This window comes from Parafrankia sp. EUN1f (assembly GCF_000177675.1).
Taxonomy (GTDB): domain Bacteria; phylum Actinomycetota; class Actinomycetes; order Frankiales; family Frankiaceae; genus Parafrankia.
This window is the reverse complement of record NZ_ADGX01000021.1, coordinates 1-57671: the sequence shown is the minus strand read 5'-3', so window position 1 is coordinate 57671 and position 57671 is coordinate 1. Positions and strand designations below refer to the sequence as shown.

Annotated in this window: 41 protein-coding genes, 1 tRNA gene and 4 pseudogenes (1 of these 46 running past the window's edge); 34 read left to right on the top strand and 12 right to left on the bottom strand. The window is 72.2% G+C overall.

Going from position 1 to position 57671, the window contains the following annotated elements:
• A protein-coding gene (locus FREUN1FDRAFT_RS08950) for an Hsp70 family protein (RefSeq protein WP_006539682.1) crosses the window boundary here: on the bottom strand, window positions 1–424 show its start. The gene continues 2261 nt to the left of window position 1, outside the view; only the first 424 of its 2685 coding nucleotides appear in the window; it begins with the start codon at window positions 422–424; its stop codon lies beyond the left edge, outside the window.
• Between the two features lie 3 nt (window positions 425–427).
• Window positions 428–1996: a fibronectin type III domain-containing protein gene (locus FREUN1FDRAFT_RS08945; RefSeq protein WP_006539681.1), complete on the bottom strand. Its 1569-nt coding sequence runs from the start codon at window positions 1994–1996 to the stop codon at window positions 428–430.
• A 225-nt stretch (window positions 1997–2221) separates the two neighbouring features.
• On the opposite strand from FREUN1FDRAFT_RS08945, the gene FREUN1FDRAFT_RS08940 reads away from it, so the two are divergent.
• The 6 genes from FREUN1FDRAFT_RS08940 to FREUN1FDRAFT_RS08910 all read left to right on the top strand — a co-directional run bounded on the left by FREUN1FDRAFT_RS08940 (window position 2222) and on the right by FREUN1FDRAFT_RS08910 (window position 11539).
• Window positions 2222–3226 (top strand): MoxR family ATPase, encoded by a 1005-nt coding sequence (locus FREUN1FDRAFT_RS08940; protein ID WP_006539680.1) that lies wholly within the window; start codon window positions 2222–2224, stop codon window positions 3224–3226.
• Between the two features lie 15 nt (window positions 3227–3241).
• Window positions 3242–4414 (top strand): DUF58 domain-containing protein, encoded by a 1173-nt coding sequence (locus tag FREUN1FDRAFT_RS08935; protein WP_006539679.1) that lies wholly within the window; start codon window positions 3242–3244, stop codon window positions 4412–4414.
• A gap of 471 nt (window positions 4415–4885) precedes the next feature.
• The gene (locus FREUN1FDRAFT_RS08925) at window positions 4886–7465 is read left to right on the top strand and encodes a transglutaminase domain-containing protein (RefSeq protein ID WP_006539678.1); all 2580 of its coding nucleotides are present in this window, start codon (window positions 4886–4888) and stop codon (window positions 7463–7465) included.
• Window positions 7465–10194 carry a PKD domain-containing protein gene (locus tag FREUN1FDRAFT_RS08920; protein WP_006539677.1) on the top strand — a complete coding sequence of 910 codons (2730 nt, stop codon included), beginning with the start codon at window positions 7465–7467 and terminating at the stop codon, window positions 10192–10194. The genes FREUN1FDRAFT_RS08925 and FREUN1FDRAFT_RS08920 overlap by 1 nt, the downstream gene beginning before the upstream one ends.
• 20 nt (window positions 10195–10214) lie before the next feature.
• The gene (locus FREUN1FDRAFT_RS43615) at window positions 10215–10526 is read left to right on the top strand and encodes a hypothetical protein (protein WP_157474500.1); all 312 of its coding nucleotides are present in this window, start codon (window positions 10215–10217) and stop codon (window positions 10524–10526) included.
• Window positions 10523–11539 carry a PKD domain-containing protein gene (locus FREUN1FDRAFT_RS08910; protein ID WP_006539675.1) on the top strand — a complete coding sequence of 339 codons (1017 nt, stop codon included), beginning with the start codon at window positions 10523–10525 and terminating at the stop codon, window positions 11537–11539. The genes FREUN1FDRAFT_RS43615 and FREUN1FDRAFT_RS08910 overlap by 4 nt, the downstream gene beginning before the upstream one ends.
• 236 nt (window positions 11540–11775) lie before the next feature.
• Here FREUN1FDRAFT_RS08910 and FREUN1FDRAFT_RS08905 read toward each other — a convergent pair whose 3' ends face one another.
• Together FREUN1FDRAFT_RS08905 and FREUN1FDRAFT_RS08900 are read right to left on the bottom strand one after the other, a co-directional pair.
• A complete protein-coding gene (locus tag FREUN1FDRAFT_RS08905) occupies window positions 11776–13488 on the bottom strand; it encodes a dynamin family protein (protein WP_006539674.1) in 1713 nt (570 codons plus the stop codon).
• Window positions 13485–15614: a dynamin family protein gene (locus FREUN1FDRAFT_RS08900; RefSeq protein ID WP_006539673.1), complete on the bottom strand. Its 2130-nt coding sequence runs from the start codon at window positions 15612–15614 to the stop codon at window positions 13485–13487. The genes FREUN1FDRAFT_RS08905 and FREUN1FDRAFT_RS08900 overlap by 4 nt, the downstream gene beginning before the upstream one ends.
• Window positions 15615–15700: 86 nt before the next feature.
• Between FREUN1FDRAFT_RS08900 and FREUN1FDRAFT_RS08895 the strand changes: the two genes are divergently transcribed.
• Window positions 15701–16627 carry a response regulator transcription factor gene (locus tag FREUN1FDRAFT_RS08895; RefSeq protein WP_006539672.1) on the top strand — a complete coding sequence of 309 codons (927 nt, stop codon included), beginning with the start codon at window positions 15701–15703 and terminating at the stop codon, window positions 16625–16627.
• Window positions 16628–16635: 8 nt separating this feature from the next.
• Here the strand turns inward: FREUN1FDRAFT_RS08895 and FREUN1FDRAFT_RS08890 are convergent, their stop codons facing one another.
• Entirely contained in the window at window positions 16636–18069 is a 1434-nt protein-coding gene (locus tag FREUN1FDRAFT_RS08890; protein ID WP_006539671.1) for an NlpC/P60 family protein, read from the bottom strand.
• Window positions 18070–18221: 152 nt separating this feature from the next.
• Between FREUN1FDRAFT_RS08890 and FREUN1FDRAFT_RS08885 the strand changes: the two genes are divergently transcribed.
• From FREUN1FDRAFT_RS08885 to FREUN1FDRAFT_RS08800, 17 genes and pseudogenes are all read left to right on the top strand, one after another.
• A complete protein-coding gene (locus FREUN1FDRAFT_RS08885; RefSeq protein WP_006539670.1) occupies window positions 18222–18902 on the top strand; it encodes a DUF4255 domain-containing protein in 681 nt (226 codons plus the stop codon).
• A gap of 9 nt (window positions 18903–18911) precedes the next feature.
• Window positions 18912–20219, top strand: a complete 1308-nt coding sequence (locus FREUN1FDRAFT_RS39595) for a hypothetical protein (protein WP_006539669.1) — start codon at window positions 18912–18914, stop codon at window positions 20217–20219.
• A gap of 308 nt (window positions 20220–20527) precedes the next feature.
• Window positions 20528–21409 (top strand): annotated as a pseudogene (locus FREUN1FDRAFT_RS47650) (ATP-binding protein); the annotation flags it as partial.
• 217 nt (window positions 21410–21626) lie between these two features.
• A complete protein-coding gene (locus FREUN1FDRAFT_RS08870) occupies window positions 21627–22265 on the top strand; it encodes a DUF4157 domain-containing protein (protein ID WP_006539667.1) in 639 nt (212 codons plus the stop codon).
• Between the two features lie 410 nt (window positions 22266–22675).
• A complete protein-coding gene (locus FREUN1FDRAFT_RS39590) occupies window positions 22676–24967 on the top strand; it encodes a hypothetical protein (RefSeq protein WP_157474497.1) in 2292 nt (763 codons plus the stop codon).
• Window positions 24968–24977: 10 nt separating this feature from the next.
• Window positions 24978–25475, top strand: coding sequence for a hypothetical protein (locus tag FREUN1FDRAFT_RS43610; protein WP_157474495.1), 498 nt, complete (start codon window positions 24978–24980; stop codon window positions 25473–25475).
• Between the two features lie 181 nt (window positions 25476–25656).
• Entirely contained in the window at window positions 25657–27291 is a 1635-nt protein-coding gene (locus FREUN1FDRAFT_RS08855; RefSeq protein ID WP_006539664.1) for a phage tail sheath subtilisin-like domain-containing protein, read from the top strand.
• 66 nt (window positions 27292–27357) lie between these two features.
• The gene (locus FREUN1FDRAFT_RS08850; RefSeq protein ID WP_006539663.1) at window positions 27358–27798 is read left to right on the top strand and encodes a phage tail protein; all 441 of its coding nucleotides are present in this window, start codon (window positions 27358–27360) and stop codon (window positions 27796–27798) included.
• Window positions 27795–28184, top strand: a complete 390-nt coding sequence (locus FREUN1FDRAFT_RS08845; protein ID WP_006539662.1) for a hypothetical protein — start codon at window positions 27795–27797, stop codon at window positions 28182–28184. The genes FREUN1FDRAFT_RS08850 and FREUN1FDRAFT_RS08845 overlap by 4 nt, the downstream gene beginning before the upstream one ends.
• 2621 nt (window positions 28185–30805) lie before the next feature.
• Window positions 30806–31171 carry a hypothetical protein gene (locus tag FREUN1FDRAFT_RS42920; protein ID WP_157474493.1) on the top strand — a complete coding sequence of 122 codons (366 nt, stop codon included), beginning with the start codon at window positions 30806–30808 and terminating at the stop codon, window positions 31169–31171.
• A 38-nt stretch (window positions 31172–31209) separates the two neighbouring features.
• Window positions 31210–31692, top strand: coding sequence for a phage tail protein (locus tag FREUN1FDRAFT_RS08830; protein WP_006539660.1), 483 nt, complete (start codon window positions 31210–31212; stop codon window positions 31690–31692).
• Between the two features lie 7 nt (window positions 31693–31699).
• Window positions 31700–32410, top strand: a complete 711-nt coding sequence (locus FREUN1FDRAFT_RS08825; protein ID WP_035950940.1) for a LysM peptidoglycan-binding domain-containing protein — start codon at window positions 31700–31702, stop codon at window positions 32408–32410.
• Window positions 32410–34146 carry a VgrG-related protein gene (locus tag FREUN1FDRAFT_RS08820; protein ID WP_006539658.1) on the top strand — a complete coding sequence of 579 codons (1737 nt, stop codon included), beginning with the start codon at window positions 32410–32412 and terminating at the stop codon, window positions 34144–34146. The genes FREUN1FDRAFT_RS08825 and FREUN1FDRAFT_RS08820 overlap by 1 nt, the downstream gene beginning before the upstream one ends.
• 65 nt (window positions 34147–34211) lie before the next feature.
• Window positions 34212–34604 carry a PAAR domain-containing protein gene (locus tag FREUN1FDRAFT_RS08815; protein WP_006539657.1) on the top strand — a complete coding sequence of 131 codons (393 nt, stop codon included), beginning with the start codon at window positions 34212–34214 and terminating at the stop codon, window positions 34602–34604.
• The gene (locus tag FREUN1FDRAFT_RS08810; protein ID WP_006539656.1) at window positions 34601–35035 is read left to right on the top strand and encodes a GPW/gp25 family protein; all 435 of its coding nucleotides are present in this window, start codon (window positions 34601–34603) and stop codon (window positions 35033–35035) included. Before FREUN1FDRAFT_RS08815 ends, FREUN1FDRAFT_RS08810 begins: the two co-directional genes overlap by 4 nt.
• Window positions 35032–37050: a putative baseplate assembly protein gene (locus tag FREUN1FDRAFT_RS08805; RefSeq protein WP_006539655.1), complete on the top strand. Its 2019-nt coding sequence runs from the start codon at window positions 35032–35034 to the stop codon at window positions 37048–37050. Before FREUN1FDRAFT_RS08810 ends, FREUN1FDRAFT_RS08805 begins: the two co-directional genes overlap by 4 nt.
• On the top strand, window positions 37047–37565 hold the full coding sequence (locus FREUN1FDRAFT_RS08800; protein ID WP_006539654.1) for a phage tail protein: 519 nt from the start codon (window positions 37047–37049) through the stop codon (window positions 37563–37565). Before FREUN1FDRAFT_RS08805 ends, FREUN1FDRAFT_RS08800 begins: the two co-directional genes overlap by 4 nt.
• A gap of 9 nt (window positions 37566–37574) precedes the next feature.
• Here FREUN1FDRAFT_RS08800 and FREUN1FDRAFT_RS45040 read toward each other — a convergent pair whose 3' ends face one another.
• Complete coding sequence (locus FREUN1FDRAFT_RS45040) at window positions 37575–38213, bottom strand: BTAD domain-containing putative transcriptional regulator (protein WP_232295112.1); 639 nt, start codon at window positions 38211–38213, stop codon at window positions 37575–37577.
• A gap of 92 nt (window positions 38214–38305) precedes the next feature.
• Window positions 38306–40999: an AAA family ATPase gene (locus tag FREUN1FDRAFT_RS46070; protein ID WP_006539652.1), complete on the bottom strand. Its 2694-nt coding sequence runs from the start codon at window positions 40997–40999 to the stop codon at window positions 38306–38308.
• Window positions 41000–42092: 1093 nt separating this feature from the next.
• Between FREUN1FDRAFT_RS46070 and FREUN1FDRAFT_RS43595 the strand changes: the two genes are divergently transcribed.
• Both FREUN1FDRAFT_RS43595 and FREUN1FDRAFT_RS08785 read left to right on the top strand, forming a co-directional pair.
• Window positions 42093–42554, top strand: a complete 462-nt coding sequence (locus FREUN1FDRAFT_RS43595) for a hypothetical protein (protein WP_157474489.1) — start codon at window positions 42093–42095, stop codon at window positions 42552–42554.
• 683 nt (window positions 42555–43237) lie between these two features.
• Complete coding sequence (locus tag FREUN1FDRAFT_RS08785; protein WP_006539650.1) at window positions 43238–44008, top strand: hypothetical protein; 771 nt, start codon at window positions 43238–43240, stop codon at window positions 44006–44008.
• 243 nt (window positions 44009–44251) lie between these two features.
• On the opposite strand, the gene FREUN1FDRAFT_RS08780 is transcribed toward FREUN1FDRAFT_RS08785, so the two are convergent.
• The gene (locus FREUN1FDRAFT_RS08780) at window positions 44252–44563 is read right to left on the bottom strand and encodes a hypothetical protein (RefSeq protein WP_006539649.1); all 312 of its coding nucleotides are present in this window, start codon (window positions 44561–44563) and stop codon (window positions 44252–44254) included.
• 335 nt (window positions 44564–44898) lie between these two features.
• Between FREUN1FDRAFT_RS08780 and FREUN1FDRAFT_RS39585 the strand changes: the two genes are divergently transcribed.
• From FREUN1FDRAFT_RS39585 to FREUN1FDRAFT_RS08765, 3 genes are all read left to right on the top strand, one after another.
• Window positions 44899–46761: a hypothetical protein gene (locus FREUN1FDRAFT_RS39585; protein WP_006539648.1), complete on the top strand. Its 1863-nt coding sequence runs from the start codon at window positions 44899–44901 to the stop codon at window positions 46759–46761.
• A 422-nt stretch (window positions 46762–47183) separates the two neighbouring features.
• The gene (locus tag FREUN1FDRAFT_RS08770; protein WP_232295109.1) at window positions 47184–48620 is read left to right on the top strand and encodes a PP2C family protein-serine/threonine phosphatase; all 1437 of its coding nucleotides are present in this window, start codon (window positions 47184–47186) and stop codon (window positions 48618–48620) included.
• A 137-nt stretch (window positions 48621–48757) separates the two neighbouring features.
• Window positions 48758–49663 (top strand): DUF3710 domain-containing protein, encoded by a 906-nt coding sequence (locus FREUN1FDRAFT_RS08765; RefSeq protein ID WP_006539646.1) that lies wholly within the window; start codon window positions 48758–48760, stop codon window positions 49661–49663.
• An 83-nt stretch (window positions 49664–49746) separates the two neighbouring features.
• Here the strand turns inward: FREUN1FDRAFT_RS08765 and FREUN1FDRAFT_RS08760 are convergent, their stop codons facing one another.
• On the bottom strand, window positions 49747–50604 hold the full coding sequence (locus tag FREUN1FDRAFT_RS08760) for a ribonuclease BN (protein WP_198144276.1): 858 nt from the start codon (window positions 50602–50604) through the stop codon (window positions 49747–49749).
• A 123-nt stretch (window positions 50605–50727) separates the two neighbouring features.
• On the bottom strand, window positions 50728–51201 hold the full coding sequence (locus FREUN1FDRAFT_RS08755) for a PPOX class F420-dependent oxidoreductase (RefSeq protein ID WP_035950929.1): 474 nt from the start codon (window positions 51199–51201) through the stop codon (window positions 50728–50730).
• Between the two features lie 266 nt (window positions 51202–51467).
• Here FREUN1FDRAFT_RS08755 and FREUN1FDRAFT_RS08750 point away from each other — a divergent pair.
• The 3 genes and pseudogenes from FREUN1FDRAFT_RS08750 to FREUN1FDRAFT_RS08745 form a co-directional block, all read left to right on the top strand.
• Window positions 51468–51540, top strand: a tRNA-Lys gene (locus FREUN1FDRAFT_RS08750).
• Between the two features lie 639 nt (window positions 51541–52179).
• A pseudogene (locus FREUN1FDRAFT_RS47950) lies at window positions 52180–52522 on the top strand (IS5 family transposase); the annotation flags it as partial.
• A 339-nt stretch (window positions 52523–52861) separates the two neighbouring features.
• A pseudogene (locus FREUN1FDRAFT_RS08745) lies at window positions 52862–53446 on the top strand (transposase); the annotation flags it as partial.
• On the opposite strand, the gene FREUN1FDRAFT_RS41225 reads toward FREUN1FDRAFT_RS08745, so the two are convergent.
• Entirely contained in the window at window positions 53391–53573 is a 183-nt protein-coding gene (locus tag FREUN1FDRAFT_RS41225; protein WP_255348203.1) for a tetratricopeptide repeat protein, read from the bottom strand. The pseudogene FREUN1FDRAFT_RS08745 and the gene FREUN1FDRAFT_RS41225 sit on opposite strands and share 56 nt — an antisense overlap.
• A 268-nt stretch (window positions 53574–53841) precedes the next feature.
• On the opposite strand from FREUN1FDRAFT_RS41225, the gene FREUN1FDRAFT_RS46065 reads away from it, so the two are divergent.
• Both FREUN1FDRAFT_RS46065 and FREUN1FDRAFT_RS46060 read left to right on the top strand, forming a co-directional pair.
• Window positions 53842–56919, top strand: coding sequence for an FG-GAP-like repeat-containing protein (locus FREUN1FDRAFT_RS46065; protein ID WP_232295108.1), 3078 nt, complete (start codon window positions 53842–53844; stop codon window positions 56917–56919).
• Between the two features lie 84 nt (window positions 56920–57003).
• Window positions 57004–57087, top strand: coding sequence for a hypothetical protein (locus FREUN1FDRAFT_RS46060; protein WP_369809777.1), 84 nt, complete (start codon window positions 57004–57006; stop codon window positions 57085–57087).
• A gap of 75 nt (window positions 57088–57162) precedes the next feature.
• On the opposite strand, the pseudogene FREUN1FDRAFT_RS41220 reads toward FREUN1FDRAFT_RS46060, so the two are convergent.
• Window positions 57163–57510 (bottom strand): annotated as a pseudogene (locus FREUN1FDRAFT_RS41220) (VWA-like domain-containing protein); the annotation flags it as partial.
• Window positions 57511–57671 lie beyond the last annotated feature (161 nt).

Genomic DNA, 57671 nt, shown 5'->3' with positions numbered 1-57671 from the left:
GCTCGCTGAGCCCAGCGTTCCTGGCGGCTTGTTCCAGCAGGCCGCGGCGGTGCGCGGACCAGGTCGCGGGGCAGGCCAACGTCACATGCGCCGGAGCCTGGGATTCCCGCTCGGTGACCTTGGAGACGACGTAGCGGATCATGTCGGTGGTGAGGTCGGTTGCCGTGACCTCGGCGTCGCCGAGGAGGAACGGCACGCCGTCACCGAGCCGGCGCTTGAACGCGCGGGCGACCCGGTCGGGCTCGGTCACGGCCCGCGCCTCGGCGGCCGCGCCGACGAGCATCAGCCCGTCCTCCCGCCGGAAGAGCACGCTGGGGATGACCGGGGAGTGGTCGCCGAGGCCGACCGTCTCGGCCCGGTCGTCACGCCAGACCGCGGCGGCGGTGAAGGTCGTGCCGACGTCGATACCCAGTGCGTAGGCCATCGGCTACCGGCCCAGCACCAGCGAGGTCGGCTGCGCGCTGGGAGTCCCGGGCCGCGGGCCGTTGCCGGCCGCGGTGGGTGTCGGCACGGGACGCACTATGGGGGTGCCCGTCGGCTCCACCGGGGCGAAGCAGACCGGGTCCCGGCCGAGCAGCCCGCTGGCCTTCTTCTCCGTGCAGTAGGCGTCCGCTTCCGCCCAGGAGGCGAACTGGCCGTCGAGGTAGATGATGAACTGCCCGGGGAACTGGCCGCCCAGGCGCTTCGAGGCGTCCGCGTCGGCCAGCACCGTCGTGACGCCGAGCGCCTGGTCGATCTCCGCCTTGCGCAGGAGTGGCTTCTGGGCGGCCTGCTCCGCCTTGTCGTCCTTCCAGAAGCTGCCGAGCACGACGTAGAAGCCCTGGGGCTCACGTCCCTGCCCGGTCTTCCCGCCCGGGTCGGTGGGAGTGGTGCTGGTGACGTCCGGGTCGGGTGTGGGCGTCGTCGTCGGGGTCGTCGAGCCGGTCGGCTCCGGAGTGGCCGGGCTGGCCCCGGCGTCCTGGCACACCGTCTCGGAGGCCTTGGATTCACCGCCCTCGTTGGAGGCGACGAGGCGGAAGCAGGTGTGGGCCCCGGCCGCCAGCCCCTCCCAGGTGTGCGCCGTCAGGGGGGCCTTCACCGGATGGAGTTCGTTGGCGGCTCCGTCCGCGTCCGAACCGACCAGCTTGTAGAGCAGGTAGTTCTCCGCGCTGGGCACCGCCGACCAGTTCAGGCTGATCGCGCCAGCCCCGGCGGTCTCGGCGGTCAGCCCGGTGGGCTGGTCCGGCCGGGTGACCTTGTCCGAGGCGAGCTTGTCGCTCGGCGTGGCGCGGGCCAGCAGGAGGACGGCCGCGGCACCGCCGACGAGTGCCAGCGCGCCGACCGCGGCGACGGCCCGCGACAACACGGGGACCTGCTCGAACACGAGCTCGACGGTTCCCTCGTCCGCCTTCTCGTCCGGGCCGGTGGCTCTGGTGTAGGTCAGCTGCACCGGCCGGGGGGCGACGGTGCCGAGCAGCGTCGGCACGCTGGCCCGCGCCTTCAGGTAGACCTCTCCGGTCTGGCCTGGGTCGACGACGATCTCGTGGGGCGCGAGGGCGAATCCGAGCTCGCGGCGCTTGTCGGACGCCGTCACCCGCAGCCGGGCCGCCACCGTGCCCCGGTTCTCGAACCGGGCCGTCCACCGGCCGGTCCAGCGGCCGCGCGAGATGGTCGGGGTGACCGTGGGAACGATGTCGTGGATCGCCCCGACGACCAGCTCACCCTCGTCGACCGCCGCGCTGTCGGGATGATCCTGGGAGGCGCAGCGCAGCGCGAACGGGACGATCCCCACCGGCCCGACCGGCGGCCGGAACCGGATCTGGACGGTGTTCCGCCCCTTGCGCACGACGGAGACGGTCGGGGGGATGACCTCGGCCCAGGCGGCAGCCGGGCCGAGCACCTCGAACGTGTACTGGGCGATGACGTCGGTGGCGTTGTGCACCGTCGCCGACGTCTGCACGGTCTCCCCGGGACGGACCTGAAGCCGGCGGTCCCGCAGCTCCACAACCGGATCCATCACGCTCCGCCCAGTTCCGTACGGTGTGCTTCGCAACCGTGACGCCCCGCACGGTACGGCCGCCCGTGCCGGCGGGGCCGGCACGGGCGGCCGCCTGCCCGCAGGTATCCGGAGATCGCCCGCCAGGGCGGGGTGTGCTGCCCTTTCGGGACCACAACCGCGAGGCCGTTTACCGAGGCACTCGACCTCCCCTAGCGTTCGCCGCGTGATCGTTCGGAGCGGCTCATGACCAGCCCGCCAGCGGCCGGCGCAGCGGCGGGGGACGCCGAGGTGACCTGGTTCCGTGAGTGCTTCGAAGCACTGCACGGCAACATCGGGCGCTTCGTCCGAGGGAAGCCGGAGGTCATCAGGCTCGCGCTGGTGTGCCTGGCCGCCGAAGGGCACATCCTGATCGACGACGTCCCCGGAGTCGGCAAGACGTCGCTGGCGAAGGCCATCGCGAGCTCGATCGAGGGCGGCCTGATGCGCCGCATCCAGTTCACCCCCGACCTGCTGCCGACCGATGTCACCGGGGTGCAGATCTGGAACGCCGAGAGCCGGGAGTTCGAGTTCCAACCGGGCGCGGTGTTCGGCAACGTCGTCCTGGCCGACGAGATCAACCGGGCCTCGCCCAAGACGCAGTCCGCGCTGCTGGAGGTGATGGAGGAACGCCAGGTCACCACCACGGACAGCATCCCGTACGAGGTGCCCCGGCCGTTCATCGTGATCGCCACCCAGAACCCCGTCGAGCACGGCGGGACGTACGACCTGCCCGAGGCGCAGATCGACCGGTTCATGGCGCGCCTGCACATCGGCTACCCGCGGTACGAGGCCGAGGTGGAGATCCTCGCCAACGGTGCCCGCGGGGTGACCCCCCGGTCACTGTCGCCGGTGGTGAGTATCTCGGACGTCCAGCGGATGACGCAGATCGTGCGCCGGATCCACCTCGCGCCGGCCCTGCTCGGCTACATCGTGATGATCGTTTCGGAGACCCGGCGGATCGGTGAGCTGCGCCTCGGGGTCAGCCCCCGCGGCGGGATGGCCCTCGCCGTCGCCGCCCAGGCCCACGCCGCCGCCGCCGGGCGGTCGTTCGTCAAGCCCGAGGATGTGCAGGCCCTCGCACCCTACGTGCTGGGGCACCGGATGCTGCTGCGGCCCGAGGCGGAACTGTCCGGGGCGACGAGCGAGAGCCTGCTCGGCGCGATCATGACCTCGATGCCGGTTCCCGACCAGCGCGTGTCCTCCTACTAGCCCGGCAGGGAACCGATGGGGTCCTCACAGGCAGCGGGCAGTGCGCGGATCACCGGATCCGGTGTCGCGATGGCGGCGGCCACAGCCGTGCTCATCGCGGCCGGGCTGGTGCTGGACTACCCGGAGCTGCTCGCCCTCGGCCTGGTGGCCGGGGTGGCGCTGCTGTGCGCCGCCGGCTGGATGACGGTGACACCGGACGTGACCCTGATCCGGGAGATCCACCCGCCCAGCGTGTTCCAGGGCGACGGTGCCCGTGCCCTGGTCACCGTCACCAACGCGGCGCGACGGCGCAGCCCGCCGATTCTGGCGGCGGAGACGGTGGGGGAGCAGACCGTGGCCGTGGCCCTGCCCAGCCTCGCGCCCGGCGCCCGGTTCCAGGCGGCGTACCCACTGCCGACCGACCGGCGCGGGGTGTTCGAGGTCGGCCCGCTCGTCGTCGGCCACACCGACCCGCTGCGGCTGCTGCACGTCGGGCGGGCCTTCCCGGACCGTTCGACGCTGAGGGTGCATCCCCGCATCCACCCGGTCGACCCGCTGCCGACCGGCGGCTCGCCGGACATGGACGGCCCGACCAGCGCGACCTCGCCGCTGGGCGGGGTCGCGTTCCACAGCCTGCGCGAATACGTCCGCGGTGACGACCTGCGGCTGATCCACTGGCGGTCCACCGCACGCACCGGAAAGATGATGGTCCGGCACAACGTCGTGCCGAACGAGCCGCGGATGACGGTGGTGCTCGACACCAGCACCGCCCCCTACACGGGCGACTACTTCGAGGATGCGGTGCGGGTCGCCGCGTCGCTGGCGGTGTCCGGCGCCCAGCACGGCTTCCCGGTGGAGCTGTGGACCACCGGAGGGCGGCGCGGGGCCGCCGAGAGCAGCCGGGACGTCACGGGCCTGCTCGACCTGCTCGCCGCCGTCCGGCCCGCCGACGACGACCCGGGGCTCGCGGAACTGACCCGGATGATGCCCGGAGAGGACGGCATGGTACTCGGCGTGGTCACCGGGCAGCCGCCCGGCGCCAGGCTGGGCGCTGTGTCCGCCGTGCGGTCGCGGTTCGCGATGGCGAGCGTGGTGTGCGTCGGGGAGGAGCACGGGCGCCCGGGGATACCAGTCCGCGGGGCGCTCACGGTGAACGTGCGGACCAGCGACGACTTCGCCGCGGTCTGGAACTCCTGGGTCCGGCGGTGAGCGGCCAGGAGGCGCCGCCGCCGGGCCGGCGGCGGGACGAGCCCTCACCGGCCGAGACGACCCAGCCGCTCCCGGTGCTCAACCTGCCCCCCGCGCCACCGCCACAGCCGGCCCGCGCACCCCGGCCACTGCCCCGCCCGCCGCAGACCCCCCCGCCCCCGCGAAGCCCGCGGCCGGCGCAGAACCCCCTGCCGGCGCAGAGCCCGCGGCAGCCGCACAGCCAGGGGCAGCCGCACAGCCAGGGGCAGCCTCAGCGCCCGCGGCCGGCTGCTCCGCCGCCCACCCGGCCGGCCGCCGGGTCCGCGCCATCGGCCCCGCCGCCGGCGTTCGCACCGGCCCCGTTGGCCCCACCGGCCTCGTTCGGCCCCACCGGCCTCGTTGGCCGCACCGGAGCCACCGGCCGCACCGGCTCCCTACGCCCCTCCGGCTCCCTACGGGTCGCCGGCCGGGTCTGCGCCTCCGGTTCCGGCCGTGCGGCCTGCCCGCCCCGGCCTGCCGGGCGATCAGCCGGTCCCGCCGGTCCCGCCGGAGCAGGGCGCGTCGGAGGAAGCCGGATCGGGCGGCCCGGCGCGGCGACGGCTGCGCCTGCGTCGCCCGCGATCCTCCCGGCGGACCACCTTCCGCCCACCGCCGCCGGCGGTCAGGTCCTTCCGGCCGGCCCAGGTCGTCCTCGCCGGGGTCCTCACCGCCCTGGTCGGGCTCGCGTTCGGCGGGCTTTTCGCCGGCGGCCCGGCCGGGCGCGCCACCCTCGCACTGGTGGCGGCGGCGGCCTGCGCCGCGGCACTGGGCTGTCTGGCCGGCGCGCGCCTGCGGCCGGCGCCGCTGGTCGTTCTCGCCGGAGTGTCCGGAGCGCTCGTCTTCAGCGTCCTCGTACTGTTCGCGGGCAGGCTCACGGACGGCGCGTCGGTCGTCACCGACTTCGGTGCCGCGGCCCGGGACGGCTGGGCGCGGCTGCTCACCGTCGGCCTGCCGGCCGCCCCCGACGGCGATCTGCTGTTGCTGCCCGTACTCCTGGTGTGGCTGGCGGCGTTCAGCGCGGCGGTGCTGGTCGTGCGCGCCGAGGCCGTTCTCGCCCCGCTCCTTCCCCCGCTGCTCGGCTATGTCGTCGCGTTGCTGCTGGTCGCGAGCCGGGGCCGCTCGTTGTTCGTGCTCACCGGGCTGATCGCCGTCGTCGGGCTGGCGCTCGCCGTGGTGCGCGCGGCCCAGCTGCCCGGACGGGGCCGGATCGCCGCGGTCGCGGTGGGCCTGACCGAGGACGGGACGGGAGGCCCGGGCGCTCCGGGGGGCGCCGGGGCCTCGGGCGAGGCGGACCAGGCGGGCAGTGACGGGAGTGCTCCGCCCGGCCGGGCAGGCCGTGGACGGTCGCCGTTCGGACTGCTGTCCCGGTCGCTGGCCGGGGCTCCGTCCTGGCGCCGGCCGCGAGCCGGCCAGCTGGCCGTCGGGATCCCGGCGGTGGCGCTCATGGCGGCGCTCGGCACCGGCCTCGCCGTCCTGTCACCGATCGCCGAGGGGAACGACAGGTTCGACCCGCGCGACCATCGGCATCCGCCCGTCGACATCACCTCGACGCTCAACCCGCTCGTCCAGGTCAAGTCCGCACGCGGCGGCGCCGAGCGGAAGCTGTTCACGGTGCGGCTGCCGAGCAACGACGGGAAGGTCGTCACCGACCGGATCCGCAGCGCGGTGCTCACGGACTTCGACGGTGCGACCTGGCGGGACGACAGCGTCTTCGTCCGTACCGGCAGCGTTCTCGGTACGGACGACGTCCCGGTGACCACGACCGGCCGCGAGATCCAGATGGACGTCACCGTCGAGGCCCCGGGCGGCCCGTTCCTGCCCACGCTCGGCCAGCCGACCGGCATCCGTGACGCCACCGTCAGTTACGCGTACCAGCCCAGCTCCGGGTCGCTCGCCGCGACGAACCCGCTGCGGGCCGGCGACCGGTATGTGCTCACCGCCCAGGTACCTGTCGCGGACGACCCCAGGCTCCCGGACGCCCACGTCGCCCGCGGCACGGAGATGGCCCCCTACCTGGCGCTGCCGGCCCACATCCCGCAGGAGATCACCTACGCCGCCGCGGACGCCGTGGGCACCGAGACCACCCCGTTCGGCAAGCTCACCTCGCTCACCGCCTACCTGAACAACTCCACGATGTTCCCGGTCGACCTCGACGCCCGCCCCGGCCACTCCCTCGGTGCGCTGAAGAGGTTCCTTGATCCGGGTGGCGTGAAGGCCGACCACCACGGCTACGTCGAGCAGTTCGTGACCGCGTTCGTGCTGCTGGCCAGGATCGAGAGCCTGCCGAGCCGGATCGCCGTCGGGTATCTGCTCGATGGGCGCGCCTCGTCAAAGGCGGGAGAGTTCACCGTGACCTCCCGTCAGGCGTTCGCCTGGCCGGAAGTCGCCCTCGAGGGAATCGGCTGGGTTGCCTTCGACCCCACCGACATCTCCAAACTCAAGGATCGGCTTCCCCCGCCCGACCCCGACGACCCGACCGGCGGCGACGGCGCGGCGCAGGCCCCCGAGGCCCAGGCGGCGGACGCCGTCGTCCGCCCGGAGCTCGACCGGTCCGCGGACCTCGGCGCCACCGGCGGTGGATCAGGCGCCAGCAGCCTGTGGTGGGTGCTGTTGCTGGTGCTGCTCGCGGTGGCCGTCACCGTCCCGGCCGGGATCGTGGGGGAGAAGGCCCGGCGCCGCCGCCGTCGGGCGCGGGCCGGGCCACCCGCGGCACGGGTGGCCGGTGCCTGGCGGGAGATCCGTGACCGCCTCGCCGAACGCGGGCTGGCCCGCTCCGTGTCACTGTCCGCGGACCAGGTCGCCGACCTGGCCGCCGCGCGGCGCGGTCCGCTGGTCGGTGAGCAGCTCGCGCTGCTGGCCCCGCTGGTCGGCACCGCCCTGTTCGGCGCGACCGAGCCGGACGACACCGCTGCGCGCCGGGCCTGGGAGCTCACCGCGGCGGCGAGTCGCGAGCTGCGCCGCAGTGACGGCGTCCGGCGCCGGGTCACCGCGACGCTCAGCCCGGTGCCGCTGCTGCCACGGCGACGCCGCTGATGAGCAGCACGGGCGGCTGGCCGCCGGCGGTCCGCGTACCCGCCGTCTGGTGGGCGCTGTGCGCCGTCCTGCTCGGCACCGCCGCGGTGATCGTCACGGCCGCCGACGGACCGAAGGCCCGCACGGTGGCCCTCGATGACGGCACCACCTGGCTGGTGTCCTCGGCGGTCGGCCAGGCGGCCCTGCTCGACGGCGCCTCCGCCCTGACCGACGGGGCGTCCGCCCAGGTGGTGACGCAGATCGCGGTGGGGCGCGGTGACCTGACCGCGGCCCGCTCCGGCGCGGACGCGTTCGTCGCCAACGCCACCGCGAACAGCGTGACCCGCATCGACGGCGCGACGTACCGCAAGACCACGGCACCCGCGCCGCTCGGGCGGGCTGGCGAGCCGCTCGCCCTGTTCCCCGGCAGGTCCGCCCTCTACGCCGTCAGCGCGACCGCTGGGCTGGTGACGATCGCGGACCCGGCGACACTGCGGGTCCGCGGACCCGAGCAGTCACTCGGCGCCCGGGTCCGCGAGGGTGCCGCGCTGGTCGACGGTGCCGGGCTGCTGTGGCTCATCGACAGTGACTCCGGTGACCTGATCCGTGTCGATGACTCCGGCAAGCACCCGAAGCCGTCCGGTGCCGACCCCGCCGCCGCCACCCTCGTGCTGGCCGGCGGACGGGTCGCGGTGGTGGACGCCGCGGCGCGAACCGTCCGTCCGGTGGGTGCCGACGGGGCGCCCGGGCCTGCGACCTGCCTGGACATCCGCCGTGGCGACGAGGTGGCGGTGACCGGCTCGCCGACACAGGACCGGGTGTACGCCGTGTCCGATGATCGCGGTGTGCTGCTGGTGAGCGACCTGGACCGGAGGTCCTGTAACCGGGCGGTGGATCTCGGGGCGGCCCGCCATCGTCTGGGCCCGGCACAGGAGGCGGCCGGCCGGGTGTTCGTCCCCGACTACACGACCGGCGAGGTCGCGGTGGTCGACCTGGCCAGCGGCCGGGTGGTGGCACGCCCGAAGGTGCTGGCAGGCGGGGGCGAGACGGTTTTCGAGCTCGTCCCGAGCTCGTCGTTCGTGTTCTACAACGACCCCGCCAGTGAGCGGGCCGGGGTGATCCGCCTCGACGGGACCACGGTGGAGATCCAGAAGTACGACCCGGAGCGGCCCGACGCCGGGCTCGTCCCCGGCGGCGGACCATCGGGCCCATCCTCCGGGCCGGGCGGATCGGGGTCGGGTGGATCCGGGCCGTCGTCCGCACCGCCGACCACTCCGCCCACCACTCCCGCCACTGCGCCGACTCCGAGCCCGCCGACTCCGAGCCCCTCGACCCCCGGCACCACCGGGACGGTCGCGATCGAGCTGTCGGCGGATCGGGCTGCCATCGGCGAGCAGGTGACGATGCGTGCTGTGGCGACCAACGGCACCCGGATAGGGACTGTGCGTTGGGGGTTCGACGACGGTTCCGCCGACGGCGGCGTCCAGGTCTCGCACAGCTGGTCGAAGGCGGGGCAGTTCACCATCACGGCCCGGGTCACCCTCGCCGACGGCCGCCAGGCCGCCCCCACCGCCCGGATCACCATCGTCGCCGGCATCCCGCGGCCGGACCCGACACCGACGCCAGGGCCGGACCCGACATCGAGCCAGTCAGGCCAACCCGACCACCCGACCACCACATCAACCGGGCCGACCCCAACCCAGACGACTCAGGGGTCGGAACCGCCTACCGCCGAACTCTCCCTGACCGAGTACGCCGGCACCGTCACCGCCGATGCGAGTGCTTCAAAAGCGAACGTATCCGGCGAGCAGATCGCCAGCTATGCCTTCAATTTCACCGGGACTTTCGGGGCACCTCAGTCGGCCCCGCAAGCCAGCAGGTACTTCAGCTACGGGACTTATCAGATCAGCGTTCGGGTGACCGACACCGCCGGGCGTACGGCCGAGACCACCCGTACCATCCTCGTCCGGGATTCGTCCTTCACCCTGATCATCACCCCCGAAGGGCCCGGCGGGGTCAGGGATTCGCGAGGCCAGATGTGCCTCGTGGCGGGGGCACGGGAGTGCACGGGAATCTGGGACCTGAACGACACGGTCACACTGACCGCGGTTCCCAACTCCGGAGCGACGTTCGTCGGCTGGTCCGGTGACTGCACCCCCCAGGGCCTCACCTGCACGGTCACCGCTACACGCAGTGACCTGGGTGTGACCGCCACCTTCGCCGAGCCGACGCCGAACCGGACGTTGTCGGTGACGGCCAACGGGCCGGGCCGGGTGACCGGCGGTGGCATCTCCTGCCCGGGCACCTGCTCGGTGCCTGTCGCGGACGGTACGTCGGTCACCCTGACAGCGGCCGGTGACGGCGGCGACTTCACCGGCTGGTCCGGCGACTGCTCCGGCACGCAGCCCTGCACCGTCACCCTGTCCGGCGGCGACCGTTCCGTGACGGCGACGTTCGTGGACTCGCTGGTGGCGTCCTTGCGCTGGGTGGACGACGGCTCGCCGCTGCCACCCTACGGCCCGATCTACGCGGTCCTCGACGCGTCGGCGTCGAGTGGCGCCGTCGCATACAACTTCGACTACGGCGACGGCACCGGCTCCACCGGATGGATCACGAGCTCTCGGGCCCCGCGGCACGCCTACAACACGGAGGGCCCGCCGGGCACCAGCTGGACGGCGACAGTGACCATACGTGATGCCTCAGGTCGGGAGAAGTCCGCGACGACGTCGATCTACGTCAAATGCTGCTGACGCTCGGGGGGATGCCGAGAATGACAACGCGGCGGCGATCCTTCGGCGGCCCAGGGACGGCTCGGCTGGTGCCGGCGCGGGTCATCTCGGCGCGGCTGGGATCGATGTTCCTCGCGCTCGTGGTCGTTCTCGGCGCGGTCGCTGTCGTCCTGTCGGGGCGCGGTGATCGCACGGTGAAGGTGTCGCTGCAGGACGGCGCGGCCTGGCTCGTGTCGTCGAAGGTCGGCCAGGCCGCGTTGATCGACGGGGCGTCCGCGCAGGTGGTGACACAGGTGCCGGTCGCCGGGGCCAGCGCGGATCTGAACGAGGCCCGACGGCGGCGCTGGCCGTGACACCGGCCTCGGGCGGTGCGCCGCTGGTCGTCAACGCCGACGCCTCCGGGTCGACAGCCGGCTCGGATCCGATCAGCGACTACCGGATCGACTTCGACGACAACGGCGCGGTCGCGACCTCGCGGACCGGTACCCACACCTACGCCGCGGCGGGAACCTACACCGTCCGGCTCACCGTGACGGACCAGGCGGGCCGGAGTGATTCGATGACGCGGCCGGTGACGGTCACCGCGGCGTCGGTGGCGCCGACAGTGCAGGTGACAGCCTCGACGGTGCCAGGGGAGCTGGTGGTGAACGCGACCGCCGCCGCGACCCCGGGCACCGCGGCGCTGCGCGACTACGAGTTCAGCATCGACCCCGCGGGATCCCCCGAGCACACGCAGCCGCAGGCGGAGAACACCGCGCGGTTCACGGTCCCCGCCGCCGGCACCTACCGGGTCAAGGTCACGGTCACCGACACGGCTGGGCTGACAGCAACGGACACCTCGCAGGACGTCGTGGTCACGGTCGCACGCCCGGAGCCCTTCGAGCTGATCCCACACGCGAGCAGCGCACTCTGGCGTAGTGGTGCGGGCACGCCGGCGTTCGGGCAGGAGGGCCAGACCCAGGGTGATGTCAACGTGAGCAACGGCGGGTACCTGTTGGAAAACAACACTGCTCCGACCTACATGGCAACGCATCCGAACTGGGCTTCGGACGGCTGGATAACCGGCCAGTTCGACCTTCCGCAGGCCATTGTCGACGGCCAGAGATTCCGTGCCCAGATTGGATTCGTCAAGGCTCAGCAAGGTAATGTCGGTCGGGTCCTGTTCAGCGTCAAGGCCGTTTACCCGGACGGTCGGGTGTCGGCTTCGCTGGTAAGTCGGGAAGACATCCAGTCCGACGGCTACATGCCGACTGTCGACGTCGATCTGTCCGGTGTCAGCGGCGCCACCGCAATTGTTATCCGGGTGGATGCGCTCGGCGACGCCGCACAGGACTGGGCTGCGTGGGTGAACCCCCGGGTCGAATAGCCGGCCGGCAGGCCGGTAGCCCGGGTGGGGCGAGTCCGAAGAGCTGGGATGTTCGTCGTTCTGGAGCCCGTCGCGGAATCCCGAGCCTCGGGCTTCCGTTGCCGTCGCTGCTTCCGGGGAAGAAGTGAGGATTTTGGCTGCGGCGGCAACCGAAATCCTCACTTCTTGCGGTTTGTCAAGTGACTTGCGCCCCATTTTAACATTTAGTGTGCATTGTCGGCGCCGTTCCCGGCCGATCAGCCCCCGGCGGCGGAGGTGTGCAGCAGGCCCTCGCAGGTGCGGCGCAGGACGGTCGCGGCGCGGCGGGTCGGCTGGGGGAGCAGGCGGTTCTCCGCCAGCCGGCGGTAGCGGTGCAGGGCGGCCAGCACCGCCGGCCGGATCTCGGCGGCGGCGGCGTCGGCGGGCAGGCCCAGGCGGGTTCGCACGTCCACCCCGGCGGCGCCGAGCAACCGTTCCATCTCGTCGCGCCGCTCACCGTCCAGGCCGCGCAGGTCGGCCGTGCCGGTGCGCAGCTCGCCGATCAGGCGCAGCTCGGCGAGCTCGTGCGCGCCGGCCTCGATCTGCTCGCGGCGGGCCCGCAACAGTGCCAGCAGGCGGGGCGGCGGGCCCACCGGCCCGTCCACGCCGGTGGCCGCGCCGGTGGCCTCGCCCGTGGCGCCTTCGCCGAGAACTCCGTCCAGGACGCGCAGCGCATGCTGGGCTTTGAGGACGTCGGCGCGGTCAGTGAACTGCCCGCGCAGCAGCGCGGTCAGTTCGGGCAGGCCGCTGCGGGCGGTGAGTTCGGTCGCGAGCCCGGCCGGGTCACGGGCGTACCCGAGCCGGGCCAGTGCCACGGCGAGACGTACGCCGGCGAGGCCGAGGCGGTCGACCAGCAGCGTCCGCAACGGCGCGGCGACGGATGTCGACGCGGCCGGGGCGACGAACCGGTCGACGGACAGCAGCAGGTCGTCGGTGTCCGCGGCGGGTTCGGCGGCGAGTGCCAGCAGCTGGCCGAGCTCGTCGCCCGACAGCCGGGTGCCGGCCTGGGCGAGCAGGCCGGCGACCGGCACCACGGTCTGCACAAGGGCTCGGACCCGTTCGTCGCGGCCGATGGCGGCGGCGGCCCGGCGTGCCACGTCCACGGATTCGGTGCGCCCGGGAGCGATCTCGTCGGCCCGGGAGAGCACCCCGATGGCATGCGCCGGGGTGGCCTCGCCGAGCCCGGTCCGCCGGAACGAGGCCAGGAAGTCGACATCAGCCGCGTGCAGGTGACGCAGCAGGTAGATGATCGCGTCCGCGCCGGCCAGCGCGGGGCCGGCCGGCCCGAGGCCCGACGTGCCTGTACCGGACGGCACGTCGCCGGGAGACCTGCCACCGGGCCGGCGGGTCGGTGTCTGCCGGGCGCCCCTGGTCAGGAAACTCTCCGTGCGGCGGGAGAGCTCCACGGACAACGAGGCGATGCCCGGCGTGTCGATGAGGGTGAGGCCGTGCAGCCGCGGGCTCGGCAGCTCGACCCGCAGAGCCTCCACGCCAGGGCCAGGGCCAGGGGCACCAGCTCCGGGGGCTCCCGTGCCCGTGGAACCGGCCCCGGGCAGCCCCGCCAGATCGACATGTGCGCTGCCCGCCGTGCGGCGCAGCCGGGCCTCGACCACCGACCCGTCCCGCAGGTAGGCCCAGGCCGCCTCGCGCGTTCCGGCGGCGTAGGAGGTCACGATCCGGGTGCACTCCGTGGCGTCGGTCGCCGCGATCTGCTCGCCCGCGAGGGCGTTGAGCAACGTGGACTTGCCGGCCTTGACCCGGCCGGCGAGCGCGACCCGCAGCGGTCCGTCGAAGCGGTCGACCTCCTCGCGCAGCACCGGTTCGGCGGGGCATCCCTGACAGGCGTCGAGCGTGTCGAGGAGCAGAGCGCGGACCAGTGCGCGCAGGCTGGCGGGGTTGCCTGGACCGGTGTTGCCGGTGTGGTCGGTCACTCGGCAGCTCCCCGTCCTGCCCGTCCCGCCCTGCCCGCTCGGGCCGCGCCGGCCGGGCCGCCGGCGCTGGGTGCGCTGGCGGCCTCGGTCACGGCGCGCAGCCGGGCGATGTCCCTGTCCAGCGCGGCGAGCCGGGCCTGGCGCGATTCCTCTGTTTCCCGACCGGCCCGCTCGGTGGCCGCCAGGTTGCGCCGCGCTTCGGTCGCCAGCTCCGTGGCCAGCCCGGTCAGGGCCTGGTGCAGGCTGACGCGAAGCTGTTCGCAGACGACGGTCGCGTCCTGCGCGATGATCCTTCCAGCCTGTTCTATGTACTGCCGCGCGGCCTCCTTGGCGTGCGCCTGGTGGGCGCGGCGTTCGTTCGCGCGGACGGAGGCGATCGTGCGCCGCCCGAGCATCACGAGCGCCCCGATTCCGACCGGGGCGAGCACCGTCGTGAGTGCGGCGAGCCCGGCGATGCTGGCAAGTGCCCCACCGGCCGAGACGATGACCATCCCGACACTCCCGCCGCGTGCGCCCTGTGCCAGCAGATCGAAGCCGGTCGACTGGGTGAACTCGAGGCCGCGGACGTCCTCGACCGTGGGCAGCGGCCGGTCGACCGCTGTGGCGAGCAGCTCCCGGACGGGGCCGGCGGCGGCTTCGAACGCCTGCGTGACGGTGTCGACGAGAGTCGCGCCTTCGGAGCGGATCTGCTGGCGGTGGTCCAGCAGGGTCTCGTTGACCGCTCGGAACAGCCAGCTGCGCAGCTCGTCCCACTGCTCGGCCGGATCACTCGCGGTGATCTTCTCCTCCGCTCTGGCGTGCAACGTCCGGATGCTGGCCGCCAGGCCGTCCCTGCACCGCAGGGTCATCTCCGGGTACTGCTGCGAAAGCTCCTGCCGCCAGACCGCGGCGGGCTCACCCATCCGACTCGCGTCGCGGACGGCGGCGGCCAGCCCGGCTGCCCGGTCGCCCGCGTCAGGCCGCGGATCGGCGAGTGCTGTCCGTTCGGTCTCCAGCTCGGTGAGCAACTGGCGCAGCACGTCGGCGGCGGTGGCGCGGGCCAGCTGCTCAAGGCGGGCCCGGCGCGGTGCGACGATCTCGTGGCGCAGATGGGTCACCAGCGCCGGGTAGCCGGACTCGGTGTCGAGATCAGGCCGGTGATCGCGCAGGGCGCGCAGCCGCAGCGGCGCACCGAGGGGGAAGACGGTGAGGTCCAGACCCGCGCGCCGCAGGTGCTCCCGGTTGGCCGCGACCACACGGCGCCAATGCGGACAGACGTCGATCTTGGTGATCGCGAGCAGCACGGTCGCGCCCTGCCGGACGAGTCGGCGGATCAGGTCCAGCTCGGGGGCGGTGAGTTCCTGTCCGGCGTCGGAGACGAACAGGACGGCGTCGGCGCTCACGGCCGCGTTCAGCGTCGCCGCTGCCCGGCCGTCGGTCAGCCCGCCGTTCAGCCCCGGGGTGTCGAGCAGGGTCAGACCCTGCGCCAGCAGCTGCCGCGGGATCCCGACCTGCGCCGAGCTCACCGGACCGGCGCCGGTGGCAAGGCCGGTGCCAGCGCCAGAACCTGGGCCTGAGGCAGGGGCAGGGGCAGGGGCAGAGCCGGTGCCGGCGTCGATCGCGAGGCGCGTCGCCGCCGGCGGGCCCTGGACGAGGTCGTGCAGCGCCTCGATGGACACCGCCTCGATGGACACCGCCTCGAGGGACGGCGCCTCGTCAGACCGAGCCTCGGGCGGTGGGGCCGCTGTGGGCGGTGTCCCGGCGGTCGGTGCGTCACCCGGGGAGGCCCGGCCGGCGCGCCGCAGTGTCGCGGTCGGGTGCGGGGCGAAGCCGACCACGGTTGGCACCAGCGTGGTCGAGATCGGGTCGGTGCCGCACACCGCCGCCCCCAGCAGGGCGTTGACCAGGGTGCCCTTGCCTTTCTTGAACTCGCCCGCGACGACCACCAGGGCGTCCGGTGTGACCAGCCGGCCGCGTTCCCGGGCGAGCCGCACCTGCAGGTCCGGCCGGCCTCGCCGCCCGGCCTCGGCAGCCACCGCGTCGAGCAGCCGGACCGCGGCCGAAGGCTGGCCGGCGGCCGGACGTGCCGGTGCCGGATGTACCGGTGCCGGACGTGCCGAACTTGTGTCCGCGCCGCGCCCCGTCATGAGCGTTCCTTGAGCGGTTCGTGAGGAGGAGCCGACCTTGAGCGCACTGTGCGATACGTGGTCGTCGACGACAGGGAGGACGAACCATGCCCCACCGCATCCGGGTGCTGCTCCGCGCCAGCGACCCGATCACTCAGGCCGGCCTGGCGGCGCAGCTGGGTGGCTGCCCGGAGATCGAGATCGTCGAGAGGCTGCCCGGAGCCGTCGCCGTGGGCGCGGGCGGGGCCGAGCCCGCCGTGGCCGTCGCTGGGGCTGTGACTGTGGCCGCCGGCGGGGGCGTGGCTGGGGCCAGGGGTGCGGCGGCTGTGGCCGCAGGTGTGGCCGCGGCCGCGGCCGGAGGCGGCGGATCCGGCGGGGCGGGTGCGGCCGGGCGGCCGTCGTACCTGCGTCCCGTCCAGCCGACCGGGGAACCCGACCGGGGTCGCGGGCGCGACGCCACACCGGGGCGGTCGGCCCACGATGGTGCGTCGGCGGCTGGGCTGAACCTGTCCGCCGCTGAGCCGGGGGCGGCCGACGTGGTCCTGGTGAGCGCGGAGAACGCCGACGAGCGCACCCTGCGGACGGTGCGTGAGCTGCAGCAGGGCGGAGTTCCCGTCGTGCTCGTCGTCGCGGAGCTGGAGGCCCACGACCTCACGGCCGCCGTGGAGGCGGGCGTCGTCGGGCTCCTGCGCCGCGCCACCGCCACCCCGGAAGCGGTGCTCGCCGCCGTGCGCGGGGCCGCCGTCGGTGAGGGCTACCTGCCGCCGGACATGCTCGGCTCGCTGCTGAGGCAGGTCCAGCAGGTGTCCACGCAGGTGCTGGCGCCGCGCGGGCTGACCTTCTCCGGGCTCTCCGAACGTGAACTGACGGTGCTGCGCCTGGTCGCCGAAGGGCACGACACCCAGGAGATCGGGCGGCGCCTCAACTACTCGGAACGGACCGTGAAGAACGTCCTGCAGGACGTCACGCGGCGGTTCGGGCTGCGCAACCGCTCCCACGCGGTCGCGTTCGCCCTCCGCCAGGGCCTGCTCTGACTCCCGAGTCAAAGGACCGTGTGTCCGTCGAGGCCGCCGGTACCCGTGTCCACATGATGGGTGAGGGAGGTACTGCCACCGGCACCGGCACCGGTGCCGGAACCGGTGCCGGCGGGGTCGAGGTGGTCGAAGGCCAGCGGGTCGAGACCGAGCTGGTGCTCCGCACCGTCGAGCAGGCCGTCACCGTCGGAGTCCATCAGGCTCGGGTCCGTCCCCAGCACCCGCTCCAGGTCGTCGGTGATCCCGTCGTGATCGCTGTCGAGCGCCGCCGTCGGCCCGGTCGCCCCGTCGAGGTGACCGGCACCGAGACTGTCCGGGTTCGTGGGGCTGCTCCCGAGGGCGAGCTCGGCCGAGTCGGGCAGCCCGTCATGGTCGGAGTCGGCGGATGTCGGGTCCGAGCCCACGCGCAGCAGCTCGTAGATGTCCGACAGGTTGTCGTGGTCGCTGTCGACGGCAGCGGAGTCCGTACCGAGCTGGCTCTCCAGCGCGTCGGTGAGGCCGTCGCCGTCGCCGTCCGCCCCGCCGGCCTCGGTGCCGAGCCCGCCGGCCAGGGACAGGGAGCTGCCCGAGTACCCGCCAGGCGGTGCCCCGGCGCCGACCGGGCCGGACAGCCCCGGCAGCACCGCGGCCCGGTTCAGCCAGTCGCCGCGGTTGTCGAACACGCCGACCCCCAGGCGCGAGTTGCGCGCCTCGATCGTGCGGCCGTCACCCAGGCTGATCGCCACGTGGCTGATGTAGCCGTTCGGGTCGGCGCGGAACAGCAGCGCGCCCGGGGTGCGCAGCGCGTCGTCGACGGAGATCTCGTGCCCGTGGGTGCGCAGCTCCTCGTACTGGGCCGCGGCCCCGTCGGGGATCTCGACACCCGCCTGCGCGGCCGCCCACTGGGTCAGCTCCGAACAGTCGAACGCGGTCGGGTCGGGGTCGTCGAGGTGCGCCTCGGCCCCGTAGACGTACTTGTCACCGGCCTGCGCGAGCGCTGCCTGCAGAAAACGGGCCGTCGTCTCGTCGAGGTGGCCGTCGCCGGCGTCCCCGGCGGCGGTGAGCTGATGGCCGTAGCCGGCCGTCCCCGCCCAGTTGCCGTGGGCCTGGCCTTCGCCGGCCAGCTGGGCCGCCCGCTCGGCCTGGGCACGGTAGTCGAGGTAACGGGCGTCGTCGAGGCCGTGGGTGGTGGTCCACGGCGAGACGTCCCGGCCGCCGCGGGAGACCTCGTAGGCGAGCTTCGCGTTGACCGCGGGGTCGTAGGCTTTCTGGTCGGCCCACTGGCGGTGGGCGTTCATGTTGATCTGCCACAGGCCGCGGGAGTCCTCCCCGCGGGTCGCGTGGGCGGAGCCGTCACCGCCCGACTCGGCCAGGGCGATGGCGGTCATCGTCACCGCCTGGTCCGGAGTGAAACCCGCCGCGCGGGCGTAGCCGTAGATGTCCGCGGCGCTGTACCTCGCCATGAGCTGACGCTACGTCGATCACGCGGCCGGCGGAACCGTCGCACGCGCAGATGTTTCGCCTCGTCTCGTTGCCCGAACGCGCAGCCCGAAGATGCGGCACGAACGGGCAGCGCGGACGGGCCGGGTGCGTTCTTGCGGCGGGCGGTGCCCGGATGTCACCGTCTGAGGCGATGATCCATGACGTGGACGCGACGCTCGCCGCGCTGCTCGCCGCCGAAGCCGTGGCCGGCGGTGACACGGAGGTCCTCTTCGACGCTCCGACCCGGGAGTGGGCGGCCCGGCGCGGTGGGCCGTGCATCGACGCGTTCCTCTACGACATCCGGGAGGATGTGGCGCGCCGCGAGATCGCCTTCGAGCAGGTCCGGGACGGCGCCGGCCGGATCGTCGCGCGCCGGCCGCCGCCGCGCCGGCTGCGGCTGTCCTATCTGCTCACCGCGTGGACGTCCCGCCCGGAGGACGAGCACCGGCTGCTCTCCGCCCTGCTCGCCGCGCTGCTGCGGCACGACGCGGTGCCCGCCGAGTACCTGCGCGGGGCGCTGGTCGATCAGCCGATCCCGGTGCTGCTGCAGCTCGCGCTGCCCACCGGCGCGGACCGCGGCATCGCCGACGTGTGGAACGCCCTCGGCGGTGAGCTCAAGCCGTCGTTGGACCTCGTCGTGGTCGCGCCGTTCGACCCCGCCCGGGTGGAACCGGTGCGCAAGCTGGTCGCGGCCGACCCCGAGGTGCACCTGCGCGCCTCGGCCACCGACCCGCGCGCGCCGGCCGCGCCGCCACCGCCCGGGAGCAGGCCGGCGGGCGCCGGTCCGCGGACCCGGCGCGTCCAGGAGCTCTGAGCGCCACCCGTGCACGGGGACGACTCGCTGGCCGATCTGCTGGGCCGGCTCGCCGTGGTCGAGGCCCAGGTCCGCGGGGCCGTCGCCGCCCGGCGCGCCGTCGACCCGGAGCCCGACGACTCCTTCCGCGGCCTCTACCTCAGCGACAGCCACATCGACGCCCTCCTGCTCCGCACCCCGACCCAGGCCGCGCCGGCTCCGCCGGGCGCACCCGGCCCGGCCGATCCGGCGGATCCGGCTTCAGGCGATCAGAATGCGGGTTCGGACGATCTTGCGGCCGAGGTGGAGCGGGCCGCCGCGGTGGCGCGGGAGCGGGGCAGTCGGCTGCGGCTTCGAGAGCTCGCGGGCAGCTGCGGGCTGAGCGGGCTCGATGTCGACATCTTGCTGGTCGCGCTGGCCCCGGACCTGGACGCCCGGTTCGAGAAGTTCTACGGCTATCTGCACGACGACGTGACCCGCCGCCGAGCCAGCCCCGGCCTCGCCCTGGAACTGTGCGGGCGTTCGCCGATCGACGGCGCGGCCCGCGCCCGGTGCGCGCCCGGCGCCCCGCTGCTCGCCACCGGACTGCTTGTCGTGGAGGACGCCGACCGCCCGTTCCTGACCAGGTCGCTGCGCGTGCCGGACCGGGTCACCGCCCACCTGCTCGGCGTGGACGACCCGGGCCCGGTGCTGGCCGAGGTGCTGACCGACGCTCCGGACGTCGACGATCCGGTGGTCCGGCGGGTGGCCCGCTTCCTCAGCACGCCACCGCGCCCACCGCGCCTGCCAGACCCGCGGGTGCTCCAGGCTCGTCCGGCGGCCGACGCCCGGACGTCCGACAACGGGCTGGACGAAGCCAGGCCGGACGGTGTCGAGCCTGTCGACCCGAGGCTCGTCTACCTGCGGACCACACCCGGTGCGGACGGGCTCGCTGCCGCGCTGTCCGCCTGCCGCCGGGCCGGGCGCCGCGCCATCGGCCTGGATCTTTCCGCGCCGGGACTGGCCCGTGTCGCGGACCCGGCCGGAGGGGCCGCCGGCAGTGGCGACGTCGGGGCGGGCGAGGGCGGGGAGACCGGCACGAGCGGTGGCTCAGGCTCCGCTGCGGTGCCGACCGCCGACCGGCTCGGCGGTGTCGCGGCGACGCTCGCCGTCGCCGTCCGGGAGGCACGGCTGGCCGGGGCCGTGCTGGTCGCCGGCCCGACCGGGATGCTCGACCCCGCGGCGCGTGGGCTGCTTGTCCGCGCCGCCGCCGGAGGCGATGGGACGCTGCCGCCTCTGCCGGTGGTGCTGTACGGGCGGGGGCGTGGGATCCGGAGACCCCCGGACCGGTGCCGTTGATCGATGACGTGCTTCCTCTGGGGGCCGGCGCGCAGGCCGCGGTGTGGGCCGCCGAGCTGGGCGCGCCGATGCCCGGCGAGCTCGCATCCCTGCGGCTCGCGCCCCGCCAGGTGCGCCGGGCGGTCGTCGCCTCCAGGCTGTCCGCCCGCGTCCTGGAAGGTGGCCCGGAGCAGGATGCGCCGGAGCTGCCGGAGCTGCCGGAGCTGCCGGAGCTGGCGGAGTTGCAGCCGTCGCCCGAGCCGCAGCCGTCGCGGGAGCCGCAGCCGTCGCCCGAGCCGCAGGGGTCACAGGCGGCGCGGCCGGTCGCACCGCCGCGGGTCGAGTGGCTGGTCGCGGCGGCACGGGCGCAGAACGCCACCGGGCTGGAGCGGCTGGCCCGCCGGATCAGCCCTGCGGTCGGCTGGGACGACCTGGTGCTGCCGCCGCGTACTCTCACCACCCTGCGCCACCTGGCCGGACGGGCGGCCCACCGCGGCCGGGTTCTCGACGACTGGGGGCTGCGTCGCGGCGGTGGCCGAGGTGAGGCCGTCACCGCACTGTTCGTCGGCGAGTCGGGCACCGGCAAGACCATGGCGGCGGAGGTCGTCGCGGGCGCTCTCGGTGTCGACATGTACGTCATCGACCTGTCCGGGGTCGTCGACAAGTACATCGGCGAGACGGAGAAGAACCTGGAACGCATCTTCGTCGGCGCGGAGGGGCTGAACGCGGTGCTGTTCTTCGACGAGGCGGACGCTCTTTTCGGGAAACGTTCCGAGGTCTCCGACGCCCGCGACCGTTACGCCAACGTCGAGGTCGCCTACCTGCTGCAGCGAATCGAGTCGTTCGACGGGGTGGCCGTCCTGGCGACGAACCTGGCCGCGAACCTTGACGACGCGTTCCGCCGCCGGTTGTCGGTGGTCGCGGAGTTCACCCGGCCGGACGCCGAGCAGCGCCTCGCCCTGTGGCGGCGGATGCTCGCCGGGGTGCCGCTGGCCACCGATGTGGACCTGGAGTTCTGCGCGAAGGCCTTCGGGCTGGCCGGCGGCGACATCCGCAACGCGGCGGTGACCGCGGCCTACCTGGGCGCGGCGAACGGCCAGGTGGTGGACATGCGCGAGATCGTCACCGCGGTCGCGCTCGAATACCGCAAACTCGGCCGCCTCTGCCTCGCGGACGAGTTCGGCCCTTATTTCCCGCTGATCCCACGCTGAACACCGCGAGTGAACCGGTGGCTGCCCGTTCGGGCAACCTCCCGCGTGCGGACGGGCACCGAGGTTTTCGCGTGCTGGCAGAACGGCCACACTGTTTGGTGGAGATGTCGGCCCGCGGAAAGCCGTCCGTCTTCTGGACGTCCATTGTCCGCGGGCGGGGCGGCGCTGCCTGCTGGTGGGAACCGATCGATGCGTCCGTCTCCGGGAGGAGCCTTCCATGGAACACGAGCAGCTTGACGGCCGCTCGGCGGCGCCGGCCGTGCGTCGGCCCGCCGCGGTCGGCCGGGAGCGGGTTCCCGCCGCCCTCCATGTGCGGGTGGGCAATGCGGCGTTCGGGCGCATGCTGCAGGTCGGTTCCTCGATGGCTGAGGGCGGCCGGTCCTCCGGGGCCGCGATGGCGGTGTTGCGTAGCGCCCTGCGGTCGCAGGGCGCCGGCCCGCTGGACCCGGAGATCGGGGCGGCGATCGAGGCGCGGCGCGGAGCGGGTGCCCCGCTGCCCGAACCGGTGCGGGCGGAGATGGAAGGCCATCTCGGCGCAGACCTGTCGGCCGTGCGGATCCACACCGACGGCGCGGCGGCGACCCTGAACCGAGCGGTGCAGGCGGAGGCGTTCACCACCGGCACCGACGTCTTCTTCTCGCCCGGGCGGTACGACCCGACCTCGCCGACCGGGCGCGGTCTGCTGGCCCACGAGCTCACCCACGTCGTGCAGCAGACGAGCGGTGCCGGCGGGCCCGGCGGCACGGTCAGCCATCCGGACGACCCTGCCGAGCGGGAGGCCGCCGCGGTCGGCGCCCAGGTGGCCCGTGAGGCCGCTCCGCTGCCGGAGGAGGAAGAGCCCGCGGAGGGCATGTGAGCACGGGATCGGCGCTGATGCCGCCCGCCGCGGCTGACCGGCGTTCGCCAGCCGACCGGCACCCGGCAGCTGTCCGGCACCCGGCGGCTGACCGACCAGGGCCGGCTGCCAACCGGATGGCATCACCCCGGTCAGTTCCACCCCCGGGGCATCCGCTGCTCGGCCTGCAGCGCAGCGCCGGGAACCGGGCGGCGGCCATTTTGCTGCGTGAGCAGCGTGAGCAGACAGAGTCGGACGGGCGGCTGCGCGCCGGGGTGCCAGGGCTGGCCGTGGCGAAGCCGCCGGTTTCCTGCCAGCCGTCGGCGTACCGCCACTCCTCGGCTTCCCAACCCGCTACGGCGTCCCAACCCTCCACGGCACCTCAGCGGCCTTCACCGTCCCGCCAACCCGCGGTGTCCCGGGATCCGGCGGTGTCCCGCCGGCCGGCGCCCGCGGCGAACGGCGCGGCGGTGACGGTGGCACGCGGCCTGCTCGACGACGTGACCGCCGGAGTGTCCGACCTGGCGGCGGGGGCGCGGGACAGGGCACTGTCCGGGCTGACGTCGTACGCGCACCGGATGCCCGCCTACAAGCTGCTCGGTGTCGTCCTCGGCCGGGACGTGCTCACCGGAACCGAGGTGCCGCGCTCCGCGGCAACCCTGGTCGGCGGCTTCCTCGAGCTGGTGCCGCGCGGCCAGGAAATCTTCGAGAACCTGAACCGGTCGGGCGCGCTGGAGCGGGCGTCCGCCTGGTTCGAGGCTGAGGTGCCCAAGCTCGGGCTCAGCTGGGAGGCGATCCGCGCCCTGTTCAGCCGGGCCTGGGACGCGCTCGACATCACCGACCTCGCGGACCCGGCCGGCGCCTGGGCGAAGATCGCCGGCGTCTTCGGGCCGCCGCTGCAGGCCCTGCTCGGCTTCGCCCGCTCGGCGGCCGGCAAGGTGATGGAGTTCGTCTTCGAGGGCGCGCTCGCGCTGGCCGGCGGTGCCGGCGAGCAGGTGATGGCCATCATCCGGCGTGCCGGCGACGTGCTCGGCACGATCGTGAACGACCCGGTGCGTTTCGCGGGCAACCTCGCCGCCGCCGTACGTACGGGCCTGGGGCAGTTCGTCGGCAACATCGGTACGCATCTGCAGTCCGGGCTGCTCGGCTGGCTGACGGGCGCCCTGCGCGGCGCGGTGCGCATACCCGCCCGCCTCGATCTGAACGGCATCGTCTCGGTCGTGCTGGACCTGCTCGGGCTGAGCTGGTCGGCGTTGCGCACCCGGCTGGTCCGGCTGCTCGGCGAGCGGGTCGTGCGCGCGATGGAGACCGCCGTCGACTGGGTGCAGCGGATCATCACCGGTGGGCTCGGTGCCGTCGTCGACAAGATCATGGAATCGGCGACGGGCCTGCTCGACACGGTGCTCGGCGGCATCCGCGACTGGGTGGCCCGCTCCGTGGTCGGCGCCGCCGTCACCCGGCTGATCTCGATGTTCAACCCGGCCGGCGCCGTCATCCAGGCGATCATCGCCGCCTACAACACGGTCCAGTTCTTCATCGAACGGGCCCAGCAGCTCGCCGCCTTCGCCACCTCGGTCTTCGACTCCATCGCCAAGATCGCCGCCGGCTCTATCGGGGACGCCGCGAACGCCGTCGAGCAGGCACTCGCCCGCAGCGTCCCGGTCGTCCTCGGTTTCCTCGCCCGCCTGCTCGGCCTCGGCGACATCGCCGCCCCGGTACGGGACGTCGTCGGCCGTGTCCGCGGCGTCGTCGACGGTGCCCTCGACCGCGTCGCCGACTGGCTCGCCTCGCTGGGCCGGCGCCTCCTCGGCAGGCTCCGTCCGGGGCGCGACGAAGAAACCGGCACGGGCGGGGAAACCGCGGCGGGCGCTGCGAACGGGACGAACATACGGCGGCCGGGTGCCGGCGGGACGATCGCGACCGCCTCGGTGACCGCGGCCGGGCACGCCTACACGGGCCGCGTGGTTGTTGCCGGCGGCCGCCTCGAAGTCAGGGTCCAACGCACCGAGGTGAAGGGCAAGGAGGCCGCCGAGGAGAGCGCAGAAGACACACCGAGCCCGGCGGCGGCGGCCAGACTGCGGGAGGCCGCGAGCGTCATCGGTCAGATCGAAGCCGTGGTCCCGGAACAGCGCGGCGCCGATGCTGACAGCGCCGACGCGGCGCCCGCAGTGGGGCCGGAGCAAGTTGCAAAGGTCCAGAGTGACATCACCTCGGTGATGAGCGGTCCCATATCCGATGCTGCCGTCGCCGATGCCGAGGCTCGGTCGAGGGTCTCGGACCCCGGAGGGGCCCTGCGTGGCGCGGAAGCGACGGATGGGCCGGTCGTCGCCGATACGGCGCCGGCCAAGGGACTCCTCGCGCCGGATACTCGGACGGGAACAGTCTGGGACCAGGTCAGGGGAACTCAGCCGGAGTACCCTGACACCGCGATACCAAGATCTTTCGAGATGGACCTGGGGGCCCAGAAGGTATGGGTGCATCCCAACGCGACAGAGCATCTGTTTGAGTACGCCATTAGTTCCCGGTTGGGGGACAGGGCGCCGCAGCAGCGGAACCTTTCGATGCAGGCGCTGCTCGGCAGCCTTCGGGCCGCGGTGGCCGAGGCTGTGAAGGACGGTGTCCCGCTCAACCGTATGATTTTGGTGGCGGACTGGGAGCTGAAATTCTCCCAGAGGGACGTCGACCCGCTACCTGTTCTGAAGCATGCTCTCCGGCGGAGGTGATTTGATTTCGATGATCCCGGTAGTCGGTGCGGTGGACTGTCAGGGTGTGGCCGTTGAGGTTGATCCGTGGATCCCGCTTACTGTACGCTGGTCCGTTCCGCTGGTGGGAACGGTGATTTATCTAAGAATATCTGGTGATGGTGGCGGTGAAGTCGAAATAAAGGTTGACTCCGGTGTGGGTTGTATTCTCGGGCTTGTTGTCATAGATCTTCCTCCGGTGCGGGAGGATGATGTTAGTTTCGGTATTCCTGCTCAAGGTGGTTGTCGGGCTCCGCTCGTCGATCTCGGAATGTGGGAGTGGAAGAGGACGCCGGACTACACGGAGATCGCAGGCAGCGGTGTCGTGTTCCGGCAGGCGCCGCTGAGACTGGATCAGGGTGACGGCAATGTCTTGCTGAGATTCGCGGACGAGCCGACCGTCGACTCCATCGGGTGCGGCAGCGTGCGGGTGGGGCTTACCGCGGGCGGGTTTCTGGCATCCGTACTCGTCGAAGGCGCCACAGTGTGACTGGCAGGACTGCAGGACGACGGCCTGGCCGGCATCAGCCACGAAAGTCCATCTGATCGCGCCCGATGACTGCACGATCGGGCGAGAGCTGGTGCCCGGGATGGTGCTCCGTTGGACGTTGGCCTCGATCTGCCGGCCGGTGATGATCTGATCATCCGCTGTCAGGTGAGGAGGGCATGGCATGCCGAACTACCGGTCGCCCGGCGTCTACGTTCAGGAGGTCGAGGCGGGGTCCCGGCCGATCGAGGGCGTCGGCACGGCGGTGGCGGCATTCGTCGGCTTCACCGCGCGCGGGCCGCGCAACACCGCGATCCGGCTGGCCAACTGGGGGCAGTACGTCGAGAACTTCGGCGACTTCGTGCCCGGTGCGTACCTGCCGCTGGCGGTCTTCCAGTACTTCAACAACGGCGGTGGGGCCTGCTACGTGGTGAGCGTCGGCTCCGGCGGGGAAGGCGCCGCCGCCGGGCCGGTCGCGGAGCTGACCAGCGCGAGCAGGCCCGGGGTGGGTGTCTACCGGATCGAGGCGGTCGACCCGGATGTGCGCGGCAGCCTCGCCGTGCAGATCACCTCGGCCGGTCGGCCCGCCCAGGAGACGTCCGCCGGCCCTGACGGCGGTGCGTCCGACGGTGGCGGGAGCGCTGAGGCAACCGGGGCGAGCGGCCCGGCGGGAGCCGGCTCCGTCGGCGCGGCCGGGGACGCCGGCCGGCATCTCACCGTCACGGTCATCCGGGACGGTGAGCACGTCGAGGTCTTCGAGGACGTCACCACCCGGCGCGGGCGGCGCAACCTGGCGACCATCGTCAACGAGGGGTCGGAGCTCGTCCGGGTGACCGAGCTCGAAGGCGTCACGGCGCTCGACCGGGCGCCGACGTCCGGTGTGGTGGCGCTGCAGGCGCCCGCACCGTCGCCCGTGCCGCGGGCCGGCGCCGACGACTTCATCGGGAAGGTCGCCGAGCGCACCGGCGTCGCCGGCCTCGCCGCCTGCGACGACGTGACCATGGTGCTGGTGCCGGACCTGTGGTTCGCGTTCCAGCAGCAACAGATCAGCCTGGATGTGGTGCAGGCCGTCCAGCGGGCGGTCATCGACCACTGCGAGAGCGCCGGTGACCGGATGGCCATCCTCGACCCGCCCCCGGGCCTGAACGCCCAGGCGATCCGGGACTGGCGCCGGGAGCAGGCCAACTTCGACTCCAAGTACGCCACCCTGTACTGGCCCTGGGTGTCCGTCTTCGACCCGGTGGAGGGGCGCAGCCGGTTCGTTCCGCCGTCCGGTTCGGCGGCCGGTATCTGGAGCCGCAGCGACGACACCCGCGGCGTGCACAAGGCACCGGCCAACGAGGTGGTGCGCGGTGCCCTCGGGCTGGAGCTGAACATCACCAAGGTGGAGCACGACGAGCTCAACCCGGTGGGTGTCAACGTGATCCGCGCGTTCCCGGGCCGTGGCATCCGGGTGTGGGGGGCGCGCACCCTCTCCTCGGACCCGGCCTGGCGCTATGTCAACGTCCGGCGGCTGTTCAACTACCTGGAGGCGTCGATTCTCGGCGGCACCCAGTGGGCGGTGTTCGAGCCGAACGACCTCGATCTGTGGCAGCGGCTGCGGCGCACGGTGTCGGCCTTCCTGCTCGGCCTCTGGCGGGACGGTGCGCTTTTCGGGGTCACCCCGGACGAGGCCTTCTACGTCAAGTGCGACGAGGAGACGAACCCACCGGGCGTCGTCGACTCCGGCCAGGTGATCATCGAGATCGGGGTCGCGCCGGTGAAGCCGGCCGAGTTCGTCGTGTTCAAGGTCGCCCAGATCACTCTCGGCGCCGAATAGCAAGCCGCCGCAACGGCCACCTGACCACCCGACGAGTTCACCGGAAACCCGGACAGGAGAGACGTCGTGCCCATCGGCGAGGACGCGCTCGGCAACTACGCCTACCAGATCGAGATCGACGGTGTGGCGATCGCCCAGTTCAAGGAGGTCTCCGGGCTCAGTGCGGAGATCCAGGTGATCGAGCACAAGGAGAACAAGAAGGGCGGTATCCCGGTCATCAAGAAACTGCCCGGGGCCCGCAAATGGGGCGACATCCAGCTCAAGCGCGGCAAGACCGATGACCCGGGCTGGTGGAAGTGGATCAAGCAGGTGCAGGAGGGGAAGATCGACGAGGCGCGGAAGAACGGCTCGGTGGTCCTCTACGACTACACCCGCGGTGAGAAGGCCCGTTTCAACTTCATCAACGCCTGGCCGTCCAAGGTGAGCATCGGCAGCCTGCAGGCCGGCGGAAGCGAGATCACCATCGAGGAGGTCACGCTCGTCCACGAAGGCCTGGAGCTGGCGTGACCACAAACGCCGCCGGGCTGGTCACCGAGTTCGCCTTCGCGCTGCCGCGTGGCTATCTGGACGCCGACGGCCAGTTACACCGCGAGGGCGTCATGCGGCTCGCGACGGCGCGGGACGAGATCCTCCCGCTGCGTGATCCGCGGGTGCGGGACAACGAGGCGTACCTGACCGTGCTCCTGCTGTCCCGGGTGATCACCCGCCTCGGATCGCTCACCACGATCACCCCGGCCGTCGTCGAGGGGCTGTTCGCCCCTGATCTCGCGTTCCTGCAGGACCTCTACCGCCGGATCAACCAGGAGGGGCACACCCACGCCGCGGTGAGCTGCCCATCCTGTGAGCACGCCTTCACGGTCGACGTGGCAGGTGGTGCACCGGGGGAATCCTGACGTACGCGGCCGAGGACCTGCTCGAGGAGGTCGCGTACCTGGCCGCCGGCTACCACTGGTCGCTCGCGGACATCCTCGACCTCGAGCATCCCGACCGGCGGTATTTCCTCACCGCGCTGACGAAGCTGACCGACGAATCCGGAGGGCTGGACTAGGCGATGCTGGGTTCGGGCCTGGGCGCATGGCTGCGCCGTCGATCGGATCGCCCCCCGTCGGCCGGTGAGGCCAACGGGGGTTCGCGCGCGGTGGGGGAGACCGCCTCCGATGGCAGCGGCCCGGGCGGTGTTCCGGGAGGAGGCGTGCTGCCGACGCCGGCCGCGTGGCGTTCGCTACCGCCGATCCGGCCCGCCGGCCATCCGGTGACCGCCGATGTCACCGGTTTCACCCGCGGACTCGGCAGCCGCAGCCCGGCCCCGATCGTCCTGCGTGCCCTGGCCCACGGCGTGGACCCGCGTGCGCCGTCCGGAACCTTCCGGCCCAGCCGCATCGGGCCAGCTTCCCCGCCGCCGTCCTCCGCGCCGCGGATCCCCGCGCCGCCGGTCGCCACACCGCCGCCGGCCGCCGACCGTTCCGCGGTCGCCCGATCGGCGGGCGAGTCGGCCGGCAGGTCGGTTGTCGGATCGAGCGCCGGGGCGCTGCCGTCGGCCGGTCAGGCCTCGCCCGGCTGGCGGCGCCGGCGGCTTGCCCGGTCGGTGGGTGACCTTTCGCCGGCCGGCGCCCCGCCATCACCGACCGCACCTTCCGCACCTTCCGCACCTTCCGCACCTGATCGGGATCGAAAGTCCGGCGAGGCGGCTGCGGGCGGCCCGATGTCAGATGATGCGATTCCGCTCGCCGCCGCTCCGCTCGCCGCGGCTCCGATGCCGGTGTCTGTACCTGTGCCTGCTGTACCTGCTGGTCCCACACCGCCGCCCCGCCGGCTGGTTGCGAGCTCCGGACCGCTACAGTCCATGCGCCTTGCCGCCGAACTGCCGCCGCCGATGGTCCGCGTGCTGCGCCGGCCGCAGCCAGGCACCGTGGCGGACGGGGACATCACCGGTGCCGGCGCGCGCACTCCGCAGCCGCGGGACGGTGTGACCGCCGAGAACGACGGCCTGCCATCAGACGGGCCTCGCAGTGGCGGGGGCGACTCCGGACTCGGAGATCACGGCAGTGACGCCGGCGGACGGCCGCCCACGCCCGTGGCGCGAGCGGCTACGAACCCGCTGCCACCGTCGGCGGCCAGCACGGAGGCGGCGCCGTCCGGCGTCGGATCGCCGGACTCGCTTCCTGGGCTCCGTGGCCTCGGTGTCCCGATCGGACCGGCGCGGGCTGATCTTCCACGGCGGGGTCGTGTCATCGAGACTCCGTCGGTCGCCCGTTCCGCAGCGGAGACGGCGCCCGGCGGCCGTCCGGCTGGCCGCCGGGCCGGCCTCGGCCTGCCGGTCTCGCGCCGCCCCGTCGTCGACCCCGGAAGCAACGACTCCGGAAGCAACGACTCCGGAAGCGACGGCTCTGGAGGCGACGGCCCCGGAAACGAGGGTCCGGGAGGCGGTGGCGCTGGCAGGTCTGATTCTGGAGACGGTGGGCGGCAGGCCGGCGCTCCTTCGCCGTCGGGGCTGACCGCAACGCCCGGAGGAGCGGCGCCCACGCAGAGCGCAAGCGGCACGTCCGCCGTGTGGCGGGCCGGGCTCCCGGAGCAGCAGCTCCCGTCACCGCCCTCGCAGCCACCCGCCAGGTCGGCGCCACCGGTGAGCCGGGCAGCGCGTTCCGCAGACGTCGACCCGTCCGCGGCACCCCTGTTCCCGGCCACATCCACACCGGAATCGGTGGGACGACCGCCGGCATCGTCCGTGTCGGCGGAACTGGACGTTCCACCGCAGGCAGGCGTCGCACCGTCGTTGGACGTCCCGGCTGTGCCGCCCCCGGACACTCCGGTGTTCTGGAATGCTCCGCCGATTCCTCTGGCTATCCCAGCCGTGCCGGGGGCGCCGGCGGTGTCCGATGGCAGGGCGTCGTCCGATGGCAGGGAGTCGTCCGATGGCTGGGAGTCGTCCGATGGCTGGGCGTTGTCGGAGGGGCGGGCGGCTTCGAGCGCGCCGGCGGACCTGACGGGAATGGCTGGCAGGGCCACTGCCGGGACGCCGCAGCGAGCCACGACCTCGTCGAAGGACCGTCCGGTGGCACGCGTCGTCCAGCCTCCGCTGGCCGGCCCGGTCCCGCTGGTTCCGCGCGTCCAGCGGGTGACTCGTGTCGCGGCGCGGGCTGATACCGGTGTCTCCGATCCGCCCCGCTCTGGCGGCCCAGCCGACACGGTGTGGTCTGCGCCGGCCGAGCTCGATGGTGGCCCTGGCGCGTCGCCTGCGTTCGGATGGGGGAGTGCTGCCTCCGCAGGGTCCGCATCGGACGGTGCCGACGGTGCCGGCCGAACGCCACCCGTGATCGTTCCGGCGTGGGGGCGCCCGCCTGGGTCCGCACAGGCGCCTGCCCCGTTGTCGGCACGGTCCGTGGCACGACTTGCGGGGGTGGCATCGGATCCGGTCGGGACGGCGCATCAGCCCCTCCAGCGTCAGCCGCTCCCAGCGCTCCAGCCCTTCCCAGCGCTCCAGCCACCCCGGTCGCTCCACCCGGAGCAGATCGCCGTGTCGCGGGAGCCCGAGTCGGCCGCCGGCGCATCCCTGCCGCCGGCGGCCGCGCCCTCGACCCTGGTCACCAGGTTCAGCGCATCCACGCCGAGCGTGGCCAGGGTGACGGCGGACGAGCAGCAGGCAGCCTCGGAGCCTGTCGGCACCGGCACCGGCACCGGCACCGGAGCCGGAGCCGGAACCGGGGCGGCGGGCGCCACAGGCGGGACGGGGACCGGGAGCGGGAGCGGTGACGGCGGTCGGATTCCGGATGCCGAGGTCGCCGGGCTCGCGGAACGGATCTATGAATACCTTGCCCGCCGGTTGCGCGCCGAGCTGCTCGCCGACCGGGAACGTCGCGGCCTGTTGGCGGACCCGCTGTGAACGCCGCGTCGTCGTCACTGCCGCAGAGGGGGACTCCGATGCCCATACCGGCCAGACCCGTACCGGCCAAACCCCGGCCATCCAGGCCCGGGCCGGCCAACGGGCTGCGTTTCGACGTGACCATCGGCGCGTTCGAGCTCGGTGCCTTCACCGCGATCGAGGGCCTGGACGCCAGCTACGAGGTCAAGACCTACGACGAGGGCGGCCAGAACGGCTTCCAGCATCAGCTCCTCGGCCGCGTCCACTACCAGAACGTCAAGCTGACCCGGCCGATCGACGCGGACAGCCGCAACCTCAGCGGCTGGTTCAGCACCTTCGCGCGGGAGGGCGACGGAAAGGAGACGACGGCGACGATCACCGCGTTCGACGACAACCTGCGCCGGATCGCCGAGTGGACGATGGTCGGGGTGTGCCCGGTCCGCTATTCGGGGCCGCGTTTCTCCAGCGCCGACGCGAAGGTGGCGACGGAGACCCTGGAGTTCGCCCACCAGGGGTTCCGGGCACAGTGGCCGGGCCGGTGATCGGGCGGTGAGCCCGGCGCGCGGGAGTTTCGTCAGGGCCCGGTTGTGCGAGCAGGACAACCAGAACACGCGGGTTACCTTCCATTTCAACCCGTCCACGATCAAGATCGCGAAACGCGCGGAGTACCGGGAACAGCCCACACAGGCGGCCCGGGAGTCGCCCCGTCCGGCCTTCCTCGGTGCCCGGGCCGTCGATCTCCAGTTCAGCCTCCTGCTCGACGCGGGCCGCGGGCAGGACCGATCGGTGATGGCCGAGATCCAGCAGCTGCTGGAGTGGACGAACCCGACCAGGGACTCACGTGAGGGGACGTCACCGAGCCCACCGGTGCTGATGTTCACCTGGGGTGAGTTCAAGCTCGGCCCGAGCGGCCAGTTCGTCGGCCTGCTCACCAGCGTCGACGCGACCTGCAACCTGTTCGCGCCGAGCGGGGCGCCCACCAGGGCCGAGGTGGCACTGGCGATGAAGGCCGCACCGGAGGAACCGAAAGGGACCAACCCGACCTCGGGCGGGGTGAGCGCGCGCCGGGCACACCGGGTGATCGGCGGTGAGACCCTGGCCGGCATCGCGTACCGCACCTACGGCGACGCCGGTTGTTGGCGGGCGATCGCGGAGCTCAACGGCCTCGACGATCCGACCCGGCTGACCCCCGGCGCCCGACTACTGCTGCCGGATCGCGCCGACCTCACGCCCGGGCCGGGCGGGCGGGGTGGTCGGTGATGGCGGCGGAGACCTACGGGGCGCTGCCCGTTCTCTACCTCGACTCGGCCAGGGTGCCGTCCGCGGTCAGCACCGCGATCCGCCGGGTGGTCATCGACAGCGATCTCGCCGCGCCGGATGCCTGCCGGGTGGTCCTCGACGATCCGGGCCGTGAGCTGCTCACCGTCGGCGGGTTCGACTTCCACAAGACGCTGCGGGTCACCGCGCCGCCGGCAGCCGACCCGACGGGCGCCGCGGCCGAGACGACCCTGTTCGAGGGGCACGTCTACAGCCTCGGGATCTCCTACGACGAGCTCGGGTCACACACCGTGATCGTCGCGTTCGACAGCTCCTACGCGTTGTTCAACGGTGTCCACACCGCGACCTACCACAACGTCACCGACTCCGATCTCGTCACCATGATCGCGGGGAAGGCCGGGATCAGGACCGGGACGATCGCGGCCACCTCTGTCGTGCACGACCACGTCGGGCAGATCAGCGAGACGTACTGGGATTTCCTCACCCGGCGAGCCCGTGAGATCGGCTACGTGCTGCGGGTCCGCGGGAACCGGCTCGAGTTCGACCGGCCGGCCCCGGCCGACGAGGCACCGGGTCCTGGCGGCTTCGACAGCCGGGACCATCTGCAGCTGACTCCGGGTGGTGATCTGGAGGTGTTCACCGCCCGGGTGACCGCGGCCCAGCAGGTCATCGAGGCGGAGGTCCGCGGCTGGGACGACCGGGCCAAGCAGGAGGTGGTGGCGACGGCCCGGGCTCAGACCAGCTCGGCGCAGCTCCCCGACGAGCCGGCGACGCTCGGCGCCGGGAATGCCAACGCCCGCTTCACCGCCGCGGCGAGGCCGCTGGCGACCCAGGCGGAATGCGACGCGATGGTCGCCGCGCTCGCCGAGCGGATCGCCAGCACCTCGGCGGCCGCGGAGGGGGTGGCCCACGGCGATCCGCGCATTCTCGCCGGTGTGGCGCTCAGCGTCGGGCGCACCGGTGGCCGTTTCGATGGGAAGCTCACGGTCTCGCACGCCGAGCATGTCTTCGACCATTCCGGCTACCGCACCCGTTTCACCGTCGCGGGCGGGCATGACCGTTCGCTGCTCGGCCTGGTCGCGGCGGCGGGCGGTGCGCGAGGAGGCACCCCGACGATCCCCGGGGTGGTGCCGGGCATCGTCTCCAACATCAACGATCCGGAGGCGCGGGGCCGGGTCCGGGTCCGCCTGCCCTGGTTGTCCGCCGAGTACGAGACGTACTGGGCGCGGGTCGCGTTCGCCGGCGCCGGCCCGGACCGCGGCCTGCTCATCCCGCCGGAGGTCGACGACGAGGTGCTGGTCGCCTTCGAGCAGGGCGATCCCCGTCGCCCCTTCGTCCTCGCCGGCCTGTACAACGGGGTGGACGCACCGCCGTTCGACGGTGGGGTCGACACCGCCACGGGCCTGGCCGTGCGCCGCGGGCTGCGGACCCGCCAGGGTCACGAAATCATGATCAGTGATGCGGATGGTGACGAGCACGTCGAGATCCGCACCCGGGACGGCCGGGTCCGGATTCATCTCGACCACGACGCCGGTGGGCTGACCATCGAGACGGATTCCGACGTGGAGATCCGGGCCGGTGGGAATCTGCGGATGACCGCCGACCAGGATCTGGAGATCTCCGCGGGGGGATCCGTGTCGCTGTCGGGGGACGGCGGCGTCACGGTGACCAGCAGCGCCGACGTCACGGTGCAGGGCTCCCAGATCAAGTTGAACTGACCGCGCGGGCCACGGGCGGCAGGCGAGATGGACGAATCCGAGATCGGCGTGAGGGAGGTGACTCGGTGAGCGCTCCCGTCGTCCTCGCCGGGGACAAGATCACCGGTGTGTGCGCGATCCACCAGATACCGGGGCCCGCCGGTGCCCCGATCCCCTCACCGGCGCCGCTGCCGTTCTCGGCGCCGTTGACCATCGGTCTTTCCACCACCGTGTTCGTCGGTGGGCAGCCGGTGGCGCTGGAGTCGTCAACCGGCACGAACACGCCCCCGCATGCCGGCCTGCACGTCTCCGATCCCTACCTCGTACCGGCCGCGCAGCAGGGACGGGTGCTCTCCGGCAGCGGCACGGTCCGCGTCGAGGGGCGCGGGGTGGCCTACTCCGGCTGCCCGGTCACCCAGTGTGCGCAGATGACGGCGATGATCGTCGGTTCGGGCACGACGGTGCTGGTGGGCCCATGACGGTGCAGCCGACGGGCCCCGCGGCGGGTGGTTTTCTCGGAGCCGGGTGGCGTTGGCCGGTGGCGGTCGACCCGGCCGGCGCCTTCGCGATGACGACGGGCGCCGCCGAGGTGGAGCAGGCCATGTACCTGATCCTCAGCACCACGCCGGGAGAACGGCCGATGCGCCCGGAGTTCGGGTGCCCGCTCGCCGACCACGTGTTCGCGCCGGCCGACGCGAACACCGCCGGCCTGGTCGCCTACGAGGTGCAGCGCTCGCTCACCCGGTGGGAGCCGCGGGTCGAGGTCCTCGAGGTCGTGGTCACACCGGACGTCGCCGCGTCGACGCTGTGGATCGACATCGCCTACCGGATCCGCGACGACTACGACCGGCGCAACCTCGTCGTCCCGTTCTACGTGATCCCCGACGACGAGGCGGAGGCCCTCCGATGACCCTGCCGGCACCGAACCTCGACGACCGCACCTTCCAGCAGCTCGTCGACGACGCCAAGCGCTTCATCGCCGATCGCTGCCCGACGTGGACGAACCACAACGTCAGCGACCCGGGCATCACCCTCGTCGAGACCTTCGCCTGGATGACCGACCTGATGCTCTACCGCCTCAACCGGGTCCCCGAGCGCAACTACCTGCGCTTCCTGGACCTCGTCGGGGTCCGGCTGTTCCCACCGGTCGCCGCGCGGGCCGAGGTGTCGTTCCGGCTGTCCGCGCCGCAGGACGCCACGGTGCGCATCCCGAAGGGGACGGTCGTCTCCACCCGGCGGACCGCCACCGAGCCGGCCATCGAGTTCACCACGATGGCCGACCTCGACGTGGTGCCCGCCCGCTCGGTACGGGTCGGGTCCGTCATCGACGGCCAGACGCTGCGTGATCACACCGACGAGCTTGGTCTGGGCGCCGGATTCACCTGTTTCGACCGGCATCCGAAGCCTGGTGACGCGCTGTACATCGGCTTCGACCGGCCGGCCCCGTCGCTGATCGTCCTGCTGCGCTTCACCTGCACGGTCAGCGGGCACGGCATCGACCCGGACAACCCGCCGCTGCGCTGGGAGGCCTGGGACGGCGAGCGGTGGCGTCGGTGCCCGCAGGAACAGGACACCACCAACGGCCTGAACACCTCCGGTGTGATCGAACTCCATCTGCCCCGCGGGCACGCCGTCCGGGACATCGGCGGCCGGTCCGCGGCCTGGGTGCGCTGCCGGGTCGTCGAGCGCCGAGGCGTGCGCGGCTACCGGGATTCACCGAAGATCGTGTCGGTGACCGGCGTGGCCGTCGGTGGCGATGTCGATGCCGTGCACGGGGCGCAGGTACCCGGTGAGATCCTCGGGCTCGCCGAAGGGGTGGCCGGGCAGGCGTTCACCCTGAGTCAGGCGCCGGTGCCGACGACCTCGGAGCCGATCGTCGTCGAGGTCGGTGCCGCCCGGCTGGCCCCGGGCGATGCTCCCGAGGCGCTGCCCGAGCCCGCACCGGAGCTCGAATGGACGGTGTGGGAGGCCGTCGAGTCGTTCGCGGCCAGCGGCCCCGCCGACCGCCACGTCACCGTGGATCCGACCTCCGGGGAGATCCGCTTCGGGCCGCTGGTCCGGCTGGACGACGGCACCGTGCGCACGTTCGGCGCGGTACCGGCGAAGGGCGCCACCGTGCGGGTTCGTCCCTACCAGACCGGCGGCGGGCGCGACGGCAACGTGGTGGCCAGGTCGCTCAACACCCTGCGTACCTCCATCCCCTACGTCGCGGCGGTCTACAACCGGGAGCCGGCCACCGGCGGCCAGGACGGGGAGACCGTGGAGGAGGCCAGGGTCCGCGGCCCGCTGACACTGCGTCACCGTGACCGCGCGGTGACCACGGAGGACTACGAGATCCTCGCCCGCCAGGCCGCCCCGGAGATCGCCCGGGCCCGCTGCGTCGTCGACGAGTCCGGCGAGAACGCGGGTGTGGTGCGCGTGCTGCTCGTCCCGCGGGTCGCCGACGTCGCCGCCGACGGCCAGCTCGACCCCACCGGCCTCCTCGTCTCGGACCGCACCGGTGAGGCGGTGCGCCGCTACCTCGACGCCCGCCGGGTCATCGGGGTGCGCCTCGTCGTGGAACCCCCGATCTACCTGGGCTTCACCGTCGGTGCCCGGGTGCGGGCCACCGCCACGGCGGCCCCCGAGCGGGTGCGGGACGAGGCGCTTCGCCTGCTGCACCGACGGATGCACCCGGTCACCGGAGGGCCGGACGGCACCGGGTGGCCCTTCGGCCGGGCGGTCACCATCGGCGACATCCACGGCGTGCTCCAGGCGGTGCCCGGTGTCGCCTACCTGGAGGAGGTCCGGCTCTACCGGGCCAACCCGATCGCCCGGGCCAACTCGCCGGCCGCGGAGCAGCGGCCCGTCCGCACGGAGCGGATCGATGTTCCGGCGAACGGCCTGGTGATCGGTTTCGAACACCAGGTGGATGTCATCCGATGAGGCAGGCCGTCGATCTGCCGACGCCGTTCCCCCTGGCCCGCGGAGTGCCGGGGGTGCTGCTCGACGCCGGTGCGCTCGGGGATCTGCTCGCCGCGTTCGACCAGGTGCTCGCACCGGCACTGGCCACGATCGACAACATCGACGCCTACCTCGACCCGGATCTGACCCCGGCGGACTTCCTCGGCTGGCTTGCCGGCTGGCTCGGCATCGCGCTGGACGACCGGTGGCCACCGGAACACGTCCGACGGGTGCTGCGGCACACCCCGGAGCTGCTGCGCTGGCGGGGCACCGTGCGCGGGGTGCTCGCCGCGGTCAGGGTGCTGGCCGAGGTGGAGGCCGAGGTCATCGACAGTGGAGGGGCGCAGTGGTCGCCGCGCCCGTACGGGATCCCGCCGGGCAGCCGGGCGCCGCTGCTGCGGGTGCGGGTGCCGCGCGACGCCGACCTTCGTGCGGTGGAGGCGGCGGTGCGCGGTGCGAAACCCGCGCACGTCCCGCACCGGATCGAGACAGGCTGACGCCGCTGGTCACCGACCGTCGCCGACGCCGGGACCGACGCTGACGCCCAGCTCGGCGAGCATCGAGCGGTAACGGGCCTCGGCCAGCGCGGCCGCGGCCGGTTGCCCGCCTGCGCGCAGCGCGAGTGCCAGCACCTGCCAGAGCCCGTCCCGGTACCGGTCGACGTCGAGCCCGCGCTCGGCGTGCCGAGCGGCCTCCGCGTGCCGGCCGGCCTCGGTGAGGAGTCGGCTGACCCGCTCGCAGGCGGTGGCAAGCACGACGCGAAGACGTTCCCTCTCCGTCAGCAACCAGTCCGCCGGCCGGCCGGCGGGAAGCAGCTCCCCGCTGTGGCGCTCGATCGCCGCCATCAGGTGGTCGGCCTCGGCGTCGCGGTCGCCGCGCCCGCGGGCTCCGTCCGCCGCGCTCAGCAGCTGCCCGAACCGGAGAAGATCATGGTCGGCGCGGTCGGCGACGACCAGCAGGTACCCCTGGCCCGTGCGGCGCAGCAGCCGGCGCTGTTCCCGCGGCACCTCCGGCTCCAGCAGGCCGCGCAGCGCGCTGATGGCCACCTGCAGGCTGTGGTTGGCCCGGCTGGGTGACGCGTCCGGCCAGATCAGCTCGGTGAGCCGGTCCCGGGGTACGGCATGGTCCGAATGGACCGCGAGGATGTGGAGAAGCTCGAGGTTGCGTGGCTGAACCCCGTCGAGGCTGATCGCTGTGCCATTTCGGCTGATCTCGAAGCCGCCCAGGCAACGGATGGTCAGCCGGCCCGCCTCGGCGGTCTGGGTGGTCGGCGGCCCGGGCTCGTCCGTGGCGCGCTCGTCCGCGGCTGGCCGCTCGGTGGCTGGCTGGTTGCTGGCAGGCCGGTTGCTGGCAGGCCGGTCGGCGGTCGAGTTCGTCGCGGGCGTCGGCGGGCTGGTGGCCGGGCTGGTGGCCGGGCGCACGACGGTGGCGGGGTGCCCCCGCGCTCGTCGTGCACCCCGGTGAGCCGGCGGAGCAGGTGGCCGATGCCGGCGTCGGCCGCGATCCGGGCGGCCGTCTCGTCCGCGGAGGCGCGACCGGGCCCGTCGGGCGGGTGACCGACGCCGCGGGATGGTGCGCAGCCGGCCAGCGCGAGCGCGTACGGGGCTGGGCCGAGGCGGGCCGCCGCCCGCAGGATCCGCGCCGTCTCCCGTTCAGGCAGCGCTGTTCCGGTGTGGCGCCCCGCGATCAGTCTGAGAACGCGAGCCCAGGTGGCCAGTGCCGGCGCGGAGAGCTCGTCGAAGTCCCGCGCGGCGGTCTCCAACGTCGCCGCCGCCTGCTGGGTGGCCCAGAAGCCGATCGGCATGGCCCCCGTGCGGGCCTGCGCCGTTTCACCGAGCGCGCTGAGCCCACCGAGCCTGCCGATGGTCGGGTGGTGCGCCGAGGCCGCCAGGGTGAGGGAGGCAAGGGCCTCCTCGCTCCCCGTGTCGACCTCGTCGCCGGCGCTGGGAGGCACGGTCAGCGTGACGAGCGCCCCGATCAGGCGGAGTATCACTGAACCCCACTGGTCATCGGCGACCTCGGCAGCGTTGAGCAGGTGCAGGACGCGGCGGTGCCCGGTAGGCAGGCGCATCGCCCGGATACCGGTCGCGACCCGCAGGAAGGCCGGATAGCCGAGCCGCTCGGCGGCTGCCATCGCAGCCTCCACGACGTCGTCCGGCGTCCTGCCTCCGCGGCCGTCCGGCAGGACTCGTTCGTCCGCCATGAGCAGTGCACAGGCGGCGCTGCCGATCGCGGCTACAGCCTCGACGACCGGGCCCCCGTCGGCTCCGCCGGCTCCACCTGCTCCACCGGCCCCGTCGGCTCCGTCGGTGATCAGGCCGAACCGGCGGCGGGCCAGCGGGATCCTGCCGCCGACGAAGGCGGCGATCCCGCTGGCGAGCAGGGCGTGCGGGCTGTCGGCCGGACTGTCGATGTGGGCGCTGGGATCGGCCAGCACCTTCCGGATGATCCCGCTCCAGCTCGTCGTCCGCCGCAGGGCCGGATGGCGCCAGTCGTCGAGGCCGGCCTGCTCCCGGGCGACCCAGACGGGGGCCTGCGGGCCGAAGGCGGCGACGGCGCCCCGGTAGGCGTCGGCCGCGGCATCCAGTGATCCGTTCGCGGTGAGCCTGCGTGCCACCGCGAGCAGCACCCACGGGTCGGAGTCTCGGATCGACGGCGGAAGCAGCTCGAACCAGTCGGCTGGATCCTCCGCCAGCCGTTCGCCGCCCTGCTCGAGCAGCCGCCGTACCTGTTTCCAGTCGCCGCATCGGCAGTAACACAGCACCGCTTCGCTCAACGCTCCATCACGTTCACACAGTGTGGCCGCCGCGCGGTGTACCTCGTTCGCGCCGGCCTCGCCGAGCTCGTCGACGAGCTGGGCGAGCAGGTGCATCCTCAGGACCTCGTGGTAGCGATAGCTGATCCCGTCATCGTCGACGACGGTGAAAAGCCCGCGGCGTTCCAGGCCGGCGAGCTGGACGTCGCTGCCCGTGCGGCCGAGCAGCTCATCGCAGCGCCTGTCGGTGAGCCGGTCGAAGACACAGGTCCGGATGAGGAATTCCCGCTCCTCCGGGCGGACCGTGTCCAGGACGTGTGTGGTCAGGTACTCCCGGACGACTCTGGCCTTGGCCAGCCCGGAGAGGATTCGGGCCCGATCGCGCTGCGGGCGGCCCGACGTGGCCAGGTGGAACAGCTGTAGCCCGGCGGCCCAGCCGGATGTGCTGCGGGTGAGCGCGGCGACCTCGTCGGGACGAAGCCGGACTCCATGGCAGTCCCGGAACAGCTCCTCGACCTCCCAGACGCGGAACCGCAGCGCGTCCGCGTCAAGCTCCAGGATCCGCCCGGCAAGCCGGAGCCGGTGCAGGTCGAGATCGGGACGCCACCGGGCGGAGACGAGCACCCGCACGTGGGACGGAAGGTAGTCGAGGAAGGTCTGCGCCGCGGCCTCGGCCGGCTGGCCCTGAACGGTATGCAGGTCGTCGAGAACGATCAGCAGATCGCTCCGCAGCCGCTGTTCGAGATCAGTGATCGCCATCTCGATGTCGGTCCAGGGTCGCTCCGCGGCCTGGCCGGCGCGTGTCGTGCCCTCCGCGGAGGAGGCCCGTGCCATCAGGGTGTGCTGTGCCGCCGGGGAGGTCTGTGCCGCCAGGGAGGTCTGTGCCGCTGCCGGCTGGCTTGCGTTCCTGACGGCTGCCTGGAGATGGGCGAGGAACGCACCGCTGGTGCCGATCCGATCATCGAGGGTCAGCCAGGCGGTGGGGTGGCGGAGGTGCTGGGCGATCTCGGCCAGGAGTGTGGACTTCCCCGCTCCGGCCGGAGCGACCACGAGGCCGACGCGGTAGGCCGGCGACTCGGCAAACTCCCTGGTCAGGCGTTCCCGGCGCATTCTCGCGGCTGGCGGTGGACGAAATCGCGCCGGAATGACCCGCGGCGGCGCGCTCTCACGCGTCACAGCGTCCTCCGACGCTGGCCGGGCCTGAACACCGGCCAGCCGTACCTGCACACGCCCATGCTGCGACGCATCGCCCCCCGCGTTCCTTCAGACCGGCGCTTTCCGCGCCCAGGTGCCGGCCTGACGCCATTGTCTGCACCGGCGTCCGCGCCGGCCGAGACATCGCTACTATTGCAGTGCAAGCGGTCGCCCGGTGGTCTCTTTCCGTGGATGCGACCTGGCATGTCGGGCGGGCCGGCCGGCGTGTGATTCTCGGCTGTTCGCGAGAAGCGGATAAGCAAAAACGTCGAGGTGGTGGCCCAGGTAGAGTATCCGAGGCCGGTGCGGCGTCGGGGGAGGCCGGGTTGGGGGAGCTGCCTGGGTGGAGCGTGGGGCACGGGGCGCCGGCGTGGGGAACCTGCTCGTGCGCAAGGGCGCGGGCGGTGGATGACGGTTCGATGAGACCGCGGCTCCCGAGATCACGGCCACCAACCTGCACCTACGTTCGAACAGTTCGAGAAACATCGTGCTCCTGGTAGTGCTGCGCCGTCCCGCTCGACATCGTTCCTGATCAGCGGGGCATGGACTTCGTCGAATCCCGGCATCTTGGAACAATGAACTAGTTCGGACGGATGGCCGGTGCGCGCGGTATACCGTTGCCGTTACAAGGTGCAGCCGCCGGCCGGAATGCGCTGTGACGCCGCGCGCACCACTCGTGATTACGACGGGGAGATGCCGGATGGGGGCCGAGGTCACGGCGGGTGGTCCGTGGGGGGACGACAATGACCGCCTTTCGGCGCTGTTCGCCTCCTACCCGGCGGAGGATACGGAGGCTGCGGAGGGCTGCGCGGATCCCTGGCCGGAACCGGGCGTGGCCCCTCCGTCCTCTGATTCGTCCCCGGTCCCGGTCCCGGTCCCGGTCCCGGTCCCGGCCCCGCTCCCGGCCGCGGTGAGCGGGCCGAGCACGGCGGGCGGGTCAACCTCGTCACATCGGCCGGACATGCCGGTCGGGGAGGGGAACCCCGGAGACCGGCCGTCGGCGCCGTCCTTGGTGCGCTCGCCGGACCGCTCCGGGCCACGGCCACAGCCGTGCGGCGGACCTCGGTGCCAGCCGTTGTCGGGTGCCCTGCTGGTGGCGCCGATCACCGGGCGAGCGGTTCGGATCCCGGCCCATGCCGAGGAACCCGTGCACGCCGTGGTGGCTGGTGCGGTCACCACCTGGCCGCCACCGGCGTCGCAGCTGACGCTGCGGGGGGATGACGGCCGCGAATATCGGTTCGCCGGGGTCCGTGCCGTGGTCGAGAGTGGTTCCCGGGTCCGCGTCGGGCAGGTGGTGGCTGTGGTGACTGGCCACAGCGGTGACGGGTCATCGGGGCCAGCAGTCCTCGACGTCGAGGTCACGGGGGCGGACGGCCGTCCGCTGGACGGATATGGCCTGCTTGCCGGCCTGGCCGACCCGGCAGCGTACGTCGACCTGACGGCGGCCACCGATCCCGAGCTCGGCGCCGTTGACCGACACGACGACCTGCTCTCCGGGTACCGGGGTGTGGTCGGGGGCGGGAGTGTCCTCCGGTGACCACGTGTGCGCACTGCCATCGGGGCAACGACAGCGCGGCCGAGTTCTGCGTCGGGTGCGGTCGGATCCTCTGGTCCGCGCGGGGCGGGGCCTCCCAGCCGCGGGCTGACAGTCCCGGTGCGCGCCCGGCCGGGCGCACCGCCCGGCCAGGCGAGGGCGGTCGTCCCGCAAATCCGGCAGATGCTGTGAATTCGGGAAATCCTCGGGTGGAACCGCCGTCGGCCCCCGCTCCGGCTCCGGCTCCGCGCAGCCTCCGGCGAGACGGCGGGCGGGCTGGCACCGGGTCCGCGTACGGGGTAAGGCCGGGGCCGGAGACCACAACGTCACCACCTCCGGCCGGCCCCGGCACCGGCCAGCAGGATCGGTCCCCCCGGCCGCCGGGTGCGCCGCCAGGGGCCTCGCGCACACCGCAGGGGCGTATCCGGATCGGTCGGGGCGTACGTCCCGACGGCCTGACACCCATACCCATCACCCAGCTCCTCGGCACCGACGATGCCGGCGGATCGTCCATCCACCGGCATCGTGGTGGGCACCCCGGCGAGGAGACGTCATCCGCGACGTCCTTCCAGGCGCTGAACGCCCCGGGCGTGCTCCCGAGCGACTCCGGCCTGGCCGACGCGCCGGTGCGCTGTCACTGCGGGCGAGAGAGCCCGCCACGCAGCCGCTTCTGCCCCTGTGGGCAGATGCTGGTTCCCGCACAGTCCGACCCTCGGCCGGACGACCCACGGCCCGCCGCCGCGCCCGTCGCGTCGCGGGGGCTGGGCCCGAGCCTCGAACGGGCCGGCGAGCGGCGCAGGTTCGACCGGGAGATGCGCCGCGCCGCGACCGGGCGGTCCGGTTACAGTCGCCCGCTCGCACCTCGCGTCGTCGCCTTCCGGGCGACGTTGTTGGTCGTACCCGTGGCAGTGGCGCTGGCGTCGGCCAGCACCACCACCCGGAGCTGGGCCGCTGACCGGATCTCGACAGTGCTGCCGGGTTCCTACCACGAGATCGACGAGTTCGCCTCGGTGAGCGTCGTGCCCGAGATGGACGAGCGGCCTGGCTACCTGGCTCAACGTGCCGTGGACGGATCCCGCAACCGTGCCTGGATGACAGCCTGGAACCCCGCCGCCGAGATCGGCGAGAGCTGCCCGAAGACCGCCGGCCGGAGCGCGACCCTGATGCTGCGATTCCCCAGCGCGGTTCGCGTCGATCGGGTCTCGATACGGGCAGGCCTGCCCAAGAACGATCCGGAGGCACCGGTCCAGGCACAGCCGAAACAGATCGGGATCCAGCTCGACGACCAGTGCTGGACGAAGGACCTCAGCGACAGCGGTGAACCACAGGTACTGAAGGGCGTCGCCGGCCGGGATGTCCGCATCGCGCGAGTGTGGATCGTCGATACCTTCGACCATTCAAATGGCTCGGGTACCTTCGTCGCGATCAGCGAGATCGACTTCTCGACCGGCGGATGACACCGAGATCGACTTCTCGACCGGCGGATGACACCTGAGTGCTCCCGGCTCAGGCCGGGAGCAGCGCTGGCACAGGCCGGGAGCAGCCGCACCGAGACCTCGCGGGCGCCGTGCTCCACGACCGCCCGCACACCGTCGGCAAGCACCGTCACCTGGGCGAACCGACCGCGCACAGACGCCGCGGTGAGCACGGGCACCGAGCCCCGCGCGGCAGCGAACGAACCGCCGGATCCAGCCGGATCGTCAACGGATCCGCACGGCCGCGTTGCCCGCCGCGGTCAGGTCCGCGGTCGTGTTCGTCCGGTAGGCGTCGACGAACGCGGCGGCTGCGCTCCCGCCGGCTGTGCTTCCGGTGGCGGCGGCGGCGGTGCTGGAGACGGCTGAGGCGGCACCGGCGGATGCCGTGAGCCAGGCCGGTGCCATCAGCGTTCCGAAGGCGGCCGCCGCGGATCCGCGTAGAACGCGCCGCCGGTCGAGTGCCTGCGGGCCGTCCGCCGCCGCTCCGCCCGTTGCGGCTCCGTCCGCGGCCGCCGCGTGGTGCTTTTCCTCGTGCATGAAAGAAGCGCTCCACCGGCCGGTTCGGAGAAGGGGACGCGCCGCCGGCCCCGTGCTCGCCCCACCCGCAGCTGGCAGTATGCAGATGATCTGCGACGGCGACAGGAACGAAACGTTGTTGCGACATGAACGGAAGCCGTCACTGTTTCGGTTCCCCGTGGGCACAGGGGATTTCGGTGGGCAGTGACCGGTGCGCCGGCTCGACTTTCGATGACTTTCGCTAATCGCCGCTTTCACCGAAAGCAGCGACGGTAGAGTCCGCTGGCGACAGTTCGTGTTGTGCCGGGAGTAGCCGGGCTCGGTGAAATCGGTGAAATCGGCGAGGGGGTGCGGCCGTGGACCTTCCGGCGGGAGGCGGGCCCGTCGACTTCCACGTTCACCGGTCCCGGCTCGGCGTCGAGGGCGGCCGGGCCGCGTTCGAGCGGATGGTGACCTCACTCGTCGACCGCCTGCACGGCCCGGCGCACGGCGTCGCCCCGATCCAGGGCGACCGGGGCGTCGACGTCTTCCTCGGCGACCTCACCAGCCAGGTCCGGATCTGGCAGGTCCGGTACGTCATCGACCGCCTGGCCGCCGACCAGCTGCGCAACGTCGAGCACTCCTTCGCGCGGGCCTGCCGGGCAGCGCGCGAGAACGGCTACGGGATCGAAAGCTGGGTGCTGTGCGTCCCGGTGAGCCTTCCGCCGGAAGCCCGCCGGCGTTGGACGGCCTGGCGCGACGGCCGCCAGCGGGAGACGAACATCGCCATCGAGCTGTGGGACGAGACGCGCCTGCGCTCCCTGCTGATGCGTCCCGACACCGACGACATCCGCCGTGCGTACTGCGACGACGACATCCAGGCCGAGCGGCGGACGTCAATTGACGAGCGGCTGCCGTCGACCGGCGAGATACAGCCGGTGACCGGCGAGGTGCGGCCCCTGACCGGTAACGGCGAGGGGCGGCCGTCGACCGGTGCGGGTCAGCTCCCGACCGCGCAGCCGCGGTTGCGCGCCCGCCACGACGACGAGGTGCTCGACGCGACCGATCCGGCCGGCGGCCGCTGGTACGGGGGAGCGGAGGTCCGCCTCGGTCGCGCCTGCTATCTCCTGCACGATCCGGTCACCGAGACCGTCGCGCCGGACCGATCCTGGGCGCAGTACGACGCCGACGCCCGAGAGCTGGTGCCGACGGCCCGGCCGGTGCGGATCAGGCACCTGCAGGTACATCGCCCGACAGCTGACGCCGAGGCCCGCCGCGCCGGCCTACGCGCCCAGGCCGACCTGCTGGACCAGGTCGCCGGCGCGGCCGGTCTGCCGCGCACGCTCATCCGGCACGGCCTGGCCGGCAACGGTGACGACAACGGCTGCGGCAGCGGTGACGGCCATGGCCCCGGCCCCGGCCCTGGCGCTGGCCCCGGACGGGGGCAGGAACACGAGTACGAGTACGAGTACGAACACGAGCACAGGTACCGCCAGGCGGTCACCCGGTCCGACACGGCGACGCTGGTGCTGTCGGCGCCGACCGGCCGGCCCTGGCGCGACGTCCACACCCCCGGGTCGGGCCTCTCCGGCCTCTCCCGCCTCTCCCGTTCCGCGGTCTCCCGCGGCAGCCCGGCCCGTACCCGTCCCGTCCCAGGCGGGTTCGGTGTGAGCGGATTCGGCGCGGGCGGGCCGGTCGGCGGGCTGGACCGCAGCGCCGCCGCGGGGGCGCTCGCCGCGGCGGCCGAACTCTGCCTCGTCCTGCAGACACTGCACCAGCAGGGGCAGGCGCACCGCTGCCTGACGCCCGACGCGATCGTCATCACCGCCCCCGGCCGCGGCCGACGGGCCGTCGCGCTGCGCGATCTCGGCCTGCTCGGCCTGACCGAGGTCCCCGGCGAGGGCGGCCCCTGGCAGGCACCCGAGCAACGTCACCAGGGGCTCGGTCGCTGGCACCATCCCGTGCCGGCGGGCGGCGGCCTGGGCCCGCGTCCAACCCGGGGCCTGGGGGCTCGTCCCGGGCCACCGGCGGACGTCCATCAGGTCGCGGCGCTGGTCCGGGAGACTCTCGGCGGGCTCGCGTCGGCGCCGGACGTGCCGCTGCCGGGCCATTCGGCCGAGTTCAACGATCTGCTGGCGCGCGCCCTGCACCCGGACCCGGCCCGGCGCCCACCCGTCGGCGCGCTCGCCGTCGGCCTGCGCACCGAACGCCAGCGCCTCTCCCTCGGGGGACGTCCGTGACCGTCGTCCCGCCGCCTGTTCGTGATGCCTGACATGGGTGATGCCTGACAAGCACGATGCCTGACATGGGCGACTTCTGGTCAACCGGCAAGAATGCCCGGGCCAAGCGATACGGGTGACCCTCCGGTCGGGTGCCCCTTCGGTGGCGAACTTCGGTCGATTCGCGAATTGGGCTGCGCCCGCCGACCCTTTTCCGTCCCGGAGATCTTTACAAGCGCCCATGTCGGCGGTGCATCACTCTCCCGGTCGAGGTGGCTTCGTCTGGTAACCCCTTTTCTGGCGCTGCGGCAGGGTCCCGGCATTCCCCCGGGTGCTCGCTCGTTCCTCTGAGGAGAGCCCGGCCGGCCGCCGGCTGGGGCCGTCTCGTCCACGGAGGGATGTTTCGACAAATGGGGCAACCGGTGCAGGTGCAGGTGCCCGTGATGGCAGCCAGGCACGAGTCCGTGCCGACGTCGGGCACGGCGCTGGAGGACGCGGGCAGGTGCCGCGGTGGTGGCCGATCGCTGTCGCCGCTGGAGGCATCCCTGGAGCTGCTCGACTTCACCGACGGGCTCAGCACGGCACTGACCGTGGAGGATGTCGCCCGGGTCGCCTTCCAGGCGGTCACCCGCCTCGGTGTCACCTTCGCCGGCATGGTTCTGTTCGAGGAGGACGCGGACCTCGGCCCACGCAGCGGCCCGCCGGGCGCGCCGCTGCGGACGAGGGTCATCACCTGGCCCCGCCCACCCGCTGTCGACCGTGCCTGGGCTGCTCCGGGCAGCTGGGGCCCCGCCGTCGCGACCCAGGTCATGCAGACCGGCCGCGCCCGCTTCGACGCCTCGGCGGCACGCTATCTGCGCGACTTTCCCGACCGTGCCGAGATCTTCGCCGAGCTCCGCATCGAGGCCTGCGCCAGCCTGCCGGTCGTCGCCGACGGCGGCGGCCCGCTCGGGGTGCTGCTGCTCGCCTGGCCCGAGCCCAGGCAGTTCTGGCCGGACTGCCAGGCCTTCCTCCACGCGATGGCCTCCGCCTACGGGCGGGCGATCGGGCGTGCCCGTCGCTACGAACGCCAGATGTGCACCGTGGAGACCCTGCAGCGCGCCATCCTGCCGCCGCAGCTGCCGGTCGTGCCCGGCGTCCAGCTCACCGCCCGCTACCTGCCCGCCGGCCGCGACGTCGGCATCGGCGGCGACTGGTACGACGCGACCGTCCTGCCCGACGGGACGCTGGCCCTCGCCGTCGGCGACGTCGGCGGCCACGGGCTGCGCGCCACCGCGCTCATGGCCGAGCTCAGCCACTCGGCCCGGGCGTACGCGCTGCACGGCCTGTCGCCCGCGGCGATCACCACCCAGCTGTCGGCCAACCTCGCCGGCTCCGGCAGCGAGATCCTGGCCACCGCGGTGATCGCCCAGCTCGATCCGGCCACCGGGCGGTTCAGCTGGTCGTGCGCGGGTCATCCACCTCCGCTGCACCTCGCGGGGGAGGGCGGCCGCCCGCGCTACCTGTCCGAGGTCCACGGCCCGATGCTCGGCGTGCTGTCCGACCACCGGTACGGGCAGAGCGGCCTGCGGCTGACCGGCCCGGGCCTGCTGCTGTACACCGATGGGCTCGTCGAGCGCCGTGACGTCTCCATCTCCCAGCGCCTCGAAGCCCTCGCCGCGAGCGCCGCCCGGATAGCCGGACGGAAGCCGTCGGGACGAATGCCGGCCGGATGGGTGCCGCCCGAGCGGGTGCTCGATCGGGCGGACCTCCGGGCGGACCTCGCCGTTGCCGCCGCCAGCACCGACCTCGACCAGCTGTGTGACGCGCTGCTGGCCGAGATCGCCGGGCCGGGCGAGCGAGAGGACGACGTCTGCGTCCTCGGTGTCGCGCTGACCTGAGCCTGAAGGCTTACCTTCCGTCGGCACCGGCCGGGGTCCGGCAGCCGACACGCCTTGCAGGCGTGGGACGTCCCGCGTGACACTCGCTGTGAGCACACGATTCGGTTGTGACCACCACGGCCCGCCGGAGGTAGATGATGTTCGGTCATCGCAGGTCGGTCGGCGACAGAGCCTCGAGCCCGGGCCCGTCGGCTCCGCCATCCACCCCCGGCGTCGGCCCCTACGACGAGGCCGACGCACCAGACCTCGGCCTGCCCGAGTGGGACTGGCCGCCGCTGGTCGACTACGGCGCGCTGCGCGTCGCCGTCCCGGACGGCGTCACGGTCGAGATCGAACCGGCCCCCGGTGCGCCCGACGTCCAGGAACTCGTCCTGCGAGCCGACCGGCTCACCGTCCGGATGGCGGTCTTCGCCGCCCCGAAGAGCCGCGGCACCTGGGACGGATTCCGCGCCGACCTGGCCGCCGCGATCGCTGGGACTGACGCGCCCAGCGCGGCCAACGTGCCCAGCGCGGCCAACGCGCCCAGCGCGGCCAACGTGCCCAACGTGCCCAACGTGCCCAGCGCGGCCAACGTGCCCAGCGTGACTGCCGCACCCGCCTCAGCCACCCCGGTCGTCACGCCAACGGTCACATCCGGCCGGTACGGGCCGGAGTTCAGCAGCGGCGGCACCCGGCTGATCGGGATCTCAGGCCCGCGCTGGTACCTGCGGATCGTCACCACCCCGGCCGGGGAGGGCGAGGTCGGGAAGGGCGAGGCCGTGGACACCGGTGCCGGCACCGGTGCCCGCACCGCGCTGCCCGTTCTGGACGAGATCCTGCGCGGCACGGTGGTCGTGCGCGGAGCGGGCGCCATGCCGGCCGGAGCCGCTCTCCCGCTGGGCCACCGCCAGCCCACCGGCTCGCGCCGCGTCGCCCTGACCGATCTGTGGACGGACGAGCCGACCACGGCCGGCACCGGCACCCTCGAACGCCGGCGTGACGTCTACGAGTCCACCGGTGTCTTCACCGGCTCCCTGAGCCGCAACCTCTCCACCTGGGGCTGACCTCCGCATCCGGGCCCACCGAACCTGCGTCCACGGCACCTGCGGTCACCGAACCTGCGTTCACCGAACCTGCGTTCACCGCATCAGGGTTCTCGGTGTCTCTGCCGGTGCTCCTGGCCGTGCCGCGGCCGGCTGTCGGTCGAAATCCGCTTCAGGACGTCGATGACCGAAACCCCCGCCTCGACGTACCAGCTGCCGACCACCGCGCCGCCGATCATCACCACACCGAACCCGATCAGCCAGGACAGGATGGTGAACACGACACCGATCGGCCCGTAGGTACTTTCGTTCGACACGATCGTCGCCGAGAACGTCAGCCGGCTGAACCCACCCAGCCCGGTCAGCCCGATCGTCGTGAAGAAGGCCACCGGCCAGGCCGCTCGCCAGCTCAGCCGGCCCATCGTGAGCACCCGGGCACCCGCCCACAGGAACAGCGCCGTCATCACGACGACGGCCAGGGCATAGCCGGCCTGACCGACCGTGGTGCGGGTCAGCACCGAGCCGAGCGCAGTCGAACCGGCCAGGAACACGAGCAGCCCAGTCAGCCAGACGACCTGATTGCGTAGACCGCGCAGACCCGCCGGGCTCAGCCGGAACACCCGCTCGTACACCACCTGAATGGACGCGGCCAGGCTCACCCCGCCCAGCACCAGCCAGAGCACACCCAGCACGGACCAGCCGGAGACCGTCGTCCCACCCCGCGGCGTGAAAAGCCGCTCGACGGCCATCGCCGCATCGTGGTTCAGGCCCATCCGCCTGATGACGATGTCCGCCGCCCCGCCGGCACCCAAAGGCGATGCCGCCGCCAACGCGATCACGAACGGAAAGAACATCATCAGAATCAGCGCGGCGAGGTTCATCGCCCCGTTGATCAGATCCGCCGCACGGAGCCGGGACACCAGATCGCCGCGCAGCGCCCGCCGCATCCGCCGCCGCGCCACACCTAGGCGAAGCGTGTCGCGAAGCCTCGCACAGACGCGCCCGAAAGGTCCGAAGCGGTTCGAGGTCACTCCTGGACGGCTTCTGGACGGCGTTCCGCGGCTACCGGGACGGATGCCCGGACGTCAGTTCGTCCCGGCGAGCAGGTGAGGGGGGAAGCCACCGCGGCTGATCGGCCCCCAGCGGTCGATCCGCAGCCGCAGCAGCACCTTGCCCTGGCGCCGCATCGCCTCGCGGTACTCCTCCCAGTCCGGATGCTCCCCGCTGATGCAGCGGTAGTACTCGACGAGATCCTCGACCGCCGCCGGCTGATCCACCACCGTGACGGTTCCGTCGACCTGCACCCAGTCACCGTTGAACTCGTCCGACAGCACACAGATTGACGCCCGTTCGTCCCGGCGTGCGTTACGTGCCTTGGCGCGCTCAGGATAGGTCGAGATGACGATGTCGTCGGCCCTGTCCACCCCCATGGTCACGGGCGACAGCTGCGGCCTTCCATCACTTCGGGTGGTGACGAGAATGCCACGATGCCGAGGACGGACGAAGTCAAGCAGGGCGGTCCGGTCGACGACGAGATCACGTGCTGCGGTCGGGCTCACGCGCCCGATGCTAACGCCGCCACCAGGCACCTCCCGCCAACCCGTGACCGCCCGCCTCCGCCGCCCGCCTCCGCCGCGCGTCCCGCCAGCGCGCAGCGGGGCGGGCGAGGCCAGCTGGACCCGGCGACACGCAGCCATCCGGGGGTGGCCCCAGGCCGCCCCCAGGCCCCGGATGGACTGCCGACAAAATCTGGATGCCACCCCCGCGTCAAACGCCCTGCGGGCCTGGTATGGTTGTCCACGTCGCCGCGGGAACGCGGAGGCAGGCGCCGCTAGCTCAATTGGCAGAGCAGCGGACTCTTAATCCGCGGGTTCGGGGTTCAAGTCCCTGGCGGCGCACCCGTAAGCCCTGGTCAGGGCATATTTCGTCAGATTGACGATCTAGATTAAGTCGAGATCATCCCGCATTTATCCCGCACTTTGTGAACAGCCGTGGGCGCATTTTTCGTGCACCTTCACGGCTGTTCATCGTTTTTCGTCCTCTGCGCGGCAAGCCGAATGAATGACGAGTTGTGATCTGCGTCACCGTCATCGGTGGATGGATCTTGTAGTCGTCACCGGAGGGTGGCGAGCCCCTTCCGGTGTCACGTTCTGTAGTTTTCGTAGTGGTGTTGGCTGTTCGCGAATGCTGCTAGAACTAGCACCCCCACCTGCTAGTTCTAGCAGTGGTTCTAGCGGCTAAAAGTTGCTCTGAGCTGGGAACTAGCAGCTAGCGGCAGGGGTGACCTGAAGGTTCGAAACCGCCGAAATCGGAGTCTTTGGCGTCCTCGGTAGGCTGCCAGCTGGGCCTAGATCGGCAGTCACGCCGAGTGATATCGGGAGAGCTGCTGTCTCGGTAGATCCCAGGCAACACCGAGACAGCCTGCAATGCCGCAAAGGGTCGACCTTGGCCGGATTGCTAACAATCGCAAGCGACGAGCTAGGGCCTGTTTCAGAACCCCGGTTCCTAGTGGATCACCGCCGTGATGATGATCCGCTGTGGGCCGTGGGGATCTTTCGGATGAGCAGTGGGCGGTGCTGGGACCGTTGCTGCCGGTGGCGGGGCGGGGACGTCCGGCCGGGTGCCGGCGCAGGTTGATCGACGGGATCCGGTGGCGGATCCGCACAGGCGCACCGTGGCGGGACCTCTCCGCGGAGTACGGGCCGTGGCAGACGGTCTACGGCCTTGTTCCGCCGCTGGCAGCGCGAAGGGGTCTGGGTGCGGATCGTGACCCGTTTACAGGCCCGCGCGGACGCGGCCGGTCTGATTGTCTGGGACGTCAACGTCGACTCCACGGTCTGCCGGGCCCACCAGCACGCCGCCGGCGCCCGCCGCGACGGTGCCGACGGCCCGAGGCGTCCATCACCTCCACATCATGGTGATCTTCCGCCCAGTCGTCTCCCACGAACAGTCGCAACACGTCTCCCGCCCTCTGTGTCGATCACCGTGAGCAGCCCGCGGGAGAACAGTCAGCGACCTAATGAACACAGTGCTCACGCCGTAGGGGCGGGCACGACATCCCATCAGCGATCAACTCTCCCGGCCAACCGGCAGGGGCACGGTCTTTCAACAGGACTCGAAGTCCAGGACCCACGAGTGCTCACCTGCCAGCGGCTACCGATCGGGAGTCTGCCGGACGGCTGGCTCCCACGACATCATTAGGCCGCCAAGGGCGTCTGGTACAAGCTCTACGTCATTCTTGACATTTATTCCCGGTATGTGACCGGCTGGCTGGTGGCCGCCGGCGAGGATGCGGTGGTCGCGAAGGACTTCCTCGCCGGTGCCATCGCTCGTAACGGAACCGCGCCCGGGGCGATCCACGCCGACCGTGGTGGGGCGATGGTGTCGAAGCAGGTCTCCGAACTGCTCGTCGACCTGGGCGTCCACCGGTCGCATTCCCGGCCGCGGACCTCGAACGACAACCCCTATTCCGAGGCGCAGTTCAAGACTCTCAAGTACAGCTACGATTTCCCGGACAGGTTCGGGTCACTTGCTGATGCCCGGGTCTACTGCGAGGGGTTCTTCACCGCCTACAACCACGACCATCGTCAATCCGGGATCGGGTTCCACACACCCGCCTCGGTCCACTTCGGGACCGCCGACCAGGTCCAGGCGCACCGCCAGGCCACCCTCGACCGTGCCCACGCGGCGCACCCTGAGCGGTTCGCTCGCCGGCCACGGCCACCCCGGCTCCCTGACACCGTGTGGATCAACCAGCCGGTCTCCGACCAGCCAAGCAACATCCAACTGTCTCAGTTGACTTGACACCTACCGCCCTGTCGGTCAGGACCTGCTGGAACAGGTCGATTGCCTCACGCACCCGTCCCGCCGCCTGGTAGGCGCTGGCGAGGTTGTTCCGCGACGTCAGCGTGTTCGGGTGGTCGGGGCCCAGAATCCGCAGGCGTTCGGTGCTGGACGGCTCCCCTGCGCCAATGCTCTCACCGGGACGCGAGCCAGGCGACTGTCGTCATCTCGGACCAGTGAATTGTTCATTCTCCATACATCGCATGGCCGTGCCGCCCGACTAATCTGCGCGCTCAGGGATCCCGCAAACCCTGTCGGGGTGTCCCCCGGGAGGAAGAATGGCTTTCAGATGTGGCGGTGGCGGCATGCCGGGACGATGGAGGCTGTGGCGTTCTGGCGGGTGGTGCAGGTTCGTGATGGCATTCCTGCTCGCGGTTTCGATGGTGGTGGGTCTGACACGGATGGCGGTAGCCGCCGATAACCCTCCGGCGACGTACACGTTGTCGATCGAGCTGCCCGCGGGCGTCAATCTGGCCAGGGTGCGGGCAGAGGTGGCGGATCTCAACAGCCGTAATCCCGTGCTCAGTGACACCTTTCACCAGGAGGCCCAGCTCTATCCCTTCTCTGTTCTGCCGGAGGGGAGGTTCGTTGTTCTATACGGTTTCGACGGAACTCTATCCCTCGAAGGGTCGGTTCTGTCGCTCAGGATTGAACCGACCGAGGCTCAGGTTGCCCAACTGAGCTTCTGGCAGGACATTCTGACCTACGCTGCCAGCATGCTGGCGGGTTTGGTGATCCGCGTGGCATGCGAAGGTGCCTTCGGTCTCTCCACCGGCGGATCGGGAAGTGTTTTCGCCGCGTCGTTCTGTGCGGCTCTGGGTGCGTCCATCGGGACGCTCATCTACCAGGCTGTGAATATCTTCGCCGACGGCAAGCAGCAGGACTGGAAGCGCTGGGCCCGAGCTGTGGGACTGGCGGTGGTGGCGGGCCTGGTAGGAGTCGCCTGGGAAGGTGGCCTCAACAACTGGGCCCGCAACGATCTCCCCAAGCTCCTGAGAGCGGCGGGCAGTTGGGCAGCCGACACCGGCCGAGGTCTCGTCGGCTGGGCAAGGCCTGCCGGGAGTCTTTTGGAACAGGTCGGGGAGTCCTTGGAGCTGAACGCCGCCGCGGTCGGCGAGGGCATCGCCGAAGGGCTGGAGGAGGGTGCCGCCACCGCTGCCACTAATCTGCGGGTTCTGCCGTTGGGTGACTCGATTACCTACGGAGAAGGAACGCCCGACTTCTCAGGCTACCGGGCCCGGTTGGCGGCACTGCTCGACCCCGAGGTGGACGACCTGGACTTCGTCGGTTCCCAGCAGTCCGGCCAGCTCGCCGACCGGGACAACGAAGGACACCAGGGCTGGACGATCAGCCAGATCAGTGCGATCACGTCCTGCACGGTGCGCCAGTACCGGCCCAATGTCGTCACGCTGCACATCGGCACCAACGACATGGCACGCAATCTCAACGTGGACACCGCCCCCAACCGGCTGCGGGATGTCATCGGCAAGATCCTCGCCGCCGCCCCGGAGACCACGATCCTGGTCTCCACTCTCATCCCCTCGACCACACCGTCGATCATGAGTCGTATCCAGCAGTACAATGCGGCGATCCCGGGAGTTGTCGCCGGCTTTCAGGCCGCAGGCCGGCCCGTGTACCTGGTCGACATGAGCGCCGTCGGCACGGCGGACATGACCAATTCACTGCACCCCAATGCCAACGGCTTCCGCAAGATGGGCGACGCCTTCTACAAGACGATCGACAGTGCCCTGAGATACCGTGCCTTCCACAAGCCTCAGGACGGTGTCTCCGGAGCGTGTGGCGCCGGGACACCGTCGCCGGTCCCAGGGGGCGCCAGCGCCGGCACCAGCATGGACGGCTGGAGAAATGCCGACATGATCGCCGCCGGTGTGGCGGGCGCGACGCGGGCGGAGTTGCGGTTCGCCGATATCGACGGTGACGGCCGTGACGACTATCTGCTGGTCAGCCCCGAGGGGCGGGTACGGGCCTGGCTCAACAACCTGCCTTCCCCGCGCTGGATCGAAGCGGGTGAGGTAGCCGCCGGTGTGCCGGGCGGAACCCGTGAGGAGCTGCGTTTCGCCGACCTCAACGGTGACGGCCGTGACGACTACCTGCTGGTCAGCCCCGAGGGACGGGTACGGGCCTGGCTCAACGCCTACCCCTCCAAGAGATGGACCGAACTGGGCGAGGTCGCCGCCGGTGTAACGGGCGGGACACGGGAAGGCCTGCGGTTCGCCGATATCGACGGTGACGGCCGCGACGACTACCTGATGGTCGATTCCCAGGGCCAGGTACGGGCCTGGCTCAACAACCTGCCCTCGAAGAGGTGGGTGGAGTGGGGAGTCGTCGCCTCGGGTTTCGGGGCGGCCCTTGACCAGGTGCGCTTCGCGGATATCAATGGTGACAGCCGCGACGACTACCTGGCCGTGGACGCTCAGGGCAAGGCGCGGGCCTGGCTCAGCACCATCGGCCAGACCGGCGGCGAGTCCTGGCTGCCCCAGGGTGAGATCGCCGCTGGTGTTGGGGTGTCGCGAGACAATGTCGAGTTCGCCGACGTCGACGGGGACGGCAGCGCCGACTATCTGGCGACCAACGCCACGGCACAGGTCTGGGCGTGGCTGGGTGAGCGGTTCGCCGGGACCGAACGCTGGAACTACCAGGGCATGATCGCCGCCGGAGTGCCGAACGGCACGCTGGGGGAGCTGCGGTTCGCCGACATGGACGGTGACGGCCGTGACGACTACCTGATGGTCAGCCCTGAGGGGCGGGTACGGGCCTGGCTCAACAATCTGCCATCCCCGAGGTGGATCGAATGGAACGAGGTAGCCGCCGGTGTGCCGGGCGGAACCCGTGAGGAGCTGCGTTTCGCCGACCTCAACGGCGACGGCCGTGACGACTATCTGCTGGTCAGCCCCGAGGGACGGGTACGGGCCTGGCTCAACAACCTGCCATCCAGGACATGGACCGAACTGGGCGAGGTCGCTGCCGGCGTACCGGGCGGGACACGGGAGAACCTGCGGTTCGCCGACATCGACGGTGACCGCCGCGACGACTACCTGATGATCGGCGCCCAGGGGCAGGTACGCGGGTGGCTCAACGCCCTGCCCTCCAAGAGATGGACCGAACTGGGCGAGATCGCATCCGGCATCGGTCTGCACGACTCGATGATCACCTTCGCCGACATCGACGGTGACGGCCGCGACGACTACCTGTCCGTCAGCGACCGTGGACGGATCCGCGCCTGGCACAACAACCGCGGCGGCAGCGGTCCGAACTGGCTTATCCAAGGTGAGATCATGACCGGCACCGGGGCTACCCGTGATCAGGTCTTCCTCGCCGACATCAATGGTGATCACCGCTTCGACTACCTGGTCTCCACCGCCACCGGTGTAGTGACCGCCTGGGAGGGCAACGGGCAGCTCCGCAAGGGCTGACCCAGACGCGGGCCGGTCGGTGCCTCTGGAGGGCACCGACCGGCCCGCGACATCCGGCCCTGCCTCACCGGCCACACCGACTCTGTGGATTCGGTGGCGTTTGCGCCAGACGGGCGCACTCCAGCCAGCGCCAGTAGCGACACCACGGTGCGGCTGTGGGAAATCTGATGACCGGACCCGCCGGCCATCAGGAGGGCCGCTTGGCCGCCACGACGGCAGCCAAGCCAGTGGACGCCCGAGTCGCTAGACGATCATGATCCGTACACGTCGGTCACCGATCTGGACGAGGCGGGCCCAGGCTGGCGGGGCCTCGGGCACGTACTCGCTGTCCTCGGACCAGGTTCCGGGCCGGTCGAAGAGGCCGATCACGGTCCGGCTGGGCGGGCGGCGCGGCCAGGGTGTCTGGCCGTCGGTGAGCGCGACGATGACGTCTGGCCGGTGTCGGAGTGCCGCGGCGAAGCCGGCTCGCAGGTCCGTCCCGCCGCCGCCCACGAGCGGGAGATCCTCTGCGCGGCACAGCGTCGTTACCGGGCCGGCCGCGGCGTCGCAGGGTACGACCAGGACGCTGTCGCGCCGGCACGTGCATGCTCGATGGCCAGGATCTGCCGGTGACCCTCCAGGTCGCTGGGCGGGGGAGGGAAGTGGGCGGCGCCGCGCCGAACAGGTCGGCGCCGTCCGGAGCAGCGTCCGGCGGATCACCCGGAACGCCGTCGGCAGCGACTGTCAGACGAAGCGCCTGGTCGAGCACCCGG

Excerpts from the sequence above, each read along its gene's own strand:
- FREUN1FDRAFT_RS46065 (WP_232295108.1), top strand. The coding sequence starts at position 53,842 with ATGGCATTCCTGCTCGCGGTTTCGATGGTGGTGGGTCTGACACGGATG.
- FREUN1FDRAFT_RS08805 (WP_006539655.1), top strand. The coding sequence starts at position 35,032 with ATGACCCTGCCGGCACCGAACCTCGACGACCGCACCTTCCAGCAGCTC.
- FREUN1FDRAFT_RS08810 (WP_006539656.1), top strand. The coding sequence starts at position 34,601 with ATGACGGTGCAGCCGACGGGCCCCGCGGCGGGTGGTTTTCTCGGAGCC.
- FREUN1FDRAFT_RS43610 (WP_157474495.1), top strand. The coding sequence starts at position 24,978 with ATGATCCCGGTAGTCGGTGCGGTGGACTGTCAGGGTGTGGCCGTTGAG.
- FREUN1FDRAFT_RS08780 (WP_006539649.1), bottom strand. The coding sequence starts at position 44,563 with ATGCACGAGGAAAAGCACCACGCGGCGGCCGCGGACGGAGCCGCAACG.
- FREUN1FDRAFT_RS08935 (WP_006539679.1), top strand. The coding sequence starts at position 3,242 with ATGGGGTCCTCACAGGCAGCGGGCAGTGCGCGGATCACCGGATCCGGT.
- FREUN1FDRAFT_RS08895 (WP_006539672.1), top strand. The coding sequence starts at position 15,701 with ATGCCCCACCGCATCCGGGTGCTGCTCCGCGCCAGCGACCCGATCACT.
- FREUN1FDRAFT_RS08940 (WP_006539680.1), top strand. The coding sequence starts at position 2,222 with ATGACCAGCCCGCCAGCGGCCGGCGCAGCGGCGGGGGACGCCGAGGTG.
- FREUN1FDRAFT_RS08870 (WP_006539667.1), top strand. The coding sequence starts at position 21,627 with ATGGAACACGAGCAGCTTGACGGCCGCTCGGCGGCGCCGGCCGTGCGT.
- FREUN1FDRAFT_RS08820 (WP_006539658.1), top strand. The coding sequence starts at position 32,410 with ATGGCGGCGGAGACCTACGGGGCGCTGCCCGTTCTCTACCTCGACTCG.
- FREUN1FDRAFT_RS08765 (WP_006539646.1), top strand. The coding sequence starts at position 48,758 with ATGTTCGGTCATCGCAGGTCGGTCGGCGACAGAGCCTCGAGCCCGGGC.
- FREUN1FDRAFT_RS08770 (WP_232295109.1), top strand. The coding sequence starts at position 47,184 with ATGGCAGCCAGGCACGAGTCCGTGCCGACGTCGGGCACGGCGCTGGAG.
- FREUN1FDRAFT_RS08900 (WP_006539673.1), bottom strand. The coding sequence starts at position 15,614 with ATGACGGGGCGCGGCGCGGACACAAGTTCGGCACGTCCGGCACCGGTA.
- FREUN1FDRAFT_RS08785 (WP_006539650.1), top strand. The coding sequence starts at position 43,238 with ATGCTGGTTCCCGCACAGTCCGACCCTCGGCCGGACGACCCACGGCCC.
- FREUN1FDRAFT_RS43615 (WP_157474500.1), top strand. The coding sequence starts at position 10,215 with ATGACAACGCGGCGGCGATCCTTCGGCGGCCCAGGGACGGCTCGGCTG.
- FREUN1FDRAFT_RS08855 (WP_006539664.1), top strand. The coding sequence starts at position 25,657 with ATGCCGAACTACCGGTCGCCCGGCGTCTACGTTCAGGAGGTCGAGGCG.
- FREUN1FDRAFT_RS08800 (WP_006539654.1), top strand. The coding sequence starts at position 37,047 with ATGAGGCAGGCCGTCGATCTGCCGACGCCGTTCCCCCTGGCCCGCGGA.
- FREUN1FDRAFT_RS08830 (WP_006539660.1), top strand. The coding sequence starts at position 31,210 with ATGCCCATACCGGCCAGACCCGTACCGGCCAAACCCCGGCCATCCAGG.
- FREUN1FDRAFT_RS08890 (WP_006539671.1), bottom strand. The coding sequence starts at position 18,069 with ATGGCGAGGTACAGCGCCGCGGACATCTACGGCTACGCCCGCGCGGCG.
- FREUN1FDRAFT_RS08920 (WP_006539677.1), top strand. The coding sequence starts at position 7,465 with ATGAGCAGCACGGGCGGCTGGCCGCCGGCGGTCCGCGTACCCGCCGTC.
- FREUN1FDRAFT_RS08945 (WP_006539681.1), bottom strand. The coding sequence starts at position 1,996 with ATGGATCCGGTTGTGGAGCTGCGGGACCGCCGGCTTCAGGTCCGTCCC.
- FREUN1FDRAFT_RS08885 (WP_006539670.1), top strand. The coding sequence starts at position 18,222 with ATGTCACCGTCTGAGGCGATGATCCATGACGTGGACGCGACGCTCGCC.